The sequence below is a fragment of the Pantoea sp. UBA5035 genome, from assembly GCF_002415245.1.
Classification (GTDB): Bacteria; Pseudomonadota; Gammaproteobacteria; order Enterobacterales; family Enterobacteriaceae; genus Pantoea; species Pantoea septica.
The window spans coordinates 1-57241 of the sequence record NZ_DICD01000018.1; the positions used below are offsets into that span (position 1 = coordinate 1).

The window sequence follows — 57241 nt, forward strand, 5'->3', positions numbered from 1 at the left end:
CGGTCCGTCAGAAATCCTGAGGGAGCGAAGGGACCCGCGCAGCGGGCGGGTGAGCTGGCCCGGGGCGCGGGTGCAGGGCCGGCGCCCACCGGCCCTGCTCGGTCGCCCGCAGCGGGCGAAATGAAACTCCCCCGCTGTCAGGCGAACGAAACCTGCACCGCTGTCAGGCAAACGAAACCCGCACCGCTGCCAGGCAAACGAAACCCGCACCGCTGTCAGGCAAACGAAACCCGCACCGCTGTCAGGCGAACGAAACCTGGCCGCTGTCAGGCGAAATGAAACTCCCTGCCGCCTGGCGGCGGAACCCGCTCAGGCCCGCCTGCGCAGCAGGCCAACCCGCCAGCGGGCGGGAACCCGCTCAGAGCCTCACTGGCTTAATATGCCAAATCTCATCCGCATACTCCTGGATGGTCCGGTCAGAAGAGAAATACCCCATATTAGCGATATTCAGCGCCGCGCGGCGCTGCCACTCCTCCGGCTTGAGATAAAGCTCATCCACCTTATCCTGGGTATCCACATAGCTGCGGTAATCCGCCAGCAGCTGATAGTGGTCGCCGAAGTTCACCAGCGAATCGAACAGATTGCGGTAGCGGCCTGGCTCCTGCGGACTGAAAACGCCGGAGGCGATCTGCGTCAGCACCTGATGCAGCTCGGCATCCTCTTCGTAATATTTACGCGGGTTGTAGCCGCCGCTGCGCAGGGCTTCCACCTGCGGCGTGGTGTTGCCGAAAATAAAGATATTCTCCTCGCCGACGTGCTCCAGCATCTCGACGTTGGCGCCGTCCAGCGTACCGATAGTCAGCGCGCCGTTGAGCGCGAACTTCATATTACTGGTGCCCGACGCCTCGGTGCCCGCCGTTGAGATCTGTTCGGAAAGATCCGCCGCCGGAATAATGATCTGCGCCAGGCTGACGCTGTAGTTCGGGATAAACACCACCTTCAGCTTGTTCTTCACTTGCGGATCGTTGTTGATCACGCTCGCCACGTCGTTGATCAGGTGAATAATGTGCTTGGCGGTATAGTAGGCCGAGGCCGCCTTGCCGGCGAAGATATTGACGCGCGGCACCCAGTCGGCGCCCGGATCGGCCTTGATGCGGTTATAGCGGGTAATCACGTGCAGCACGTTCAGCAGCTGACGTTTATATTCATGGATACGCTTGATCTGCACGTCGAACAGGGCGTTGGGATCCAGCACCACATCCATATTCTTCGCCACCCAGTCCGCCAGGCGACGCTTGTTATCGAACTTGGCGTCAGCCACCTTCTCGATAAACGCCGGATAGTCGATCTGCTGGTTAAGTTCGGCAAGCTGGCTAAGATCGGTGCGCCAGGTGCGGCCAATCTCTTCGTCCAGCAGCTCCGACAGCGCCGGGTTCGCCAGCGCCAGCCAGCGTCGCGGCGTCACGCCGTTGGTCTTGTTGCAGAAACGCCCCGGAAAGAGACGCGCGAAATCGGCGAACAGCGACTGCACCATCAGGTTGGAGTGCAGTTCGGAGACGCCGTTGACTTTGTGGCTCACTACCACCGCCAGCCACGCCATGCGAATGCGACGGCCGTTGTTCTCGTCGATGATCGAGATGCGCGACAGCAGGTCCCAGTCTTCCGGGTAGTACTCCTGAATGGTCTTCAGGAAGTAGTCGTTAATTTCGAAAATAATGCCAAGATGGCGCGGCAGGATCTTGCCGATCATCTCCACCGGCCAGGTTTCCAGCGCCTCGCTCATCAGCGTATGGTTGGTGTAAGAGAAGACCTGACAGGTCACTTCGAACGCATCGTCCCAGCTAAACTTATGCTCGTCGATCAGCAGACGCATCAGCTCCGGGATCGCCAGCACCGGATGGGTATCGTTCAGGTGAATAGCGATCTTGTCCGCGAGGTTGGACCAGGTTTTGTGCATCTGCCAGTGGCGGTTGAGGATATCCTGCACCGTAGCGGAAACCAGAAAATACTCCTGGCGCAGACGCAGCTCGCGTCCCGAATAGGTGGAATCGTCGGGATAGAGCACGCGCGAGACGTTTTCCGAATGGTTTTTATCTTCTACCGCCGCAAAATAATCGCCCTGGTTAAATTTGCCGAGGTTGATTTCGTTGCTCGCCTGCGCGCCCCACAGGCGCAGCGTATTAGTGGCATCGGTGTCGAAGCCGGGGATGATTTGATCGTACGCCATCGCGACGATCTCTTCAGTTTCCAGCCAGCGCACCTTCGCCCCTTCATGCTGAATGCGGCCGCCGAAGCGTATTTTGTAGCGCGTGTTGTAACGCTGGAACTCCCAGGGATTGCCGTACTCCAGCCAGTAGTCGGGTGACTCTTTCTGCTCGCCGTCGATAATATTCTGCCGAAACATGCCGTAATCGTAGCGGATGCCGTAGCCGCGTCCCGGCAGACCCAGCGTGGCGAGCGAATCGAGAAAACAGGCGGCCAGGCGCCCGAGGCCGCCGTTGCCGAGGCCGGGATCGTTCTCTTCTTCCATCAGGTCGGCCAGATTTAATCCCATCTCGTCCAGCGCCTGATTGAGATCGTCATAAATGCCCATCGCCATCAATGCGTTGCCTAAGGTCCGGCCTAGCAGAAACTCCATCGACAGGTAATAGACCTGACGGACATCCTGCGACAGCTGCGCGCGGCTGGAGCGCAGCCAGCGCTCCACCATGCGGTCGCGCACCGCCAGCAGCGAGGCGTTGAGCCAGTCATGCTGGTTCGCCACGGAGGGATCCTTGCCAATGGTAAACATCAGCTTATAGGCAATCGAGTGTTTCAGCGCTTCGACCGTGAGTGTCGGCGACGTATAGGTGAAAGGAGCATTCATATCAGTTATCCCAGTCTCTGATTACAGCAAACGTTGGTAAAGATCGCGGTAGGCCTGCGCGGCCACTTGCCAACTGAAATCCATCCCCATCGCCTGTCGCTGAACGTAACGCCAGAGAGAAGGCCGCGACCACAATACAAAAGCACGTCGAATTGCCCGCAGCAGCGACCAGGCGTTGCTGTCTTCAAAGCTGAATCCGCTGGCGATGCCGTCGGCCAGGTTCTCCAGCGAGCTGTCGTTAACCGTATCGGCCAGGCCGCCCGTGCGCCGCACCAGCGGCAGCGTGCCATATTTCAGGCCGTAGAGCTGCGTCAGGCCGCAGGGTTCAAAGCGGCTCGGCACCATGATGACGTCCGCGCCGCCGACGATGCGGTGCGAGAAGGCTTCGTGATAGCCGATCTGCACGCCGACGCTGCCGGGATGCTCCGCCGCCGCGGCGAGAAAGCCCTGCTGCAGCTCCGCGTCGCCCTGTCCGAGCAGCACCAGCTGTCCGCCCTGGGCCAGCAGGCCAGGCAGCGCTTCCAGCACCAGGTCCAGCCCTTTTTGCCGCGTCAGACGGCTGATCACCGCGAACACCGGCACGCTGTCGTCGACCTTCAGCCCCATGGCGATTTGCAGCTGCCGTTTGTTCTCGGCCTTCGCCTCCAGCGTGTCGCGGTTATAGCGCGCGCTCAGCAGCAGGTCGTGCGCCGGATCCCAGATGCCGGGATCGACGCCGTTAAGGATGCCGCTCAGACGCCCTTCGCGCAGCCGCTGCTCCAGCAGCGACTCCATGCCGTAGCCGAACTCCGGGCGCGTGATTTCATGCGCATAGGTCGGGCTGACGGCGGTGATGTGATCGGCGAAGAAGAGGCCCGCCTTCAGATAGGAGATCTGTCCGTAGAACTCCAGCCCGTGCATGTCGAAGAAAGCTCTCGGCAGCTGGATCTCTTCCAGATGGCGCGCGTCGAACAGCCCCTGATAGGCCAGGTTGTGGACGGTAAACACCGACTTTGCCGGACGTCCGCGCGCCTCCAGATAGGCGCAGGTCAGACCCGCATGCCAGTCGTGCGCATGAACGATATCGGGCCGCCAGTAGGTGTCCAGCCCGCTGGCGATTTCGCACCCCATCCAGCCAAGCAGCGCGAAGCGCAAATAGTTATCCACATAGGCGAACTGCGACGTATCGTGATACGGGCTGCCGGGTCGCTCGTAGAGCTCCGGCACGTCGATCAGATAGATGCCGACGCCATTGAAATGGCCAAACAGCAGCCGCGTTGGACCGGCGAAAGTCTGCAACTCGGCCACCACCTCCGTTTCGGGGATCCCTTTAAGCAGATCGGGAAAAGCGGGCAGCAGCACCCGCGTATCCGTACCATCCGCAATCTGCGCCTGCGGCAATGCCCCAACAACATCAGCCAACCCGCCGGTTTTTAGCAGCGGAAAAAGTTCTGAACAGACATGTAAAACCTGCATCCTCGGCCTCTTAATAAGTGATCGGGCGCGATCCTCGCGTCGATTATATGGTGCTTTTTATCGTTGGCGGCTACGCGCTGGCCAGCCTGGCAAGCATGGCGCGTGTGACCAGAACGATACCCTCTTCTGAACGGTAAAACCGACGACTATCCTCGTCAGGATTCTCTCCTATCACCATGCCTTCCGGCAGCACACAGGCGCGATCGATCACGCAGCGACGCAGGCGGCAGGAGCGTCCCACCACCACGTCCGGCAGCAGTACGGCGGAATCGATATTGCAAAACGAGTTAATACGCACGCGTGGAAACAGTACCGAGTTCACCACGACCGAGCCGGAGATGATGGTGCCGCCAGAGATCAGCGAATTCATCGTCATACCATGGCTGCCCGAACGGTCCTGCACGAACTTGGCGGGCGGCAACGGCTCCATATGGGTTCGGATCGGCCAGGTATGGTCATACATATCCAGCTCCGGCGTCACCGACGCCAGATCGAGGTTAGCGCGCCAGTAAGCTTCCAGCGTCCCTACATCACGCCAGTAGGGCGGCGAACTTTCATCCTGCTGCACGCAGGAGAGCGTAAACGAATGGGCATACCCTTCGCCGCTCGCTACCACTTTCGGCAGAATATCTTTGCCGAAGTCGTGGTTAGAATTAGGCTCCTGCAGATCTTCCTCCAGCAGCTGATAGAGATAATCGGCGTTAAACACGTAGATCCCCATACTGGCCAGCGCCTGCGTATCGTCGCCGGGCATGGCGGGCGGCTGCGGCGGCTTCTCTACAAAGTCGATCACTTTATTGTTTTCATCCACGGCCATCACGCCAAAGGCGGTCGCTTCGTGCAGCGGCACGGGCAGGCAGGCGATGGTGCACTTCGCGTTGGCGTCGACGTGGTCGAGCAGCATGCGCGAATAGTCCATTTTATAAATATGATCCCCGGCCAGAATCACGATGTACTGCGCCTGATAGCGGCGAATAATGTCGAGGTTCTGGGTCACGGCGTCTGCGGTGCCGCGATACCAGTGTTCAGTTAAGGTGCGCTGCTGCGCCGGCAGCAAATCCACAAACTCATTCATCTCTTCGTTGAAGATAGACCAGCCGCGCTGAACGTGCTGCGTTAGCGTGTGCGACTGGTACTGCGTTATCACGCCGATCCGGCGGATACCTGAGTTAACGCAGTTCGAAAGAGCAAAGTCGATGATGCGAAACTTGCCGCCGAAATGCACCGCTGGCTTGGCGCGTTTGGCAGTCAGGTCTTTCAGGCGCGTACCCCTTCCCCCGGCGAGGATCAGCGCAACCGTCTGTGTAGGGAGCTGGCGGGCCAGCATCAGGTGATCGGTTCTGTCTAACTTAACCATGTCTGACTCCTTATGATTGCTTTTGGAACACGCACACGCCGTGTGCGGGACCATGCCAGACAGTCGACAAAATGGGGTTGTCATCCCCGGCGAAAGGAGGAACGGCACGCCATTCTCCGTCTGGTAAGGCGATGTCACTCACCGAATCCGTGGCGTTTATTGTTATTAACCAGCGGCCGGAGAGCAGAATCTGCATTCTGTGCGCCTTCTGCTCCCACTCCTCTCGCTGCAGTGGTCTGCCGCTGGCATTGAACCACTGCACATTGCCGTCGCCCTCTTGCCACCAGCGATCGGCGGTTAACGCCGGGATCTGCTGACGCAAACGGATCAGGGCGGCGGTAAAATCCACCAGACTGCTCTCTTCTTCCTGCCAGTCGAGCCAGGTCAGGATATTATCCTGACAGTAGGCGTTGTTGTTGCCGTGCTGGCTGTGGCCGCGCTCGTCGCCGGCGAGCAGCATCGGCGTGCCCTGCGCCAGCAGCAGCGACGTCAGCAGCGCATGCGTGCTCAGGCGACGGCGCTCGATCACGTCGAAGCTGGCGCGCAGCCCTTCTACGCCGTGGTTGTAGCTGAAATTGCCGTTGCTGCCGTCGCGGTTATCCTCGCCGTTGGCCTGGTTATGCTTATGGTTAAAGCTCACCACGTCGCGCAGCGTAAAGCCGTCGTGCGCAGTAATCAGGTTGACGGCGGCGTGCGGCAGTCGGCCGTCGCGCTGGAACAGATCGCTGGAGGCGGCGAAGCGGCGCGCGAACGCGCCGTTACTGACGTCGCGGTGCAGCCAGAAGCGCCGCATATCGTCGCGGAAATGGTCGTTCCACTCGGCGAACAGCGGCGGAAAGTTGCCGACCTGATAGCCGCCTGGCCCGATATCCCAGGGTTCGGCGATCAGCTTGACCTGCGAGAGCAGCGGGCAGGCTTTGATCGCCTCGAACAGCGGCGCGTGCGCCGAGAAATCGGGCGTGCGCCCCAGCACCGGCGCCAGATCGAAGCGAAAGCCGTCGACGTGGCAGACGCGCACCCAGTAGCGCAACGCCTCCAGCGCCCAGTTCATCACCTCAGGATCGCTGAGATTCAGGGTATTGCCGCAGCCGGTCCAGTTTTCATATTCGCCCTGCGGGCTCAGCCAGTAGTAGCTGGCGTTATCGACGCCGCGCTGCGACAGCGTCGGGCCGATCTCCTCCAGCTCGGCGGTGTGGTTGAACACCACGTCCAGCAGCACTTCGATACCCGCCGCGTGCAGATCCTTCACCGCCTGCTGAAACTCCTGCAGAGGCGACGCGCTCTCCTGCGAGGCGTAGCGCGGATCGACGGCCCAGAGCGCAAAAGGGTTGTAGCCCCAGTAGTTACTTAATCCAAGACGCTGCAGGCGCGGCTCGCTGGCGAAATGGGCCACCGGCAGCAGCTCCAGCGCGGTGACGCCGAGATGGCGCAGGTAATTCACCATAACAGGATGGCCGAGGGCGGCGTAAGTCCCGCGCAGCGATTCCGGAATTTCCGGATGTCGCTGCGTTAATCCGCGGACGTGCGCTTCGTAAATAATCGTGTTGCCCCAGGGCGTACGCGGGGCGACGTCGCCTTCCCAGTCGAAGTCCTCCGCCACCACCAGCGATTTAGGCGCCACGGCGGCGCTGTCCTGCTCGTCAGGCTGCTCGATACCGCCGTAAAGTCGTGGGTCGTCTGTTACCTCGCCCTCTACCGCGCGGGCGCAGGGATCGACCAACAGCTTGGCGGGATTAAAGCGGTGCCCGCGCTCAGGCGCCCAGGGGCCGTGAACGCGGAAGCCGTAGCGCTGACCCGGTTTTAGCGCGGCCGCATAGCCGTGCCAGATATCGCCGGTGCGCGCCGGCAGATCGAAGCGTCGCTCTTTGCCCTGGTCGAACAGGCAAAGCTCGACGCGCGCGGCATGCCGGGAGAAGAGCGTAAAGTTAACGCCCTTGCCGTCGTAACTGGCGCCTGGCGGCTCAGCACGTCCCGGAAGCAGCGTCATTCCGCCTCCTTCACCAGCCAGATTGTCGCCAGCGGCGGCAGCGTCAGCGACAGGGACTGCGATCGGTTGTGGCTGGCGATCTCATCGGTATGCACCACCGGGTTGCGCGTATCGCTGCCGTGATAGCTGTGCTGATCGGTGTTGATCACTTCGCGCCAGTTCCCCGCCTGATTAACGCCAAAGCGATAGTTGTGGCGCGGCACCGGCGTAAAGTTGCTGGCGACGATAATCTCGTTGCCGTCGCGGTCGCGGCGCACAAAGACGAAGACCGAGTTTTCGCGATCGTCGACCACCAGCCACTCAAAGCCGGCCGGGTCGAAATCGAGCTGATGCATCGGCGCGTAGTGGCGATAGGTGTGGTTGAGGTCGCGCACCAGCCGCTGCACGCCGTGGTGCCAGTTATCGGCGCCCTCCAGCAGATGCCAGTCAAGGCTGACATCGTGGTTCCACTCTTTGCCCTGTGCGAACTCGCCGCCCATAAACATCAGTTTTTTGCCGGGGAAGGCCCACATCCAGCCGTAGTAGGCGCGCAGGTTGGCGAACTTCTGCCAGGGGTCGCCCGGCATACGATCAAGCAGCGACTTCTTGCCGTGCACCACTTCGTCATGGGAAAGCGGCAGCATGAAGTTTTCGGTGTAGTTGTACATCATGCCGAAGCTCATCAGGTCGTGATGATGGCAGCGATATATCGGGTCTAGCTTCATGTAGTCGAGGGTGTCGTGCATCCAGCCCAGATTCCACTTGTACCAGAAGCCGAGGCCGCCCGATTCCGGCGGACGCGACACGCCGTCGAAATCGGTGGACTCTTCGGCGATGGTGACGGTGCCTGGCGCGGCGCGCCCCAGCGTGCGGTTGGTGTAGCGCAGGAAGGCGATAGCTTCGAGATTTTCCCGACCGCCGTAGTGGTTCGGCACCCATTCGCCTTCGGCGCGGCTATAGTCGCGGTAGATCATCGAGGCCACGGCGTCGACGCGCAAACCGTCGATGCCGTAGCGCTCCAGCCAGTAGAGCGCGTTGCCCGCCAGATAGTTGCTCACTTCGCGGCGGCCAAAGTTGTAGATCAGGGTGTTCCAGTCCTGATGATAGCCTTCGCGCGGGTCGCTGTGCTCGTAGAGCTCGGTACCGTCGAACTTCGCCAGGCCGAAATCGTCGCTGGGGAAGTGGCCCGGCACCCAGTCGAGCAGCACGTTCAGGCCCGCTTCGTGCGCGGCGTTAATGAAATAAAGGAATTCGTCGCGCGTGCCGAAGCGGCGCGTCGGCGCATACATGCCGAGCGGCTGATAGCCCCAGCTGCCGTCGAAGGGATGCTCGTTGATCGGCAGCAGCTCGATGTGGGTGAAGCCCATCTCTTTGACGTAGGGCACCAGCTGCTCCGCCAGCTCTTTGTAGCTGAGCCAGAAGTTGTTCTCGGTGTGGCGGCGCCATGAGCCGAGATGCACCTCGTAGACGGAGATCGGCGCGTCGAATTCGTTGCGCGCCTTACGCTCTTCGGCCATCTCGACCTTCGGCGGCAGGCCGCAGATCATCGAGGCGGTTTGCGGGCGCATCTGCGCCTCGAAGGCGTAAGGGTCAGCTTTAATACGCAGCTGGCCGCTGTTATCGACGATTTCAAACTTATAGAGCTGACCGTTGTACGCGCCCGGCACAAACAGCTCCCAGATACCCATTTCGCGGCGGAAGCGCATCGGATGGCGGCGGCCGTCCCAGAAGTTGAAATCGCCCACCACCGAGACGCGCTGCGCGTTAGGCGCCCAGACGCTAAAGCGCGTGCCGTGCACGTCGTCAATTACCGCGCCGTGCGCGCCCAGGGTTTCGTAAGGGCGCAAATGGGTGCCTTCCGCCAGCAGCCAGGCGTCCATCTCCTGCAGCAGCGGCCCGAAGCGATAGGCGTCGTCGATCAGATTCTGCTGACCGTGCCAGTTCACCGCCAGCTGGTAGCGAAACATATTCTTGCGGCGCGGCACCACCGCGCTGAAAAAGCCGCGCGAATCGAGGCATTTCAGCTGGGCGACTTTGCGCCCGGTGTTAGTCTCTATTACCCATACTTCCGAAGCGTCGGGCAGCAGCGCCCTGACTTCCAGCCCGTTGGCTGTCTGGTGCATCCCCAGCAAGGCGAAGGGATCGGAGTAATTACCCGCAAACAGGGCATTGATCGCCAGGCGATCGGGAAGCTCTGACATGACTTTCTTCCTGTGATTATGTGGCAGGCGAAATGAGCGCGGCTTATGCCACGCATCAGGTGCGCTGCTCTTCATTGAGCCATGCGTACAACGGCAGAGAAAGGAAACCGCTCCGTGGGAAAATAACTTTGCCGTGTACAACAACTATTCAGTGCGAAATGCAAAACAGTCAACAACCGGCACATCATTGTTAAATCATAGCTTGGGCTTGCAGGTTGCCAGCCCGGAAAGCGAAAAATTGTTGGCGGGGACGTAAAAAAGGGAAGCCGATCACTTACAGACGCTAAGCGGTTTGACTTATTTCAGAATAATCAGGCAAAAGGCCGGGAACATCCCGGCCTCGCTTAGTGTTTTGTTTTAGTCGACCAGCAGACGCAACATGCGGCGCAGCGGCTCGGCCGCGCCCCACAGCAGCTGATCGCCGACGGTAAAGGCAGAGAGATACTCCGGGCCCATATTGAGCTTGCGCAGGCGACCGACCGGCGTGGTCAGTGTGCCGGTCACCGCCGCAGGCGTCAGCTCGCGCATGGTCAGCTCGCGGTCGTTAGGCACCACTTTCACCCACTCGTTATGGGACGCCAGCAGCTGTTCGATTTCCGCCAGCGGCACATCTTTTTTCAGCTTCAGGGTGAACGCCTGGCTGTGGCAGCGCAGCGCGCCGACGCGCACGCAGAGGCCATCGACCGGAATGGTGCGCGCGGTGCCGAGGATCTTGTTGGTTTCCGCCTGACCTTTCCACTCTTCGCGGCTCTGGCCGTTGTCGAGCTGCTTGTCGATCCACGGGATCAGACTGCCGGCCAGCGGCACGCCGAAGTTATCGGTCGGCAGCGTGCCAGAGCGGGTCAGCTCGGTGACGCTGCGCTCAATGTCGAGAATGGCCGACGCCGGATCCTGCAGCGAGGTGGCGACGTGGTTATGCAGCATACCCATCTGGGTCAGCAGTTCGCGCATATGGCGCGCGCCGCCGCCGGACGCCGCCTGATAGGTGGCGACGGAGGCCCACTCCACCAGATCCTGGGCAAACAGGCCGCCCAGCGACATCAGCATCAGACTCACGGTGCAGTTGCCGCCGACGAAGGTGTTGATGCCTTTGTCGAGGCCCTGACGAATCACCTGATGGTTGACCGGATCGAGAATAATGATGGCGTCGTCTTTCATGCGCAGCGTCGAGGCCGCGTCAATCCAGTAGCCCTGCCAGCCGCTGGCGCGCAGCTTCGGGTAGACTTCACTGGTATAGTCGCCGCCCTGACAGGTGATAATGATATCCAGCGCCCTGAGCGCCTCGATATCAAACGCATCCTGCAGCGCACCGGTGGACTTGCCGCCAAACGTCGGCGCAGCCTGTCCCAGTTGCGAGGTGGAGAAGAAGACCGGATTGATAACGTCAAAATCACGCTCTTCGCTCATGCGCGACATCAGCACGGAGCCGACCATACCGCGCCAACCAATAAAACCTACATTATTCATTTTCTGTCCGTCTCAGTCAGCGATAAGGGCCGACCTGCTTACCGAAGGGAAGAACGGAATGGGTTTTCACTCCGCTCTGCGTCATAAATGGATTTACCTGTGACCAACAACTCTACAAAATGCAGCTTTTCTGGCAAGTGAATTAATTCGATTGCGCCAACTTTTTCAGCAGCGCGGCTAATAACCCCGCGTCGGGATGAAAGGAATAACCAAAAAAATGACTGAAATGATTTCTGCGACCATCTTACTGCTGCTGATTATGGATCCACTGGGCAACCTGCCGATTTTTATGTCGGTGCTCAAGCATCTGGAGCCGAAGCGGCGGCGCGCGGTGCTGATCCGCGAGCTGCTGATCGCGCTGGTGCTGATGCTGCTGTTTCTGTTCGCGGGCGAACGCATTCTGACGTTCCTTAATCTGCGCACCGAAACCGTCTCGATTTCCGGCGGCGTGATCCTGTTTCTTATCGCCATCCGCATGATTTTCCCGTCGGACGAAAGCAGCAGCAGCGGCCTGCCCGCGGGCGAAGAGCCCTTTCTGGTGCCGCTGGCGATCCCGCTGGTCGCCGGCCCGTCGCTGCTCGCCACGCTGATGCTGCTGTCGCATCAGTATCCTAACCAGATGGGGCATCTTGTCGGCGCGCTGCTGATCGCCTGGGGCGTCACGGTGACGATTCTGCTGCTGTCGGGGCTGTTTTTACGGCTGCTGGGCGACAAAGGCGTCAACGCGCTGGAGCGTCTGATGGGGCTGATTTTGATTATGCTGGCGACGCAGATGTTCCTGGACGGCATTCGCGTCTACCTCAAGCTGTAGCGCCTCGCCGCAAATAACCTTTATCTTGGTGTGGTTTTGGGTTGATTAATGTTTCGCTGCGTATTATCGCGCCGTTTAACCGTTAATTTCATACCAGGACCACACCATGAAAACCGCTCAACCCGCCCAGCCTGCCCGTCGCTCCATTCTGAAGAAAACGCTGGCGCTGTCCGCGCTCTCCGTAACCGGCGTTGGCACACTGGGCCTGCCGACCCTCTCTTTCGCCGCCTCGCTGAGCAAAGAGGAGCGCGACGCCATGACGCCGGACGCGGTCATCGCCCACTTTAAGCAGGGCAACCTGCGCTTTCGCGAAAACCGTCCGGTAAAACATGACTACCTGGCGCAGAAGCGCAACAGCATTGCCGGTCAGTACCCGGCGGCGGTGATCCTGAGCTGCATCGACTCGCGCGCGCCCGCTGAGATTGTGCTGGACGCCGGCATCGGCGAAACCTTCAACGCGCGCGTCGCCGGTAATATCAGCAACCGCGATATGCTGGGCAGCATGGAGTTCGCCTGCGCCGTTGCCGGCGCGAAGGTGGTGCTGGTGATGGGACATACGCGCTGCGGCGCGGTGCGCGGCGCGATCGATAACGCGGAGCTGGGCAACCTGACCGGCCTGCTGGAGGAGATTAAGCCGGCCATCGAGAAAACCGTCTACAGCGGCGAGCGTAGCGGCAGCAACTACGATTTCGTCGACGCGGTAGCGCGGAAAAACGTCGAGCTGACCATCGAGAGCATCCGTAACAACAGCCCGGTGCTGAAGCAGCTGGAAGAGCAGAAAAAAATCAAAATCGTCGGCAGCATGTACCATCTGTCCGGCGGCAAAGTTGAGTTTTTCGAGGCTTAAGCGAGAAGCCGTCACGCAGGCGTGACGGCTTTTAGTCAGGACAGCAGCTGAAAGGCGATCATGCCGACAATGGCGCCTACTGTGCCGAGGATGGTCTCCATCAGCGTCCAGGTCTTCAGGGTTTCCCCTTCGGTGGCGCCGGTAAAGCGGCCAAACAGCCAGAAGCCCGCATCGTTAACGTGGCTAATAATGATAGAGCCGCCGCCGATGCAGATAGAGAGCGCCGCCAGCTGCGCGCCGCTGTAGTGCAGCGGTTCAATCACCGGCATTACCAGCCCGACCGTGGTGAGGCAGGCGACCGTGGCCGACCCCTGAATCACGCGCACCGCGCCGGAAAGGATAAAGCAGGCCAGCGCGACGGGCAGCCCCGCGCCGGTCAGCGCATGGCCCAGCACCGGGCCGACGCCAGAATCGACCAGTACCTGCTTGAACACGCCGCCCGCGCCGATCACCAGCAGGATTATGCCCGCAGGCTGCAGCGCGCTGCCGCACACCTGCATCACCTTCTCTTTATCCATGCCCTGACGGTAGGCCAGGCCGTAAATCGCCACCAGGCAGGCGATGAGGATCGCCGTAAAGGGATGGCCGATAAACTCCAGCCACTCATACAGCGAGGAGCCCTGCTCGGTAAAGCGCGCGCCGATGGTTTTCAGCCCCACCAGCATCAGCGGAAACAGGATCAGCGCCAGGCTGAAGCCGAACGACGGCAGCTTCGCCGCGTCGACGTCCGGCTGATGATCTTCCGGCGGCGCGCTAAAGGTCACGTGACGCGCAATCAGCGAACCGAACAGCGGACCGGCGATCAGCATGCCGGGAATGGCGGCGCACAGGCCGAGCAGGATCATCCATCCGAAGTCGGCGTGCATCTGCGAGGCGAGCAGCATCGGCGCCGGGCCTGGCAGCAGAAAGGCCGCCGAGGCCGCCACGCCGGCGAACAGCGGGATAACCAGCTTCACCAGGTTATCGTGGGTGCGGCGCGCCACGGCGAAGGCAATGCTGATCAACAGCACCACCGCCACCTCAAAGAAGAGCGGCAGCGCGCAGATCAGGCCGGCGATGCCCATGGCGTAGTGGGCGCGGCTTTCGCCGAAGGTTTTCAGCATGCGGATGGCGATCTGATCGACCGCGCCCGTCTCATGCAGGATTTTGCCGAACATCGCGCCCAGCGCGACGACGATAGCGAGGAAGCCCAGCGTGCCGCCCATGCCTTTCTGCATGGTATCGGCGATCTTGTCCAGCGGCATGCCGGAGCAGAGGCCTGCGCCAATCGACACCAGCATCAGCGCGACGAAGGCGTGCATCCGCGCTTTCATCACCAAAAAAAGCAGCAGCAGGACAGAGCCTGCTGCGGTTAAAACCAGCGTTGCGGTACTCATGACTAACCCTTGTTGATGGCTTTCCCGATAGCCGCAACCGTAGCCGCAACAACTTCGTCAACTGAATGATTGATATCGACCGTCAGCACGTCCGGCTCGTCTGCGCCCGGCTCTTCCAGCGTGGCGAACTGCGTCACCAGCATCTGCGGTTTAAAGAAGTGGCCTTTGCGCGCCTTCAGACGAGATTCGATGGTGTCGAAATCGCCCTTGAGGTAGATAAAGCGCAGGTTGTCGTTGCCCTGACGCAGAATGTCGCGGTAACGCTTTTTCAGCGCGGAACAGACGATAATGGAGATTGCCTGGGTACGCTGCATGGCGAACGCGGCGTCGTTGAGCGCCTGTAGCCATGGCTGACGATCGTTGTCGTCCAGCGGATGGCCGTCGGCCATTTTTAAAATATTGGCGCGCGGATGAAGAAAATCGCCGTCAAGAAACGCGGTATTGAGCTGGTGGGAAACCTGGTTAGCGACAACGGACTTTCCGCTGCCTGAAACGCCCATCAGAATAAAGACGTGATGCGACGAAGATTGAGTAGTCATTTTTCTGCTCCGGCAGGTAAATTCGCCAATGTTACCGATAACAATGCTGGTTGCCATTGTGTTAAGCCCACTACAGGCTGGCAACCCTGTTTAGCCGGAAAAGCACGAAAGTGTGAACTGACTCATAAAAATGCCAGATTCAGATGCTGCCGCCTTCGCTGATGTCGAAGCCGATATCCAGCGGCGCGGAGACGCTGACATCGCCGCTGATACGCGCCAGCAGCATGGCGGCCGCTTCGCGTCCCATGCGTTCGCGCGGCGTCAGGACGGTCGCCAGCTGCGGCGTCACAACCTGACTAATATCATGGCCGTGAAAGCCGGCGATCGCCATTTGCGACGGAACTTTTAATCCCTGGCGCTGGCATTCAAACATCGCGCCGACCGCCAGGTCGTCGTTGGTGCAGAACAGACTGTCAGTTTGCGGATAGCGACGCTGCGCCTCGCACAGCAGCATACCGCCCGCGCTGAAGGAAGAGGCCTCTTCCATCATTACGCTGCGCGGCTCCAGCCCCGCTTCGCGCATCGCTTTCTCGTAGCCCTGCTGCTTCTGCAGGGTGCGCTCATCAAGACGCGCCCCCAGGTAAACCGTATGGCGATGCCCTTTGCGCAGGATAGCGTGCGTCATCTGGCGCGCCGCCTCGACGTTATCGAAGCCTACCGCCATATCGAGGCACGGCGAGACGCTGTCCATCATCTCAATCACCGGAATGCCCGCCACTTCCAGCATGCGCAGCGTGGCGGGAGTATGGGTGCGCTCGGTGAGAATGACGCCGTCGATATTCCAGCCCAGCAGCGAACGCAGCTGCAGCTCCTCTTTTTGCGGGCTGTAGCCGAAGTGGGCGACCAGCGTCTGATAGCCCGCCTCGTCGGTTACCGCTTCGATGCCGCGCAGCACGTCGGCAAACACCTGGTTGGTCAGCGAAGGCAGCAGCACGCCGATGGCGCGGCTGGTGGCGTTGGAGAGCATATCCGGCGCGCGGTTAGGGATGTAGCCCAGCTCATCAAGCGCGACGGCAATCTTGTCGCGCAGCGGCGCGGAAACCTGCTCAGGATTGCGCAGGTAGCGGCTGACGGTCATTTTCGTTACGCCGACACGATCGGCAACATCCTGTAATACCGGTCTTTTTTTCTTCATCGTATGCGCCCAGGGTCACAATTACGATGAGTCTATCACTATTCAGCGGGAGAATTGTAAACCGGGCGCGACTGTGCGCGCCCCGTCACCGCTTAAACCGGCGGCAGATCGAACAGCAGCACTTCGGCGTCGCTGCTGGCTTCCAGGGTTACGCTCGCCTCATCCCAGACGGCAAACGCGTCGCTGGTGCGGGCGGTTTCGCCGTTGACGCGGATCTCGCCTTTAACCACCTGCACCCAGACGCGGCGGCCGGTTTCGATAGCGACCTCATCTTTTTCGCCTGCGCTGAAGACCCAGCGCGACAGCGTCATATCCTGATAGACCTTGAGCGATCCCTCACGGGCGTCCGGCGTCAGCACAAACTGACGTCCTTTTACGTCCGGGAAGCGGCGCTGGGCGTAACGCGGTTCGATGCCGGTACGCTCTGGAATAATCCAGATCTGATAAAGGTGCAGCGGATCGCTGCTGCTGGCGTTGTACTCAGAGTGACGCACGCCGGTGCCCGCGCTCATGATCTGAAATTCGCCCGCCGGGATCTGCTCTTTATTGCCCATGCTGTCCTGATGCTCGACGGTGCCGGAGAGCACGTAGGTCAGGATCTCCATATCTTTGTGCGGGTGCGTACCGAAGCCCTGCCCGGCCGCGACGATATCTTCGTTAATGACGCGCAGCGCTGAAAAGCCCATAAAATTCGCGTCGTGATAGCTGGCGAAAGAGAAGGTGTGCCAGCTTTCCAGCCAGCCGTGATTCGCGTGGCCGCGTTCTTCTGCTTTGCGTAAGTAAATCATGTTCAGTTCTCCTCAATGTTTTAAAACAGTCTGAACCTGAGGCGAACCTATTGATAGCTGAAAAACTTCACGCCTCTGTTCAAAAAAGGTGAACAAGCGATTTGCGGATGATGAGCAGGGTTGAATAATGCGGCGGGCAAAAAAAAAGCCAGCACCCGAGCTGGCTAAGTAATACTGGAAGCAATGTGAGCAATGTCGTGCTTTCCGGTTTGTCTGAGGACGCCCCGAGAACGCATCGCAATAATAATCATTATCATTCGCGTCTGTAAAGGCTTTTATGATCTTTTCTGTTGATTATTAATAAGATTTCCTTGATGTTTGAAAGGGTTTTTAGTATCGGCTGAGCAAACACTCTGAGCGGGTTCCGCCCGCCAGGCGGCAGGGAGTTTCAGCCGCTCCGCTGCTGGCGTGCGTGTTAAGGGGCTCGCCAGCCCCTTAACAATCCCGGCTTCCGGCAGCCTCCACGCCGCGCTCCGCGCGGTCCCTTCGTTGCTTACGTCGGCCGCACGGACCGCGCGGATTCGACATCCTGTCTCATGCCGCGCTCTCGCCGACGTCCTGTCGGCTCGTCCTGGCCGCCGTGCGCGCCTCAGCGTGTCGGATGCCTCTGACTGCCCCGCCTGTGAGTTTCATTATTTTTTATTAACGACAGCGTCGTCTGAACGCATGATTCATGCTTTCAGCGATGAGGCTGCGCCTTCAATAATCAGGATTTGCAGCGGGGGTTGTGGGGGCCATCGCAGCCGCTGAGCGGAGGAAGGATTTCAGGATGAGGCGACAGGACGTCGCCGAAAGCGCGGGCCAGGCCAGGACGGCCTGTCCTGCGCGGTCCGTCAGAAATCCTGAGAGAGCGAAGGGACCCGCGCAGCGGGCGGGTGAGCTGGCCCGGGGCGCGGGTGCAGGGCCGGCGCCTACCGGCCCTGCTCGGTCGCCTGCAGCGGGCGAAATGAAACTCCCTCGCTGTCAGGCGAACGAAACTTGCGCCAAGGCCCGCCTGCGCAGCAGGCCAACATTTTAATACCCCGCGCTTAAATCCCCTGGCGTACGCGGGTCCGATGCGCCGTAAAGCGTGCCGTCCGGCCCAATCATAATGCTCTGCGTGCTGCCCATTGCCGGCAACACCTTCACATGCTGCCCTTTATTCTCCAGCAAACGCAGCGTGTCCGGGCTGAACCCCTTCTCGACGCGCAGCTGATCCGGCAGCCACTGGTGATGGAAGCGCGGCGCATTGGTCGCCTCTGCAACGTTCATCCCGAAATCGACGCTGTTCACCACCATTTGCAGCACGGTGGTGATAATGCGGCTGCCGCCCGGACTGCCGGTCACCAGCCAGGTTTTGCCCCCTTTCGCCACAATGGTCGGCGACATCGACGAGAGCGGACGCTTGGCGGGCTGTACCGCATTCGCTTCGCCGCCAACCAGTCCGTAGACGTTCGGCGTGCCCGGCTTGGCGGAGAAGTCGTCCATTTCGTTGTTCAGCAGGATGCCGCTGTTGCCCGCGACGATGCCGCTGCCGAAATTGGTATTCAGGGTATAGGTCACCGCGACTGCCGTGCCCTGCTTATCTACGACTGAAAAGTGTGTGGTCTGGTTGCTCTCATAGGGTTCCAGCTTGCCAGGCTTAATCTCGCTCGACGGACGCGCTTTCGCCACGTCAATCTGCTGCGCGATCGACTTCGCGTAGGCTTTGCTGGTGAGCGCCTGCCACGGCACTTTGACAAAATCGGGATCGCCAAGATACTCCGAGCGGTCGGCATAGGCGTATTTCTCCGCTTCAGCGACCACCTGCATCGCGTCGGCGCTGCCGAAGCCCATTTTCGCCAGATCGAAGTTTTCCAGAATATTGAGGATCTGCACGATATGGATCCCGCCGGATGAGGGCGGCGGCATAGAGAAGACCTCATAGCCGCGATAGGTGCCGCTGATCGGCTTACGCTCGACGGCACGGTAGGCCGCCAGATCCGCTTTGCCAATCAGGCCGCCGTGCTGCGCCATCTCGCTGGCAATCTCGTCGGCGATTTCGCCTTTATAGAAGGCGTCTGGTCCCTGCTGCGCAATCAGCTGCAGGCTGTGGGCGAGATTCTTCTGCACCAGACGATCGCCCTTCCGCCACGGCGTGCCGTCAGGCTTAAAGAAGATCGCCTTGCTGTTGGGATGCGCCAGCAGCACCTCCTTGCCGTAGGTTTTCAGATCGTCCGCCAGCGCGTCGTTGACCACATAGCCTTCGCGCGCCAGTTTGATCGCCGGCGCCAGCAGCGTGCTGAGCGGCAGCGTGCCATATTTTTGCGCCGCCAGCGCAAAGCCCGCCACGCTGCCGGGCGTGCCGGAGGCGAGATGCGAGGTCAGCGACAGCTTGCTGTCGGCGTTGCCCTGCTTATCGAGGAACATATCGCGCGAGGCGCGGCCCGGCGCCATTTCGCGGAAGTCGATAGAGGTAGCGCGGCCGGATGCGGTACGCAGCAGCATAAAGCCGCCGCCGCCCAGGTTGCCCGCCTGCGGATGCGTCACCGCCAGCGCGAAGCCGACGGCGACGGCGGCGTCCACCGCGTTGCCGCCCTGGCGCAGAATATCCACGCCAACCTGCGTCGCCAGCGCATCCACCGAGGCGACCATGCCGTTCTGCGCCCTGACGGGATGAAAGGTATCATCCTCGACGCCATAAGAGACGGGCGGCGCGCTGGCAGGCGCGGCGGCATCAGCGACGCTGACCACCGTTAAACTCATCATCACAGCCCAGCCAAGCTGGCGTATATTTCCTCGCATCATCATCCCTCTACCCTTTTCAGTTGTTTACATTTGTTATCACGCAGGCAAGTGTTTACAAATACAGCAAAAAAATAACATCTAAGTCAAATTCGGTGCGTTCCTGGGGGAGAAGTTTGTGAGGTTGCTAAACTTATAGCTGCGGCCACGGCGCATCACACGCCGGTGAGGCCGCGTTGACGGAGGAAGTCACATGAAAAAATGGTTAATCGCCTTTGCCGCGCTGCTGCCGCTTAGCGGCATGGCTAATATGCTGAACAACACTAATCAACCTAATCAGCCGGGCTACAATCCAAGCCAGCAGCGTATGCAGACGCAGATGCAAATCCAGCAGCAGCAGCAGCAGGGCAAACTGCAGCAGGATCAGCAGCAGCAGACGCAGCAGATACAGCGCAAACTGCAGGAACAGCGCAGCAGCGCCCAGCAGCGCGTTATCAACACGCAGCCGGGACAGCAGCAGAATCGTAATTAACGGAAGTCGGGGCCGATGATGTCGATGCGATCGGTGCAGATGGCGTCGACGCCCCATTTCAGCAGGGTACGCGCTCGATCCGGGTCGTTCACCGTGTAGACCAGAATATGCAGGCCGGCGGCCTTCAACGCCGCGACGCGCCCGGCGTCGAGCAGTTTATGATTAAGGTGAATCGAGACGCACGCCAGCGCGGCGGTTTTGCTTTGCCACGCCTCATCCCATTCATCAAGCAGCAGGCCGCGCGGCAAATCCGGTTCTGCCTGCATCGCCGATTCCAGCGCCACGTAAGAGAACGACGACAGCAGCGGCGCAGTCATGCCCTGCCACAGCGTTTTCGCCGCATGGGCGATGGCGCGGCCGGTTTCCGCCTCGCTACCGGTAGTGGGTTTAATTTCGATATTCGCCATCATGCCGTAGCGGCGACAGCGCGCCGCCACGTCGGGAAGCAGCGCCAGCGGTTCGCCGTCGAACGCCTTGCCGAACCAGCCGCCCGCGTCGAGCTGCGCCAGTTTATCCCACGGCAGCTCCCCCGCTACGCCCCAGCCGTTGCTGGTGCGATCCAGCGTGTCGTCGTGCAGCAGAAAAATCTGCTTATCCTGCGACAGCTTCGCGTCGAACTCGATCATGGTATGGCCCCACTCCGCGCCGACGTCGATCGCCGCCAGGGTATTTTCCGGGGCCAGTTTGCCGCCGCCGCGATGGGCGACGATATGAGGATAGGGCCAGCTGTATGTGCTCATTCCAGACGCTTCCCGGTAGTTGAATCGAAATAGTGTAACGCATCCGACGGCAGATGCAGCCACAGCGTGCTGCCCGCCTGCGGGCGTTCGCTGTGCGGCAGACGCACCACCAGCGGCGTCTCGCCGATGCGTCCGTGCGCCAGGTTGTCTGCGCCGAGCAGCTCCAGCGTCTCAACGCGCAGCGGAATGCCCTCGCGATCGCGCGGGCTGATCCGCACATGTTCGGGACGGATGCCGAGCGTCACGGCGCGATTCGCCCATTTCGCCTTGATGTCGCCGAGCGGCAGAGAGTATGAGTTGTCGATATTGAAGCGCGTGCCGTCGCTGCCGATCTGGCCGTCAATCAGGTTCATCGCCGGCGCGCCGATAAAGGAGGCGACGAACTGGCTGGCGGGACGCTCGTAAATCTCTACCGGCGTGCCGATCTGCTCGACAAAGCCCTTGTTCAATACCATCACGCGCTGCGCCAGCGTCATCGCTTCGACCTGATCGTGCGTCACGTAAAGGCTGGTGGTTTGCAGGCGACGGTGCAGCTGCTGCAGCTCCAGCCGCATCTGCACGCGCAGCCGCGCGTCCAGGTTGGAGAGCGGCTCGTCGAACAGGAACACCGAGGGCTCGCGCACGATAGCGCGGCCCATCGCCACGCGCTGGCGCTGCCCGCCGGAAAGCTCGCGCGGACGGCGGCTCAGCAGCTGATCCAGCTCCAGGCTGCGTGCTGCCTCCAGCACGCGCAGGCGGATATGTTCTTTGCTCATGCCGCGGATCTTCAGCCCGTAGGCCATATTCTCCTCGACCGTCATATGCGGGTAGAGCGCGTAGTTCTGGAACACCATAGCGATGCCGCGATCTTTCGGCTCCAGCTGAGTGACGCGTCTGTCGTCGATATAGATATCGCCGGAGGTGACGCGCTCCAGCCCGGCCACCATGCGCAGCAGCGTCGATTTGCCGCAGCCGGAGGGACCGACCATCACCATAAATTCGCCGTCGTTGACGGTGACGTTCAGCGGCTGAATGATTTGATTCTTGCCGTCGTAGGACTTGGTTACCGCCTGAAGGGTTACGCCTGCCATGCTTATTTCTCGCTCTCGACCAGGCCACGCACGAACGCGCGCTGCATGACCAGCACCACCACTACCGGTGGGATCAGGGTTAATAACATTGCCGCCATCACTTCGTTCCACTGCGTCGGCGATCCGCTGGTGGAGATCATGCTTTTGATCCCCGCCACCGCGGTGCTGAGCGAGGCGTCATTGACGATCAGCAGCGGCCAGAGATACTGATTCCAGCCGTAGATAAAGGTGATCACGAACAGCGCCGCGAGATTGGTTTTCGACAGCGGCAGCACGATGTCCCAGAAGAAGCGCAGCGCGCTGGCGCCGTCGATGCGCGCCGCCTCGATCAGCTCGTCCGGCAGCGACATAAAGAACTGGCGGAACAGAAAGGTCGCCGTGGCCGATGCCATCAGCGGCAGCGTCAGGCCGCTGTAGCTGTCGAGCATATGGAGATCGGCAATCACCTGCACGGTAGGGAAAATACGCACCTCGACCGGCAGCATCAGCGTAATGAAGATCAGCCAGAAAAAGAGCGTGCGCAGCGGAAAGCGAAACCAGACCAGCGCAAAGGCGGAGAGCATCGACACCGTGATTTTGCCGACGGTAATGCCGAACGCCATAATCAGGCTGTTCAGCAGCATCAGGCTGAACGCCGGGCCGCTGCCGTTAACCCCCTGGGTCCAGATTCGCGAGACGTTCTCCCACAGGTGAGTGCCGGGGATCAGGGTCATCGGCACCTGATAGACCGCCTCGTTATCCAGCGTAGCGGCGACGAAGGCGACGTAGAGCGGAAAAAGGATGGTGAGCACGCCCAGCACCAGCAGCGTGTGGCTGAAGATATCCAGCCCGCGACGGTTTTCAATCATTGGTACTGCACCTTACGCTCAACGAAGCGGAACTGTATAACGGTCAGGCCGATCACCAGCAGCATCAGCACCACCGACTGCGCCGCCGATGAAGAGAGATCCAGCCCGGTAAAACCTTCGCGATAGATTTTGTAGATCAGCGTGGTGGTAGCCTGCACCGGTCCGCCGCCGGTCGCGGCGTCGATTACCGGGAAGGTGTCGAAGAAGGCGTAGATCAGGTTCACCACCAGCAGAAAGAAGCTCACCGGCGTAATCAGCGGCAGCGACAGATTGAAGAAGCGGCGCACCGGCCCGGCGCCGTCAATCGCCGCCGCCTCCACCAGCGATTTCGGGATCGACTGCAGCGCGGCGAAAAAGAAGAGAAAGTTGTAGCTCATCTGCTGCCAGATTGAGGCGACGACAATCAGGAACATCGCCTGGCCGCTGTTCTGGGCATAGTTCCAGCTATAGCCAAGCTGGTTGAGAAAGTGGCTAATCAGGCCAAGGCCGGGATTGAACAGAAACATCCACATCACCGCCGCGACCACCGGCGCCACCGCGTAGGGCAGCAGCAGCAGCGTCTGATAGAGCTTGCGCAGCCGGATAACGTAATCCACCAGCGCCGCCAGCAGCAGCGACAGCACCATGCCGCACACCGTGACCAGCGTGCTGAACACGATGGTGGTCCAGAAAGCCTCGAGATAGTAGCTGTCCTGAAACAGGCGCCTGAAATTGTCCAGGCCGACAAAGGTGCTGGAGATGCCGAACGGATCGAGGTTTTGCAGCGAATACCACAGGGCTTCGCCCGCAGGCCAGAGGAAAAAGATAGCGGTAATCAGCAGCTGCGGCAGCACCAGCAGATAGGGCAACAGACTGGTGCGAAACACCGGACGAGATGAAGACATAGCGTACTCTGTCTGAGAAAGAGAACAGGGCCGGCACGCGCCGGCCCTTTTAACGTCACAGGTTATTTCACCTGCTGTTCAAAGCGGCGCAGCAGTTCGTTGCCGCGTTTCACCGCGCTATCCAGCGCGGCCTGCGGCGACTGCTTGCCGGTCCAGACGCCTTCCAGCTCTTCGTCGACGATGGTGCGGATCTGCGGCATATTGCCCAGACGCATGCCTTTGGTGAACGGCAGCGGATCTTTGTTCAGCATCTGACGCGTCGCGATATCCGCGCCAGGGTTCTTGTCGTAGAAGCCCTGCTGCTTGCTCAGCTCGTAAGCGGCGGTGGTGATCGGCAGGTAGCCGGTCTTCTGGTGCCATTCGGCGGCGATTTCCGGCTGCGCGAGGAACTGCATAAACTCCGCGGCGCCCTTGTAGGTGTTGGCGTCTTTGCCTTTCATCACCCACAGGCTGGCGCCGCCGATAATGGCGTTCTGCGGCGCGTTCGGCACGCCTTCGTCATAGGGCATCATGCCGACGCCGAAATTGAATTTGGCGTAGTGTTTGATATCCGCCAGCGAACCTGAAGAGGCGGTGGTGATACCGCAGTCGCCGTTATAGAACTTGGCGGTGGATTCGTCTTTACGGCCGAAGTAGGTGAAGTCGCCTTTCTTGTTCATCTCCTCCAGCATCTGGATATGGCGCACCTGCACCGGCTTATTGAACTCCAGCACCGCGTCGGTGCCGTCGAAGCCGTTGTTTTTGCTGGCGACCGGCAAGGCGTGCCAGGCGCTGAAGTTTTCGATCTGGATCCAGCCCTGCCAGCCGCTGGCGTAGCCGCAGCTCAGGCCCGCTTTACGCAGCGCGTCGGCGTCCTTCGCCAGCTCCTGCCAGGTTTTCGGCGGCTGGTCGGGGTTCAGGCCCGCTTTTTTAAAGGCGTCTTTGTTGTAGTAGAGCACCGGCGTGGAGCTGTTGAACGGCTGAGAAATCAGATGGCCGCTGGCGTCGCTGTAGTAGCCCGCCACGGTCGGCACGAACTGTTTTTCATCGAAGGGAATGCCCGCGTCCTGGAAGACCTGATGCACCGGCACGATCGCCTTCGAAGCCATCATGGTGGCGGTGCCGACTTCATACACCTGCAAAAGGACCGGCGCTTTGCCGGTACGCACCGCTGCGATGCCTGCCGCGAGGCTCTGTTCGTAGTTACCTTTGTAGGTCGGCACGATTTTATAGTCGGGATGCGCCTGGTTGAAACGTTGCGCCAGAGAGTCGACCTCTTTGCCTAACTCGCCCTCCATTGAGTGCCAGAAAGGAATTTCAGTGGCGGCCAGCGCGTTGCCGCTGATGGCCAGGCCCAGAACCACACTCATCAGTCTACTTTGTGTCTTCAACACGGACATAGAATTTTCCTGTGCAGGTAGGTACGCGCGATATCACGCATTTTTTGTTCGCGAAGTAACATGACACGGGAAAATGACGGATTAATAACAGCGAGATGACAGCCGGATGACGGCCAGATGAAGGGCTTACCTAAAATATTTTATCGCACAACAGCCAAAGGCCGTCGGCGGCGCAGCCAGTTCGGCAACGGCCAGCGCGCAGCATCCGGAGCGTACTAAAGTACGTGAGGAATGCGAGCACTGCCCGCTGCCGAAATGGCAAGTAAGCCAGGCCTTAAGCCCCCAAGTAAGCGCTGCGGACGGCTTCGTTGGAGAGTAAAGCCTCGCCCGTATCTTCCAGCACCACGTGCCCGTTCTCCAGCACATAGCCGCGATCCGCCAGCTTCAGCGCCTGGTTGGCGTTCTGCTCCACCAGGAAGATGGTCATCCCCTCTTTACGCAGCTGCTCGATGGTATCGAAGATCTGCTGGATAATAATCGGCGCCAGCCCCAGGGAAGGCTCGTCCAGCAGCAGCAGACGCGGCTGGCTCATCAGCGCGCGGCCGATCGCCAGCATCTGCTGCTCGCCGCCGGACATGGTGCCCGCGCGCTGGATTTTACGCTCCGCCAGACGCGGAAAGAGCTCATAGACACGCGCGATGCGCGTCTGATACTCCTGACGGCTGGCGAAAAAGCCGCCCATCGCCAGGTTCTCCTCTACCGTCATGCGCGAAAAGACCCGGCGCCCTTCCGGCACGATGGCGATCGCCTCACGCATAATGCGCGCGGTTTGCCAGTCGGTAATGGTTTTGCCGTCGAAGGTAATGCTGCCCTGGGTGGCGCGCGGCTCGCCGCACAGCGTGCCGAGCAGCGTGGTTTTCCCCGCGCCGTTGGCGCCGATCAGCGTGACGATTTCGCCCTGACTGATATGCAGGCTGACGTTATGCAGCGCCTGGATCTTGCCGTAGTGCGCGCTGACGTTGTTAACGGATAACATCGGGTTTGCCATGTTACGCCTCTCCTAAATAGGCTCGGATCACATCCGGATTATTACGCACCTCTTCCGGCGTGCCGTTGGCCAGCGGCGTACCCTGGTTCACTACATAGATACGGTCGGAAATGCCCATTACCAGCTTCATATCGTGTTCAATCAGCAGGACAGAAACCTTATGCTCGCCGCGCAGTTCGGCGATCAGCTCATCCAGCTCGTGCGTCTCTTTCGGATTCAGCCCGGCCGCCGGTTCGTCCAGCATCAGGATCTCCGGGCGCGTCACCATGCAGCGCGCGATCTCCAGACGGCGCTGCTGGCCATAGGCCAGATTGCCCGCCTGGCGGTTGGCAAGATCGAGCAGTCCGATGCGCTCCAGCCAGGTGGCGGCGCGATCCAGCGCCTCGCTCTCGCCGCGACGAAAGGCGGGCGTTTTGAACAGGCCCGAGAAGAGGCCGCTTTTCAGATGCTGATGCTGCGCCACCAGCAGGTTCTCGATTACCGTCATCTCACGGAACAGACGCACGTGCTGAAAAGTGCGCACCACGCCCATGCGGGCGATCTGCTGGCCGGGCAGGCCTTCCAGATGCTGCTCGCGCAGCTTAATGGTGCCGCCGGTCGGCTTGTAGAAGCCGGTCAGGCAGTTGAATACGGTGGTCTTTCCCGCGCCGTTGGGACCGATCAGCGAGACGATCTCCTGCGCGCGCAGCTCCAGCGCCACGTTATTGACCGCCAGCAGGCCGCCGAAGCGCATCATCAGGCCTTCAACGGCTAATAAAGGCTGACTCATGCCTGCTCTCCTTGTTTCTGCTCCAGTTTCAGGTGCGGACGCTTCATCGGCAGCAGCCCCTGCGGACGCCAGATCATCATCAGCACCATCAGGCCGCCCAGCACCAGCATGCTGTATTCGTTCAGGTCGCGCATCAGCTCGCGCGACACCACCAGCAGGATAGCGGCGAGGATTACGGCAAACTGCGAGCCCATGCCGCCCAGCACCACAATCGCCAGCACGAAGGCGGATTCGACAAAGGTAAAGGACTCCGGGCTGACAAAGCCCTGGCGCGCGGCGAACAGCGTGCCGGCGAAGCCAGCGAACGCGGCGCTAATGGTAAAGGCGGTTAGCTTGATGCGCGTCGGGCTCAGGCCGAGCGAGCGACAGGCGATCTCATCTTCGCGCAGCGCTTCCCACGCGCGGCCCAGCGGCATGCGCAGCAGGCGGTTAATCACGAACAGCGTCAGCGCCACCAGCAGTAGCGCCACCAGATAGAGGAAAATCACGCGGTCGCTGGGGTCATATTTCAGGCCGAAGAACTCATGGAAGGTGCTCCAGCCGCCTTCAGAGACTTTGCGACCGAACTCCAGGCCGAACAGCGACGGCTTGGGGATCTGCGCGATTCCGTTGGGACCGCCGGTCAGCGCGGTGTTATTCAGCAGCAGAATGCGCACGATCTCGCCGAAGCCGAGCGTGACGATCGCCAGATAGTCGCCGCGCAGACGCAGCACCGGAAAGCCGAGCAGCAGCCCGAAGAGCGCCGAGACGATGCCCGCCAGCGGCAGACACTCCCAGAAGCCGAGGCCGAAGTAGTGATTCAGCAGCGCGAAGGTGTAGGCGCCGATGGCGTAGAAGCCGCCGTAGCCGAGCACCAGCAGGCCCGAAAGGCCGACCACCACGTTGAGTCCGAGACCGAGCATCACGTAGATCAGCGTCAGCGTGGCGATATCCACCGCGCCGCGCGAAACGAAAAAGGGCCAGGCCACCGCCACGACGATCAGCGCGAGCATAAACAGCTTCTGCTTAGGCGTAGAGCCGTCGATGCCGGGCAGCACCAGCGCCGGACCGGAAATCTTTTTCAGGCCGCGCTGCCAGAACGGGCGCAGCAGCTGAAAGAGAAAGACTACGCCGCAGCCGACGAAAATCCAGTTCCAGCGCACCTCTCCGGCGCTCTGCACCACCAGGCGGGTGCCGTCGAGGCCGAGGCGCATGCCCATAAAGAAGCTGGCCAGCACCAGCAGCATCACGGAGGAGAGTAGCGCGTTGATAAAGGAGGATTTCATACTTTTTCGACCTCCGGGCGACCCAGTATGCCGGTCGGCATCACCAGCAGCACCACGATCAGCAGCGCAAAAGAGACTACATCTTTATATTCGGTGCTGAGATAGGCCGAAGTCAGCGCTTCGGCGATGCCGAGCACCAGGCCGCCAATCATCGCGCCCGGAATGCTGCCGATGCCGCCCAGCACCGCAGCGGTAAAGGCCTTCATGCCGGCCATAAAGCCGATAAAGGGGTTAATCGAGCCGTAGAACTGGCCGAGCAGCACGCCCGCCACCGCCGCCATCGCCGCACCGATCACGAAGGTCAGCGAAATGACGCGGTCGGTATTGATGCCGAGCAGGCTCGCCATTTTCAGATCTTCGGCGCAGGCGCGGCAGGCGCGGCCCATGCGCGAATAGCGGATAAACAGCGTCAGCGCCAGCATCGCCAGAAAGGTCACCAGCCAGATCACGATCTGCATGGTGGAGACGGTAGCGGCGAAGCCGTTGCTCTGGCCCAGCGTCCACTGGCCGGTAATCAGGCTCGGCAGCGCGAGGTCGCGCGAGCCCTGCGTCAGGCTGACGTAGTTTTGCAGGAAGATCGACATGCCGATGGCGGAGATTAGCGCGATCAGGCGCTTCGACGACCGCACCGGCTTATAGGCGACGCGCTCGATGCTCCAGCCGTAGGCGCTGGAGATAAGGATCGCCATCACGAAGCCGGCGGCGATCATCAGCCAGCCGGTGTCGATGCCCATCATCATCAGGGCGGCGATCACGATAAAGGAGACATAGCTGCCGATCATATAGACCTCGCCGTGGGCGAAGTTGATCATGCCGATAATGCCGTAAACCATGGTGTAACCGATGGCGATCAGCGCGTAGGTGCTGCCGAGAGTGACCCCGTTAAGCATCTGCTGTGTGAAATAAAGAAACTGCTCGGACATAGTGAAGACCTGCATGAGAACGGGAAAATCCCCTGCCGACGCGGCAAGGGATTGGTCTGCCGATGGGACGATTACTTAACCGCGGTTGAAGAACCGTCTTTGTGCCATTTAAATACGCCGAACTCGAAGCCTTTCAGATCGCCTTTCTGGTCCCAGCTCAGGTTGCCCATCACTGTCGGGACCGGCTCGCCGCCCTTCAGGTTTTTCGCAATCTCTTCCGGCTCGTCGCTCTTGCTGCGCTCGATGCCGGCCGCCAGCGACTGGATCGCCGCATAGGTGGTCCAGACGAACGGACCGGTCGGATCTTTGCGGTTCTGCGCGCTGTTGGTCTTGATGGCGTCGACGATAGCCTTGTTCTCCGGCAGCTGGTCGTAGCGCTTCGGCAGCGTCACATAGATGCCTTCCGAGGCGTCGCCCGCGATATTGGAGAGCGAGGCGTTGCCCACGCCTTCCGGCCCCATAAAGCCGGCTTTCAGGCCCGCCGCTTTCGCCTGGCGCAGGATCTGGCCCATTTCCGGGTAGTAGCCGCCGTAGTAAACGAAGTCGACGTTCTCTTTCTTCAGGCGCGCGATCAGCGTAGAGAAGTCTTTATCGCCTGCAGTGATACCTTCAAACAGCACCACGTTTCCGCCTTTGGCCTTCAGGGTTTTCTGCACCGACTCCGCCAGGCCCTGACCGTACTGCTGCTTGTCATGCACCACGGCGATACGTTTAGGCTTGATCTGATCGAGGATATAGCTTGCGGCGGTCGGGCCCTGGTCGGAGTCCAGGCCGGTAGTGCGCATAATGGTTTCGTAACCGCGCGCGGTCAGCTCCGGCGCGGTAGCCGCCGGGGTAATCATCAGCACGCCTTCGTCGTTATAGATGTCGGACGCAGGCTGAGTAGAAGAGGAGCAAAGATGGCCGATAACGTACTTGATGCCGTCGTTGACGACCTTGTTCGCCACCGCCACGGCCTGTTTCGGGTCGCAGGCGTCGTCATACTCTACGCCCACCAGCTTGTTGCCGTTTACGCCGCCTTTGGCGTTGATATCCTTAATCGCCTGCGCGGCGCCGGTGAACTGCATATCGCCATACTGCGCGACCGGGCCGGTTACGGCGCCGACGATGGCGATTTTGATGTCGGCAGCCAGGGCGGCGTGGCTCATCGCCAGCGCAACGCAACCCGCCAGTAATGCGCGGCCTTTACTCATTTTCATGCGGACTTCCCCATCTTGTTGTGTCTGTGATTTGTGGTTTGCTGTTGTTACCGGATAAAGCCGAAAAATGATGTTTATGAATGATTTAGCGTGCTTTTCCGGTATTTTTTGGTAATAAGGCTTTATTTTTCAGGTTATTAAACAGGAAGTTTCTTCTGTAAATCAACTGACACATTGGGAAATAGCCGGCTGAAACAGCATAATCATCTGGTTGTTATGCAGGCTCTACTGCCATTTCTCCAGCGCGTTATGCTGGCTTTTGCGCCTCTTATTGTTCTTTATCTCCTCTATCCTGGCATCCAGGCCATCTTTTGACCTGTTTTCAACTTAAAAAAGTGACGGCGCTCTGACTGTCTAAATTCGCTACACTATGCCCTTTCGACTAGTACAGGTGTTTGTTATGAAACTCACTATTCTGCGCCTGACCACGCTGAGCGCGCAGGACCGCATCGACCTTGCGAAAATCTGGCCGGATGAGGATATCGCCGCGCTGGAAACCAGCCTGAACGAAAACGTTCGCCTTTACGCCGCGCGTTTCAATGCGCGGCTGCTGGGAGCGTTAAAGCTGACGATTACGGGGACGCAGGGAGACATTTCGCAGCTGGACGTGCGCGAGGTGACGCGACGTCGCGGCGTAGGGCGTTATCTGGTGGAAGAGACCATCGCGCAGAACGGTTCGGTCTCAAGCTGGTGGGTGGCGGACGACGGCAGCGCGAATCAAGGCGAGCGCGCGGCGTTTATGCAGGCCTGCGGTTTTCGCGCGCAGGCGGACGGCTGGGTTAAATAGCGGGCAAAAAAAAGGGCGACTCGCGTCGCCCGTTTTTGCTGTTCCGTTATGCTTCGATCGCCATGCGGAGTTTTTTCATGGCGTTCTTTTCCAGCTGCCGTACGCGTTCGGCCGATACGCCGTAGCGATCCGCCAGTTCCTGCAGCGTGGTTTTGTTATCTTCGTCCAGCCAGCGGGCGCGGATAATGTGCTGGCTACGCTCGTCGAGGCCCAGCATGGCATCGCTCAGCTTGTCCGCCGCGTGCGATTCCCAGTTATCCTCTTCGATGCCGTCGGCGAAGTCTGAGGTTTTATCCTGCAAATAAAGCACCGGCGCCATCGCTTTGCCTTCGCCGCTCTCGTCGTCGGCGGACATATCGAAGGTCATATCCTGCGCAGCCATACGCGATTCCATTTCACGCACGTCTTTGCTGCTTACGCCCAGTTCACGCGCCACCATCTCGACTTCGTCCTGATTGAACCAGCCCAGACGCTGCTTGGTTTTACGCAGGTTAAAGAACAGCTTGCGCTGCGCTTTCGTGGTAGCGACCTTCACGATACGCCAGTTGCGCAGCACGTATTCATGAATCTCGGCTTTAATCCAGTGCACGGCGAAAGAGACCAGACGCACGCCCACTTCAGGATTAAAGCGACGCACCGCCTTCATCAGGCCGATGTTCCCTTCCTGAATCAGGTCCGCCTGAGGCAGGCCGTAACCGGAGTAATTACGAGCGATATGAACTACAAAGCGCAGGTGAGACAGGATCAGCGTCTTAGCCGCATCCAGATCGCCCTGGTAATGCAGCCGTTCAGCCAGCGCTTTTTCCTCTTCTGCCGACAGCATCGGCCAGACGTTGGCGGCCCGAACGTAAGATTCCAGGTTGCCAAGAGGAGCAATAGCTAAAGTTTGCATTTCTTTGGTCATTCAAACCCTCACAATGGTTATTAAGTTGCTGCGTCTTCCCTTTGAGCAGACGTTACCTTAAGTCAACGCCGGGGAAAATCCGAAAGCAATCTGTGCTACTTAGAGTAGCTAAGTTATCCACAAGTTCAATTATAGCAGTGAATATTTTACACACAGATGACGAGACGGGAAGAGAGGGAGGTTCCTCTGCGCCCGGATCGTCGGCAGCAGAGGAACATTATACCAAAAAAACGTTGTAGGCGGTTACTGGGGCGTAAAACGACGTAAATGTTGCACCGTCGCCAGCCAGGCGGCGATCCAGCCGATGATCGCGGCGATCAGCAGCAGCAGCAGCCCTTCATCCCACGAGAAGCCTTCCAGCGAAAAAGTGGTGCCGAAGACCTGCGCTACCTGCGCCACGACCGACTGCAGACGCAGTACCAGCACCTCAGAGAGGATCAGCGACAGCACCGCGCCGCTTAAGCCGAGCAGCGCGCCGCCGTAGAGGAACGGGCGCAGAATAAAGCCGTCGGTGGCGCCGATCAGCTTCTGCACGTTGATGGTATCGCGCCGCGCGAAGATGCTGAGCCGCACGCTGTTGCCGATCACCAGGAACACCGCGACAATCATCAAAATGCCGATCATCGACGCGACCTGGCCCACCAGCCCGGTCAGCGCCGCCAGACGGGCGAACCAGCTGTCGTCCATACGCACTTCGTCGACGCCCTGCACTTTCGCTACGCTGTCGCGCAGGTTCTGCATGGTGTTGGAATTCTGGAAGTTAAGCTTCGGCGTAATAATCGCCACCGCCGGCAGCGGATTCTGCTCCAGCATATCCATCGCGCCGCCAAAGCCCGACCAGTTGCGGAACTCGTTCAGCGCCTCTTCTCGCGTCAGGTAGTTGACGTTATCCACGCCGTCGACCTGCTTGAGCTGCGCCACTACGTTTTCCGCGGCGGTATCGTCCAGCGTTTTCGACAGATAAACCGTCAGCTGCGGCGCGGGATACCACTGCGTCGCGGCCTGACTGACGTTTTTCCACACCATGTAGCAGACGCTGGGCAGCGTCAGCGAGATGGCGATCACCATGACCGTCAGCAGCGTCGCCAGCGGCTGGCGATACATATCCGACAGGGTGCCGCGCCACGCGTAGCGCCACTGTTCCTGCCAGCCGCCCTTTAGCGCTTTGCTTTTAGACGGCGCTTTCGCTTTTGGCGCAGCGGGGCGCTTGTTGCGTTTATTGACCATCGTGGCCTCCATGCAGGCGTCCCTGATTGAGCGTCATGACGCGGTAGCGTCGGCGCGCGATCAGCCCGCTGTCGTGCGTCGCCATCAGTACGGTGACGCCCACGCGGTTGAACTCTTCGAACAGACGCAGGATATCTTCCGACAGCGCGTCGTCCAGGTTGCCGGTCGGTTCGTCCGCCAGCAGCACGGCTGGCTTGTTCACCACGGCGCGCGCAATGCCGACGCGCTGCTGTTCGCCGCCGGAGAGCTGAATCGGAAAGCTTTTCGCCTTATCGAGCAGACCGACTTTATCCAGCGCCGCCGACACGCGGCGGCGAATATCTTCGCCGCTGGCGCCGGAGATGATCAGCGGGATCGCCACGTTGTCGTAGACCGAACGATCCATCAGCAGGTGGTGATCCTGAAAGATCATGCCGATCTGGCGACGCAGGAACGGCACCTCGCTGTGGCGCAGTCGTGAAATATCGTGACCGCTGAACCAGATATGGCCCGCGCTCGGACGCTCAATGCCACAAATCAGCTTCAGCAGGGTACTCTTACCGGCGCCGGAATGGCCGGTCAGGAACGCCATTTCGCCCGGCCGCAGATGAAAATCTACGCCCTGCAGCGCCTGACGCCCGCCGAGATATGCCTTACTGACCTCTTCAAAGCGAATCATCCCAATTAGTCCTCTCGGGCAAACAGTGCCTCAATAAAATCCTCGGCCTTGAAGGGCCGTAAATCTTCTATGCCTTCCCCGACGCCGATATAGCGAATCGGGATGCCGAACTGATCGGCCACCGAGAAGATCACGCCGCCTTTCGCCGTACCGTCCAGCTTGGTCAGGGTAATACCGGTCAGGCCGACCGCTTCATGGAAAAGCTTCGCCTGGCTGATGGCGTTCTGGCCGGTGCTGGCGTCGAGGGTGAGCATCACTTCGTGCGGCGCCTCTTCGTCCAGTTTTTTCATCACGCGGGTGATTTTCTTCAGCTCTTCCATCAGGTGCGATTTGTTCTGCAGACGGCCAGCCGTATCGGCAATCAATACGTCGACGCCGCGCGCTTTCGCCGCCTGAATGGCGTCGAAAATCACCGAGGCGGAATCCGCGCCGGTATGCTGCGCCACAACGGGAATATTGTTGCGTTCGCCCCACACCTGCAGCTGCTCCACGGCGGCCGCACGGAAGGTATCGCCCGCCGCCAGCATCACCGATTTGCCCTGCGCCTGATACTGGCGCGCCAGCTTGCCGATGGTGGTGGTTTTGCCGACGCCGTTGACGCCGACCATCAGGATCACGAACGGCCCTTTGCCGCTGACGTCGAGCGGCGCGTCTACTTTCGCCAGAATGCCCGACATCTCCGCTTTCAGCAGGCCGTAGAGCGCTTCCGCGTCGCGCAGCTGTTTGCGGTTCGCCTGCTGCGTCAGGTTAGTGATAATGCGGCGCGTGGTCTCGACGCCGACGTCGGCGATCAGCAGTTGCTCTTCCAGCTCTTCGAACAGCTCGTCGTCGATTTTTTTACCGCGGAACAGGCTGATAAAACCGGAGCCGAGGTTCTGGCGCGTTTTCACCAGGCTGCGCTTCAGGCGCGCGAAGAACCCCTCTTTAGTGGGACGTTCCTGCTCCTGAGAAATAACTGGCGCGGCGGCGAGCGGCAGATCGCTGACCGTATTTTGCGCGTCGCTCTCAACGGCGATCGCTTCCGCTTCCGCGGCGATCTCTTCCGCCGCCTCGTCCTGCGGCGCTTCCGCCAGCGCCAGCGCGGCCAGCTCTTCGTCATCCAGCGGCTGCTCTTCTTCCGGCAGCGTTTCCGGCAACATCTCGTCTGCGACAGGCGTCGGCGCCAGCTCCGGCTCTTCTTCCGGGACGATCTCCTCCAGCGGCGCGATAATTTCCGCGTCCTGCGCTTTCTGGACGATCGCTTCCGCTTCCGGCTCTGCTGCGACGTGCGCTTCGGCGACGGCATGCTCTTCCGCGGCCTGCGCAGGCGCTTCGCGCTGCGCCTCGGCGACCTGCTCGGTCAGCTCGACGGTATGCGCCGCTTCGGTTTCCGCCTGCGCTAGCGCAGCCTCATCTGGCTGCTGTTCCGGCGTTTCAGCAGGCTGTTGTGTCTCTTCTTCTTTGCCAAATCCCAGCCAGGAAAAAAAGCCACGTTTTTTCTCTTTTGCCATTGTGTGACGACACTCCTCGATGGCTTAATCCCGGTCGCTCGCTGTTCCCAGGGGATAAAAATTAGCTCTGGTTTTTACCGCCGAAAGGGCGAAAAACGGCAGAATTATGTATGACTTCAGCAACTCACTAGTCTAACACTTTCCAGCCAGCGCACCACAGCACCCTTTTTTACCGTTTCTTCTCACCCGTTCGCCCGTTAAACTACGCAACAAATTATGACGAGTTGTGAGCAAGATGAGTAAAACCCCTCGCGGCACAGGCGGTGCCGGACAAATCCGCATCATCGGCGGTCAGTGGCGCGGACGCAAACTGCCGGTGCCCGACAGCGCCGGACTGCGCCCCACCACCGATCGCGTTCGTGAAACCCTGTTTAACTGGCTGGCGCCGGTGCTGCAGCAGGCACGCTGCCTTGACTGTTTCGCCGGCAGCGGCGCGCTCGGCCTGGAGGCGCTGTCGCGCTTCGCCGGTTCGGTGACGCTGCTGGAGCTGGAACGTCCGGTGGCGCAGCAGCTGGAGAAGAATTTACACACCCTGCGCGCCAGCGACGCGCAGGTGATCAACGTCAATACCCTCAACTGGCTGGCCGCTTCCGGCGAGCCATACGACGTGGTGTTCGTCGATCCGCCTTTCCGCAAAGGGCTGCTGGAGCAAACGCTGCAGCTGCTGGAGCAGAATGGCTGGCTGGCGGACGAGGCGATGATTTATGTAGAGAGCGAAGTCGAGCACGGCGCGCCGCCGGTGCCCGCTAGCTGGGCGCTGCATCGCGAGAAGATCGCCGGACAAGTGGCGTATCGTTTATATCACCGACAACAAGAGACATCCGATGTTGCTTAATTTAGGCCGCCTGTTAATGCTGTGCGTCTGGGCTTTTTTACTTTTTAACCTGGTCGATCCCTACCCTAAACCGCTGCGCTATTTTATCCACGTCGCGCTGTTCTTTATGATCCTGATGCACGGGCTGCAGCTGACGCTGCTGCGTGCCACTCAGCCGAAAGACGCGCCGCCGATCGATCGCTGGACGCAGTGCAAAATCTTTCTGTTCGGCGTATTTGAACTGCTGGCGTGGCAGAAGGCCAATTTTCCGAAGAAGAAGTAAACGTAGCGGGCTGAACAGCCCGCTTTTTACTGCGCCGGCGTAAAGCTGACGAAACGCGATCCCTGCATCTTCAGCTCGCCCTTCGCGCCGGTATCCATCTGGTTGTAATCATGCTCGCCCACAATCGCTTTTATATCGCTGGCGCCGTTCAGAGGATGGAACCAGGCTTCGTAGCACATCTCTTCCCCCGCGATGACTTCGCGCTGGCGCGAACGCCGGTTGGGTGACGGATACTCCCGCTTGGTCTTGACCTTCACCATCAGCGTACGCACCGGCGAGGCGTCGTTTACCGCCGTCTCTCGCCGCTGCTTGATAAACTGGCGGGTCGCCAGCACGGCGATAACGGCCAGCACGATAAAAAAGAGTAGCGGTGGTTTGCTCATGGTTTTTTCTCGTCTCGTTAAGCTCTGGAAAGCAATGCGGATGAAGCATACAACCAGAGTTGCCTGATTGTCACATTGCGAAGCCGTAACCTAAACTGAGATCGACTTATTGGGAATTTTCACCATCTGATGGACAGGTTGTCCTTAAGGGAGCAGCAATGCTTTGGTCATTTCTTGCCGTACTTTTCTCCGGTTGGCTCTATGTTGACGCATCCTATCGCGGCCCGCAGTGGCAGCGCTGGCTATTCAAACCCATTACGCTGTTGCTGATGGTGGGCTGGGCCTGGCAGGCGCCGGTGCTGAAACCTACCGATTACCTGATTATCGCCGGACTGCTCGCGACGCTGGTCGGCGACGCGCTGCTGCTGCTGCCGCGCCAGCAGATGCTCTACGCGCTGGGCGCCTTCTTCCTCTCTCACCTGCTGTACACCATCTGCTTCGCCGCCAGTATGACGATGACCTTTTACTGGCCGATTCCGCTGACGCTGCTGATTATCGGCGCCATCACCATCGCGACCATCTGGAGCCGCCTGGAGACGCTGCGCTGGCCGATTTGCACGCTGATCGGCATGACGCTGGTGATGACCTGGATGGCCGCCGAGCAGTATGTTTTCCGCCCCACCGACGACAGCTTCACGCTGGTGGTGGGCGCGAGCCTGCTGCTGCTGGCGAATATCGTCTGGTTCGTCAGCCACTATCGCCGCCGCTTTCGCGCCGACAGCGCCATCGTCGCCGCCTGCTACTTTGCCGGGCACTTTATGATTGTCCGCTCGCTGTGGCTCTTCTGATGTAAAACCAGCCTTGACTCTGGAGTCGACTCCAGAGTGTAGGATGCAGTAGCGGGCGGGATCGCCCGTCCGTTACTGGAGGTTTTATGCAGCAACATCATCACGAACACGCCTGCGGCTGCGGCCGCTCTCGCCACACCCATTCCGCCGCTAAACCGCTGTGCACCCTGCCTGGCGCCGCGCCCGCACGGCTTAACATCAGTGCCGCCTCGCCCGTTCAGCCAGCCTGCGGCGGCGGTTGCTGCGAGGCGGACGGCAGCCCAGGCGGCGAAGGGCATTCGGGCGGCAGCGACGAAGAGAGCGACAGGCAAGGCGGCTGGCGCTTTAGCTGGCGCGTCAGCGGCATGGACTGCCCGAGCTGCGCCCGTACCGTTGAAACTGCCGTCAGCCAGTTGCCCGAGGTGTTACGCACCCGCGTCGTCTTCGCCAGCGAAAAGCTGCTGGTCGAGGCCAGCGCCGATGTCGCCGCCGCGGTTGAACAGGCGGTCGCGCGCGCCGGCTTCTCGCTAATCGACGACGCCCCAACGCCCCGCCCCGCTTCCCGCTGGCGCGAAAACCGCGCCCTGCTGCTGCTTGCCGCTTTGCTGCTCGCCAGCGTGATGCTAAGCCAGTTTATGCCGCGCTGGGGCGACGGGCTGTTTATCCTCACGACGCTGATCGGCCTGTTGCCGGTGGCGCGCAGCGCATGGCGACGCGCGCGCAGCGGCTCGCCCTTTACTATCGAAACGCTGATGAGCGTCGCCGCCGCCGGCGCGCTGCTGATCGGCGCCCACGCCGAAGCGGCGATGGTACTGCTGCTGTTTTTGCTGGGCGAACGGCTGGAAGCTTTTGCCGCCGCGCGCGCGCGCAGCGGCGTGACGCAGCTGATGGCGCTGCGCCCGGAAAATGCCACGCGGATTAATGGCGACAGGCGGGAGACCGTGGCGCTGGCGGCGCTGCGCCCCGGCGACGTTATCGAAGTGGCGGCGGGCGGACGCCTGCCGGTAGATGGCCGCCTGCTGAGCGACGAGGCGAGCCTGGACGAAAGCGCGCTGACCGGCGAATCGTTGCCGGTCACGCGTGAAAAAGGGGATGCGCTGCTGGCGGGAGCCACCAGCGTCGATCGGTTGATTCAGCTCGAAGTGACCTCTGAACCCGGCGCCAGCGCCATCGACCGTATTCTCACCCTGATTGAAGAGGCCGAAAGCCACCGCGCGCCGGTCGAGCGCTTTATCGATCGCTTCAGCCGTCTCTATACGCCGCTGATTATGCTGCTGGCCGCGCTGGTGATGGTGATACCGCCGCTGCTTGGCTTCGGCGGCTGGCTGCCGTGGATCTATAAAGGGCTGACGCTGCTGCTGATCGGCTGCCCCTGCGCGCTGGTGATCGCGACGCCCGCGGCCATTACCTCCGGCCTCGCCGCCGCTGCGCGCCAGGGGGCGCTGATTAAAGGCGGCGCGGCGCTGGAGCGTCTCAGCCAGATACGCGCCGTCGCCTTCGACAAAACCGGCACCCTGACGCAGGGCAAACCGCAGGTTACCGCCGTGCTCTGCTTCGCCTCAGTCTCGCAGGATGAGCTGCTGGCGCTGGCGGCGGCGGTGGAACAGGGCTCGACGCATCCGCTGGCTGCCGCGATCGTCGCGGCCGCCAATGAGCGGCAACTGGCTCTGCCCTCCGCCAGCCAGCAGATGACGCTGGCGGGCAGCGGCATCGCCGCGCAGGTCGAGGGCACGCAGGTAGAGCTGCTGTCGCCCGGCCGCGTCGAGGCGTTGAGCGCCGCGCAGCGCGCGCAGATCCTGCAGCAGGAAGAACAGGGACAAACGCTGGTGGCGATCCTGCGCGACGGCGAACCGCTGGGCGCGCTGGCGCTGCGCGATAACCTGCGCGCCGACGCGCGCGACGCCCTGGCGGAGCTGAAAAGAATGGGCATTGAAAGCCTGATGCTCACCGGCGACAACCCGCGTGCGGCGGCGGCGATCGCCGGCGAACTCGGCATCGACTTTCGCGCCGGCCTGCTGCCTGGTGACAAGGTCGACGCCATTCGCGCGCTGGGCCAGCAGCGCCCGCTGGCGATGGTCGGCGACGGCATCAACGATGCGCCTGCAATGAAGGCGGCCACTATCGGCATCGCCATGGGAAGCGGCAGCGATATCGCGCTGGAGACCGCCGACGCCGCGCTGACGCGCGATGCGTTGCCGCTGCTGCCGTCGCTGGTGGCGCTGGCGCGACGCACGCGCGCCACGCTGCGGCAAAATATCGCCATTGCGCTGGGGCTGAAGGCGCTGTTTCTGGTCACCACGCTGCTGGGCCTGACCGGCCTGTGGCTGGCGGTGGTCGCCGACTCCGGTGCGACGGCGCTGGTAACCGCTAACGCGCTGCGGCTGCTGCGCGCGCGTCGCAGCAGGCGCGACGATCAGGCGCCGAGGCCCTTCTGGATCAGGTAGTGATAAGGCAGGGTGTCGGTCTGCTGCGCCAGCAGGCGATGTTCCATAAAGCGGCAGAAGCCGGGAATATCGCGCGTGGTGGCCGGATCGTCGGCGATAATCAGCAGCGTTTCTCCATCCTGCATGGTGCGGACCGTTTTACGCACCATCATTACCGGCTCCGGGCAGCGCAGGCCCAGGGCATCCAGCTGATGGTCGGCATGGGAGAAGTTGTCGCTCATAAATCACTCGGTTCTAAACAGGGGGCGCTCATTTTAACGCGGCGTCCCGCAGACGCAAGACGAGAACGATTGCGTTAAAATTAACCATTGCGTAAATAGCACAACGCGGTAAGATGCCGCGGTTTTTTAACATCGACACCGTCGCGCTGGCTCAGCTTTGCGCGGCAATGGGTTCCCTCACCCCAATATGAAAAAGGTCCATTATGATCGCATTTTCTCTGCGTCAGCGTCAGCATGCGCTGATCTGGCTTTCCCTGTTTCATCTGCTGGTGATTATCTCCAGTAACTATCTGGTGCAGCTGCCGGTCTCCATTTTCGGCTTCAATACCACCTGGGGCGCATTCAGCTTTCCCTTTATTTTTCTGGCGACCGACCTGACCGTGCGCATTTTCGGCGCGCCGCTGGCACGCCGCATTATCCTCGCGGTGATGATCCCGGCGCTGTTTGTATCCTATTTGGTCTCTAGCCTGTTTTATCAGGGCCAGTGGCAGGGCCTGGCGGCGCTGCAAAACGTTAACCTGTTTGTCGCACGCATCGCCTGCGCCAGCTTTATGGCCTACGCGCTTGGGCAGATCCTCGACGTTCACGTCTTTAACCGCCTGCGCCAGCTGCCGCAGTGGTGGATCGCGCCGGGCTGCGCAATGTTCCTCGGCAATATCAGCGATACGCTCGCCTTCTTCTTTATCGCCTTCTATAAGAGCACGGATCCCTTTATGGCCGCGCACTGGGTCGAAATCGCGCTGGTGGACTACAGCTTTAAAGTCCTGATCTGCCTGGTCTTCTTCCTGCCCGCCTATGGCGTGCTGCTCAATGCGATGCTGAAACGTCTGGCGGAGCGCTCGCAGCGCCCGCAGGTAAATTTCGGCTAACCGGCGATAGAGCCTTTCGCAATGACCCGCTAAGATCTTCTGACAATCGGGCGGTTGCTTTTGCCGCCTGATTCGAGTTGTATGAACGCCTTACTGGAATCAAATAAAGGGATTCAGATGCGAAACTTAGTGAAATATGCGGGTATTGGCTTACTGGTGCTGGGCCTGGCGGCCTGCGATCAGAAGAAAGATGACGCGACCGGCAGCAACGGCACCAGCGCCAGCCAGTCGGCGCAGAACGTAACGCTGATGGACGGCAAGCTGAGCTTCTCGCTGCCGGCAGGCATGTCGGACAAGAGCGGCAAGCTGGGCAACCAGACCACCAATATGCACGTTTACGCCGATGAAACCGGCGCGCGCGCCGTAATCGTTATCGCCGGCGAGGCCACCAACGAAGGGCTGGATGTGTTGGCGCAGCGTCTGGAACAGCAGCAGCGCAACCGCGACCCGCAGCTGCAGGTGGTGTCCGACAAAGCGATTACCCTGAAAGATCAGCCTGCGCAGCGTCTGGACAGCGTGGTCTCCGCCAATAACCAGACCTCATGGTCCTCGGTGATTCTGGCGAAGGTCGACGGCAAACTGCTGACGCTGCAGATTACGCTGCCGGGCGACAACCAGCAGCAGGCGCAGAGCGACGCGGACAGCATCGTTCAGAGCATCACGCTGAAATAAGCTATTGAAGTAAAAACGACGGGATTTTTCCCGTCGTTGAGGTGAGCTGCATTGTGCTGACGCGTGAGGCATAAACCGATCGCAAAGTCGCTTATGCATCCATGCTCGCTCGGCCCGCGCCGATACGCACCTCATCCCTGAGGTGCGCCCGTTACCGGGCCAACGCGCCGCGTTGTTCAAAAACGCTCCCGGCGTTTTTGTCCCTGGCGCGGGACGCTTTGCTCTTCGGTTTATGCCTCCCGCTTTTTAAGCTTTAGAGCCGTCTGTATAAAAAGCCCGCGACTAACCGCGCGCAGCGCGCCAGTAGCCGATTAGCCGCAGATAGTTGCCCTTCACCTTCTCCACCAGCGCCGCGTCATCCAGCTCGCCCTGCAGCCACTGGCGCGACGGCTGGCCGAAAATAGTGCGTCCGACTGCAAAACCTTTCACCCAGGGCGCCTGCGCCGCCGCGGCGAAACCCGTCTTCAGCTTCTCTTCCGGCGCGTCGAGTCCCAGCAGCAAAATGCCGCGACAGTATGGATCCTGCTGCTCGATCAGGCCGCCAATCGCCTGCCAGCTCTCCGTCGACAGCGGCGGCAGCTTCCACCAGTCGGGCTGAATGCCCAGCTGATAAAAGTGGCTGAGAATAGTGAGATAGTGGGCCTCGTCGCGATCGGGATTGCTCTCTGGCAGAATTACCTCAAGCAGCAGTTCATGCCCGCTCTTATTGCAGCCTTTCCAGACGTCGAGCACCAGATCGTCCTGCTCTTTGCGCATCTCGGCGCTGTCGTGCGGATGGTAGAACACCAGACATTTCACCACGTGCTCGGCAGGCCAGTCGATCAGCTGCGAACCGATATTGCCGTGCTCCAGCCGCAGCGGCCGCGAGCCGGGCAGCTCGATGGGACGGCCAATCCACCAGCCCTTGCCGGTAATGGCGTTCAGCGCCTTCTGGCCATAAGTGGTATCGGCCAAAATGCCGCTCTTGCTCTCCAGCCCCGCCTCGGACGCCGCCTCTTCAGCGGCCTTCAGCAACAGCACTTTCAGCGCCGGGATCCTGCTCTCGTCGACGCCCGCTTCGCGCGCCATATCGGCCAGCTGTTTGCGATGGTCGAAGGCGAAGACGTTTAGCTCAGGCCAGCGCTGTTTGCGCGTGGTAACGCGATGCAGATGGTTAAGGCGCGCGTCGAGATCGGGGCGTTTCACCTCGCGGTCGCGGCTAAGGAAATCATCCAGTTCCGCTTTGGTCGGCATCGCTGGCGCGCAGCCGTGGCGCGAGACCACCAGCGCGCCGCAGGCATTGGCGTAACGGCACGCCTGCTCCCAGCCCTCGTCGTTGAGCCAGCCGCGTAGCAGGCCGGACATAAAGGCGTCGCCCGCGCCCAGCACGTTGAGGACCTCCACCCGCACGCCGCTGTGCAGGCGCGTCTGCTCCCAGCTGTCGGGGATTTCACCCTCGAACACCACGCAGCCCAGCGGACCGCGCTTGCACACCAGCGTCGCCTGCGTCGCCTGACGCACGCTTCTTAGCGCCGTCAGCGTATCGGTGCTGCCGCCCGCGATATGAAACTCCTCTTCCGTGCCGACGATCAGATCGAAATAGTGCAACACTTCCTGCAGCTGGCGCGTCACCTGCTGCGACTCGATAAAACGCGTTTCGCCGTCGCCGAGCGACGTCAGCCCCCACAATACCGGGCGATAATCAATATCGAGCGCGGTGCGCAGGCCGTTGCGCTTCGCGATATCGAGCGCTTTCAGCACCGCGGCGCGCGTCTGGGGATGTGACAGATGGGTGCCGGTCACCGCCACCGCGCGTGACGCATTGATAAAGTCTTCGTCGATATCATCCGGCACCAGTCCCATGTCGGCGCAGTTATCGCGGTAGAAAATCAGCGGAAAACTCTCTTCATCTTTGATGCCGAGGATCACCAGCCCGGTCAGGCGCTGCTTATCGGTAATCAGTCCGTCGGTATTACACCCCACGCGATTCAGCTCTTCGCGCAGAAAGCGGCCGTTGTGCTCATCGCCCACGCGCGCCAGCATCGCCGACTTCAGCCCCTGAATCGCGGTGCCGTAGGCAACATTGCCGGAGGAGCCGCCAAGGTATTTGGCAAAGGTGCTCATATCCTCCAGCCGCGCGCCAATTTGCTGTCCGTAAAGGTCGACGGCGATGCGTCCAATACAAATCACATCAAGCCGTTTCTGTTGTGTACTCATACCTGTGTTTTCCTTCTGTGATAAGCAGACACGCGGGCCAGAGAGCCGACATCCCGGCGTGCGTCTGGTTTTGCCCTTGCCAGACTAACGATAAGGCGAGTATGAGGAATAAAAATTCCAAATACAATATGAAATGAAACGTCCATCGCGATTTTGTGAACCAGGTAAAACTCTGCATCGCTCGCCCATTATGTGCGCCATGTTTACGCTGTTTCGCCGCGTTTCAGGACCACACGGCCTGCAGCGCCAGATGTGCCGACCGGCGTGGAAGCGGCTGAAATAGAATGAAATTATCCATATCACCCACTTTTCTCGCTTCTTGTTTCACTTAGCCTGCTCCAGCAGGCTCTGAAGAACCCGTTTCGCGGTTAAATTTGATCTCAATCGCAAAATGAAATGTTTCTTCTGTAATCGTATTTTATGAAAAATATATTTGTTTATAATCGCTTCACGTTTCAGTTACCTGCGGTCGCTTTTGCGATACGCCACGTCGCTGACCTGCTACCAGGTTGCAGCATGTAAAGGAAAAGCATATGGCCACGATCAGAATGACTACCGCGCAGGCGCTGGTTAAGTTTCTTGATAATCAATACATTAATGTCGACGGCGTGGAAACGAAGTTCGTAAAAGGCCTCTTCGCCATCTTCGGTCACGGCAACGTGCTGGGGCTGGGACAGGCGCTGGAGCAGGATAGCGGCGATCTAATCGTTTATCAGGGCCGCAATGAACAGGGCATGGCGCACGCCGCGATGGGCTTCGCTAAACAGTCTCTGCGCCGTCAGATCATCGCCTGCAGTTCGTCGGTCGGACCGGGCGCCGCCAATATGATCACCGCAGCGGCCACCGCCACCGCCAACCGCATTCCTTTACTCCTGCTGCCGGGCGACGTCTTCGCGACGCGTCAGCCCGATCCGGTGCTGCAGCAGATTGAGCAGAGCCACGATCTCAGCATCAGCACCAACGACGCCTTCCGCGCCGTCAGCAAATACTGGGATCGCGTCAGCCGTCCTGAACAACTGATGACTGCCTGCATCAACGCGCTGCGCGTGCTGACCGATCCCGCCGAAACCGGCGCGGTGACCCTCGCGCTGCCGCAGGACGTGCAGAGCGAGGCCTGGGATTTCCCGGACTACTTCTTCCAGAAACGCGTACACCGTCTCGATCGTCGCCTGCCGACCAGCGCGCAGCTTAACGACGCGCTGGCGCTGATTGGCCGCAAGCGCAAGCCGATGATCGTGCTGGGCGGCGGCGTGAAATATTCCGAAGCGGGCGAGGCGCTGCGCCAGTTCGCCGAACGCTATCAGATCCCCTTCGCCGAAACCCAGGCGGGCAAAGGCACTATCGTCTCTGACCATCCGCTCAACGTCGGCGGCGTGGGCGAAACCGGCTGCCTGGCCGCCAACCTGCTGGCGAAAGAGGCGGACCTGGTGATTGGCGTCGGCACGCGCTACACCGACTTCACCACCGCATCAAAATGGATCTTCCAGCATCCTGAGGTCAGCTTCCTTAACGTCAACGTCAGCAACTTCGACAGCTACAAGCTCGACGGCGTGCAGCTGCTGGCGGACGCGCGCGAAGCGCTTGTCGCGCTGGAGGCGGGGCTGGCGGATAAAAACTACCGCAACGACTGGGGCGATCAGATCGCCCAGGCGCAGAGCAAACTGCTGAAAGAGACGCAGCGCGTCTATCAGGTGGAATACAGCGGCGACGGCTTTATCCCGGAAATTGCCGACCATCTCGATCGCGACGCGGTATTCGCCGAATTCAATCGCCTGACCCAGTCGGTGCTCACCCAGAGCCGCGTGCTCGGCACGCTAAACGAGCAGCTCCCAAAGGATGCAGTGATTGTCGCGGCAGCGGGCAGTCTGCCGGGCGATCTGCAGCGCGTCTGGCGCACCCGCGACTACAACTCGTACCACGTTGAGTACGGCTACTCCTGTATGGGCTATGAGGTCAACGCCGCGCTGGGCGCGAAGCTGGCGCAGCCGCACCGCGAGGTCTATGCGCTGCTGGGCGACGGCTCTTTTATGATGCTGCACTCCGAGCTGGTCACCTCGATTCAGGAGCGCGCCAAGATCAACGTGGTGCTGTTCGACAATATGACCAACGGCTGCATCAATAATCTGCAGATGGAGCACGGCATGGACAGCTTCAGCACCGAGTTCCGCTTCCGCAACCCGGAAGGCGGCAAGCTGGACGGCGGCTTCGTGCCGGTGGACTTCGCCGCCATCGCGGCGGGCTACGGCTGCAAAACTTATCGCGTGACGACGCTGGAGCAGCTTGCTGAGGCGCTGGAAGATGCGCAGAAGCAGAGCGTTTCCACGCTTATCGACATCAAGGTGCTGCCGAAAACCATGGTGCACAAATATTTCAGCTGGTGGCACGTCGGCGTGGCGCAGGCCTCTACGTCCGAACGCACGCAGGCGGTGGCGGAAAAGCTTAACGCCCACCTCGACCAGGCGCGCAAATACTAACATTCCGGCCGGAACATCCGGCCCTTTATTCCTCGCTATGAACCCTACAGGTGTAATTATGACTTTGAAACTTGGCGTTATCGGTGCCGGCGCAATCGGCCAGGAACATATTCGTCGCTGCAATAATGTCCTGCAGGGGGCAAAAGTGGTGGCGGTATCGGATATCAACGTTGACGGCGCGCGCGCCGCGCTGCAGCGTCTGAATATCGAGGCAGAGGTCTACGCCGACGGCCATCAGGTCATCAAATCGCCGGAAGTCGACGCGATTCTGGTGACCTCCTGGGACCCGACGCATGAAGAGTTTACGCTGGCGGCCATCGCCGCCGGCAAGCCCGTGTTCTGCGAAAAGCCGCTGGCGCTGAGCGCGGAAGGCTGCCGTCGCGTAGTGGATGCGGAGATCCAGCACGGCAAGCGTCTGGTGCAGGTCGGCTTTATGCGTCCGTACGATGCGGGCTACCGCGCGCTGAAGAAAGCGATCGCCGACGGCGGCATCGGCGAGCCGCTGATGCTGCACTGCGCGCACCGCAACCCGTCAGTGCCGGAGAGCTATACCACCGACATGGCGATCACCAACACGCTGATCCACGAGCTGGACGTGCTGCGCTGGCTGACCAACGACGACTATAAAAGCGTGCAGGTGGTCTTCCCGCGCGTGACGTCGAAATCGCATGCGCGCCTGAAAGATCCGCAAATCGTGCTGTTCGAAACGCAAAAAGGGGTGCGCATCGACGTGGAGATCTTTGTTAACTGCGCCTACGGCTACGACATCCAGTGCGAGGTTGTCGGCGAAACCGGCATCGCGAAGCTGCCGGAGCCCGCCTCGGTGCAGCTGCGCAGCGAAGCCAAACTCTCCACCACCATCCTGACCGACTGGAAAGATCGTTTTATCGAGGCGTACGACGTTGAACTGCAGGCCTTTATCAACGACGTGAAGGCGGGCGAACTGACCGGCCCGTCCGCCTGGGACGGCTTCGCCGCCTCGGTGGCCGCCGACGCCTGCCTGAAGGCGCAGCAGAGCGGCGCCATCGAGCCGGTAGAAATGCCGCCGCGCCCCGCCTTCTACGACAAGAAATAAACGTTTCCCTTTTCTTGCGGGCGGCTGTGGCCGCCCTGACCCGTCAGGACTAAACAGATGAACAAAAAGAATGTAAAACTGGCCATCGCGCCGATTGGCTGGACCAACGACGATATGCCGGAGCTGGGCAAAGAGAACACTTTTCAGCAGACGGTGAGCGAGATGGCGCTGGCGGGCTTTACCGGCAGCGAAGTCGGCAGCAAATATCCGCGCGATCCGGCGGTCCTGAAGCCGATGCTCGACATTCGCGGCATCGAAATTTGCAACGCCTGGTTCAGCACCTTTTTCGCCAACGGCGAGAAAGCGAAAACCATCGACGAATTCGTTAACCACATGAATTTTTTGCACGCCATGGGCGCGCGCGTTATCGGCTGTTCCGAGCAGAGCAAAAGCATCCAGGGCACCACGCTGCCGGTGCTGGAGCAAAAGCCAGTCTTCACTGACGAAGAGTGGCGCTTGACGGCCGAAGGCTATAACGAACTGGCGGAGATCGCCGCGGCGAAAGGGATGCGCGTGACGCTGCACCATCATATGGGCACCGGCATTCAGACCGTGGAAGAGATCGACCGCTTTATGGCGCTGACCAATGACAATGTCGGGCTGCTCTACGATACCGGGCATATCTACTACTCCGAAGGCTCGCAGCAGGCGATGCTCGACGTGCTGCAGAAATATCTGCCGCGTATTTTCCACGTTCACCTGAAAGATGTTCGCGACGAGATCGTCGCCGAGGTGCGCGACAACCACCTCTGCTTCCTGGACGGCGTGAAGAAAGGCACCTTCACCGTGCCGGGCGACGGCGTTATCGACTTTAAGCCGGTGTTTAAGATGCTGGATGATTACGGCTATAAGGGCTGGATGGTAGTGGAAGCCGAGCAGGATCCGGCGTTGGCCAATCCGTTTGAATATGCGGTGAAAGCGCGCAAATATATTCGCGAGCACGCCGGGCTGTAACGTTATTCGCCGGATCCTCCTGCGCGCGTTGACGCTGCGCAGGAGGGTCCGTTCCGCTTTTTCATCTGCTTTTCACCGCTATTCCCGTCACATTCCCTGCATTATGTGAGGTAATTCATAAACCGATGAAATAAACCCCGCTGTGGGCGCAAACAAATGAAATTTTCCATCCATCTGGTACTATAGCGCTCATTATCCAGCCATATTTCTTTTTGACGGGCCGAAGTAATGACCAATAACCCTACTCAACTCTCCCTGTTACAGGATGATATTCGTCGCCGCTACGAAACGCTGAGCAAGCGCCTGAAGCAGGTGGCTCGTTATATTCTCGATAACAGCAACAGCATCGCCTTCGATACCGTGGCCTCTATCGCCGCGCAGGCTGACGTGCCGCCGTCGACGCTGATTCGCTTCGCCAACGCATTCGGCTTTAGCGGCTTCAACGAAATGAAACAGGTTTTTCGTCAGCACCTGATGGAAGAGACGGTCAACTATACCGAGCGCGCGCGTCTGTTCCGCCAGACCGCCACCGACGACGCCGCCACCTCGCCGGAAAGCCCGGCGGAGATCCTGAATGTCTTCACTATGGTCAACAGCCAGGCATTGCAGCAGCTGGCGATGCAGGTCAATCCTGACCAGCTCAATAAAGCGGTGCAGCTGCTGAACGAGGCGGAGAATATCTATGTCATCGGCCTGCGCCGCTCGTTTAGCGTCGCCTCCTATCTGGTTTACGCGCTGCGCCATCTTGAGCGTCGCGCTTTCCTGATCGACGGCCTGGGCGGCATGTTCACCGAGCAGCTCAGCCTGGTGAACCCGAAAGATGTGGTTATCGCCATCAGCTACTCTCCCTACGCGCGCGAAGCGGTAGAGCTGGTGGAGATGGGCGCGAAGCGCGGCGCGCATCAAATCGCCATTACCGACAGCCAGGTTAGCCCGCTGGCGGCCTTCAGCGACGTCTGCTTTGTGGTGCGCGAAGCGCAGGTGGACGGGTTCCGTTCGCAGGTCGCCTCGCTCTGCCTGGCGCAGACGCTGGCGGTGTCGCTGGCGTTGAATAACGCCAGCGCGTAAATCCAGTTTGTAGCATTAAAAAGGGCAACGCCAGAGTTGCCCTTTTTTATTTCTGAATGCAGTCTCCGCTAGCCGCGCGGATAGCTATCGCTGTTTACCCAGGCGTGATCTTTCTCCCAGGTGAATTTCCACAGCCGCACCGGGCCGGCCATCACGTTCAGATAGTAATTGTTGTAGCCAGCAATGGTCGCCACCGGATGGTAGCCGCGCGGCACGGTCACTACATCGCGGTTATAGGGCGCCATACACTCATCGAGCGAGCGATCGTCGGTGTAGACGCGCTGCATAGCGAAGCCCTGCTCTGGATCGAAACGGTGATAGTAGGTCTCTTCCAGGTAGGTTTCGTTTTCGCTGTTTTCTTCATCGTGCTTATGGCTCGGATAAGAGCTGGTATCGCCTTCGTTGGTATAGACCTCCACCACCAGCAGGCTGTCGGCCGGTTGGTTGTCCGGCAGAATATTGTGCACCAGACGCTGATTGCGCCCCTTGCCGCGCTGCTCGACGCCGACATCCGCTGGCGCAATCAGGCGCGCCGGCAGATTGCCCTGACCAGGGGCGTTGCAGACCGCCAGCTCCAGATCGCTGTCGGCGACGATTTCCACCTCGTCGTCATGAGGCACATACACCGAATAAGGCGGCACGCGCTCGAAGGGCGACATGCGCTTGCCGATGCCGGGAAATTCAGCGTGGCGCGTTTTCACCGAGGCGAGTCCCGCTACCAATACCAGGCAAAGCTCTTTATTGCCGCTGCTTAGCCGCAGCCTGTCGCCTTTTTTCAACAGATAGGCGTCAAAACCGACATAGCGCCATCCCGCGCTTTCCGGGGTGACGTGCTGGATGCGGCCGCTGGCGTCCGGCTGCTGCGCTTTTGCAAGAAAAGACATCCCACTCTCCTTTTTCAATCTGCAAACAAGCCGCTACAGGCGCGTCGCCGCAGGCCTGTAGCGGTAATAATGGCGTTATGGGTTTAGCTCAGGGTCGGCATGCTGAATTCCGAAACCGTCTGCTGGCCGCTCGGCCAGCGCGCCGTGGCGGTTTTCATGCGGGTATAGAAGCGCACGCCATCCGGTCCGTGCACGTTGAGCGCGCCGAACACCGAACGCTTCCAGCCGCCGAAGCTGTGGAACGCCATCGGCACCGGCACCGGTACGTTGACGCCGACCATGCCCGCTTCCACATCCTGTACGAACTCGCGCGCCGTATTGCCGTTACTGGTGAAAATGGCGCTGCCGTTGCCGAACTCATGGCTGTTAACCAGCTGCAGCGCGCTGGCGTAGTCCGGCGCGCGCATAATGCTCAGCACCGGCCCGAAAATCTCTTCGCGCCAGATCGTCATCTCCGGCGTCACATTGTCGAACAGCGTGCCGCCAACGTAGTAACCTTCCGCATGGCCCGGCACCTGGAAGTTGCGGCCGTCGACCACCAGCTTCGCGCCCTCTTGCTCGCCCTTGTCGATATAGCCCAGCACCTTTTTCTGATGCGCGGCGGAGACGACCGGCCCCATCTCATTCTCTTCCGCGCCCTGCATGATGCCAGGCCCGACGCGCAGCGCGTTGATCAGCGGCGTCAGGCGCGCAATCAATTTGTCGGCGGTGTCGTCACCGACCGCAACCACGACCGGCAGCGCCATGCAGCGCTCGCCGGCCGAGCCGAACGCGCCGCCCATGATGGCGTTTACCGTCGCGTCGAGATCGGCGTCCGGCATGACGATGGCGTGGTTTTTCGCCGCGCCGAACGCCTGCACGCGTTTGCCATGGGCGCTTGCGGTTTTGTAGATATGCTCGGCGACGCCGGACGAGCCGACGAAGCTTACCGCCGCGATGCGCGGATCTTTATAAAGCTGCTCGGCGTCTTCGTTAGAAGAGTGCACCACGTTGAACACGCCGTCCGGCAGACCCGCCTCTTTCAGCAGTTCGGCCATACGCACCGCCGCCGAAGGATCGAGCGCCGGTGGCTTAAGCACGAAAGTGTTGCCGCAGGCCAGCGCGATGGGGAACATCCACAACGGCACCATCGCCGGGAAGTTAAACGGCGTAATGCCCGCCACCACGCCGACCGGCTGCATCAGCGAGTAGCTGTCGACGCCGGTGCCGACGTTGGCGGAATATTCGCCTTTGATCAGATGGGGAATGCCGCAGGCGAACTCCACGACTTCCAGCCCGCGCGTTAGCTCGCCCTGCGCGTCCGACCACACCTTGCCGTGTTCGGACACAATCAGTTCGGCCAGTTCGTCGCGATGCTGCTCCATCAGCGCCTTGAAGTTAAACAGCACGCGGGCGCGGCGCAGCGGCGAGGTTTTCGACCAGGCGGGAAAGGCCTCATGCGCGACTTTAATCGCCTCAGCGACTTCCGCGCCGGTGCTCTGGGTAAGCTCGCGCGCCACTTTTCCGGTCGCCGGGTCATAGACAGGGATGGTTTCGTTGCTGGCGCTGTAGGTAATCTGACCGCCAATGAAGTTTCCTGTAATGTTCATTTCATAGCCTCTTAAGATGTGTGAGTTCCCTGCAGAGCCTTAGCGTGACGCCACGCTGTCTGACCAGGCAAAACCGAAAGCATGCTATGAAGCTATTACAGTGAAATAAATTTTTCAAATAAAAGTTTTTGGAAAATTCCCTTTTAGCGGCGTGGATCGCATTTTTCCTGCTGGCGCAAAAAACCGCGCGCTATAAGGGCGTAGAGAGAATGTTGCTATGCGGATAAAGCGCGATTTTCTGTTGATCAGAAGGGACGAAAGCGGCACGGCAGAGACGTAAAATGAAATTAATGCGAGGCAGATCTCAACCTTTACATTCCATAATTCACTATTTATGAAATAAATGTTTTCTTTGCCATCAGCTTATTCCCTTATCTCTTGCATCGCTACAGGAGCCGCAGCATGGCCATCGATCCGACCCGTTTCTGTATTAACCGTAAAATTGCGCCGAACCTCTCATTAGAGGCCTTTTTCCAGCTGGTTCAGCGCCTGGGACTGAACAAGGTTGAACTGCGTAACGACATGCCGAGCGGAAAGGTGTGCGACGACCTGACCGCGGAGCAGACGCGCGAGCTGATAGCGAAATACAATATCGACGTAGTGACTATCAACGCGCTCTACCCCTTTAACCGCATAGATGAGACGCTGCTGGCCAAAGCCGACGCGCTGCTGCGCGACGCGCAGGCGATCGGCGCCAGAGCGCTGGTGATGTGCCCGCTAAACGAAGGCGTCGAGATTACGCCGGAGGAGACGCTGGCAGCGCTCCGCACGCTGGCGCCGCGCTTTGCGCAGCATGGCGTACAGGGGCTGGTCGAGCCGCTGGGCTTTCCGGTCAGCTCGCTGCGCTCGGCAGTGCAGGCACAGCAGCTGATCCGTGACGCACAGGCGCCGTTTAAGCTGGTGATCGACACTTTCCACCACCATCTGTATGAGCATGCCGAGCAGGAGTTTCCGGCGGAGATCGATGTCGAGATGATTGGCCTGGTGCACCTTTCCGGCGTGGAAGACAGGCGCGCCACCGCCGAACTCACCGATGAAGAGCGCATTATGCTGAGCGACCGCGACGTGCTGAACAGCGTGGCGCAGGTAAAGCGGCTGGAGATGCTCGGCTATAAAGGCGTTTACGCTTTCGAGCCCTTCTCGTCCGAGCTTAACGGCTGGACCCCCGCTGAGATTGAGCGCCAGATCCGTCACAGCATCGCGCTGCTGCAGGCCTGACTATCGCGCGGCGGGCTCCTCGTTCGCCGCGTTGCCCTACCCTTATCTGTGTCTTGCGACACTTTTTTGGCCTCGGTCGGAGGCCGCTTTTTTACCCTTCCTTCGCCTCTTCCGCCGCCGTCGGCAGACGACGCGCCAGCCGCAGCGTGCAGAACAGCCCCAGACAGACCAGCAGCGCCGTCAGCAGATAGACCAGCGGCACGCCCGCAAAGCTCATGATAAAGCCCGCGATCGGACCGGTGATCCCCAGCGCTAAATCCATAAAGGCGGTGTAGGTCGCCAGCGCGCTGCCCTGATTCGCCTGCGGCATCGCTTTCACCGCCACCACGCCAAGCGCCGGAAAGACCAGCGAAAAGCCGGCGCCGGTCAGCAGCGCGCCGGTTTTCGCCATCCAGGGCTCGAATGCGCCCGCCACCAGAAACAAACCAACCGCCTCTACCGCCAGGCAGGCAGCCGCGACGCGCAGCCCGCCGAAGCGGTTAATCGCGTTGGGAAAGAGCAGCCGCGCGCCGACAAAGGCGGCGCTAAACAGCGTCAGCGCGAAGGCTGCGCCGTCCCAGCCTTTCGCCTGATAGAAGAGCGTAATAAAGGTGGCGATGACGCCGAACCCCGCCGATCCCATCGCCAGAATCAGACCAAAGCCGTAAATCTTGCCGAGCACGTCGCGAAACGGCAACGGCCGCGCGCGGCTGCCCTTTACCGCCGGACGCGGCAGCGCCAGCGCTATCGCCAGCGCGCAGATGGCGATAATCACCACAGAGAGCAGCAGCAGCCCGCCCTGCCGATAGATAATGACGCCAAGCGGCGCGCCCAGCGCCATCGCGCCATAGGTGCAGATGCCGTTCCACGAGATGACGCGGCCGATATGCAGCGAGCCGACCCGCGCCACGCCCCATAGCGAGGTGCCGGTACCGGTAAAACTCTGACCGACCCCGAGAATCACGCGTCCTGTGCAGAGCAGCGCCAGGCTGGCGACAGGCGAAGCGGCAAGCCGGGTCGCCAGCAGATAGCAGAGCCCGCTGATCAGCACGCCCGCCAGCCCCAGCACCACGATGCGCTTCGGCCCCCAGATATCGGCGTAGCGCCCGGCATGAGGACGGCTCAGCAGCGTCGCCACATATTGCAGGCTGATCACGACGCCCGCCCAGAAGGCGCTGTAGCCGAGCTGGTCATGCACCAGGCCCGGCAGCACCGCCAGCTGCAGGCCAATGGTGAGGTAGCTGGCGAAGTTGTAGATCACGATAGAGATAATCAGCAGGGTTAAGCCGATACCCTTATGAGCCGGTTCCGCTGCAGGTTGATCTGGCATGACAAAGTGCGCTCGTGGTTGACTGAATTTACTCTACAGCTTGCCACCATAAGCGGAATATTTCGAGCCGCCGCCGCATCGGGGCGGCAGTTTTAGTCATCGGTCGTCATTGACGCTCCTGAGTTTTCAGGTGCGCGTCACCGCTCCTGCGCGGTGATTATCAACATAGATGGACCTGCCATCGCCAGAGAAACGATCGGGCAACGCAATCCTGACCAGGGTGAAAAAGTCTGATTATCGCTGCGCTTTCATAGAAGAATCAGGCGTTTAATTACCGTTCAGCTACACTACTCTCTGCGGTCTGGCTTTTCAGGAGAGGGAATGAGCGAACTACAGCAGGAAAAAATTGGGCAAAATATTCTGACTAAGCTGGCGATGCTGGTGATTATTCTCGCCGGGATCCGCGCCGCCTCCGATATTATGGTGCCCTTCTTACTGGCCGCCTTTTTCGCCATCGTGCTCAATCCTATCGTCACCTTCCTGATGCGGCGCGGCTGGCGGCGCGGGCTGGCGATCACAGTGGTGATTACGGTGATATTTATCGTGATTTTGCTGCTGGTAGCGGTGCTGGCCAGTTCGGTGAGCGAATTCTCCGATATCTACCCGCAGCTGCGCGCCACTCTGGAACAGAAGATGAGCGTGGTGCAGCACCTGGCGTCAGGTATCGGCATTCACGTTTCCACTACTACGCTGGTGCAGCGCTTCGATCCCAATATGCTGATGTCGTTCGCCACCGTCGCGCTGACGCAGTTCTCCGGCATGATGAGCAATTTCGTGCTGCTGATCCTGACCGTGGTATTTATGCTGTTCGAAGTGCACCACCTGCCCTACAAGATGCGTAACGCGCTGACCAATCCGCAGATCCGCATTGCCGGGCTGCACCGGGCGCTGAAAGGCGTGACGCACTATCTGGCGCTGAAGACGCTGATCAGCCTGATTACCGGCGTGTCGGTATGGGGCTGCCTGTTTCTGCTCGATATCAAATTCGCGCTGCTGTGGGGCGTGGTGGCGTTTATTCTTAACTACATTCCCAATATCGGCCCGATTATCGCCGGCGTGCCGCCGGTACTGCAGGCGCTGCTGCTCAACAGCCCCTACGACGCGATGCTGGTGGCGGCGCTGTTTACCGCGATTCATATGGTGTTCGGCAATATGCTGGAGCCGCGCGTGATGGGGCGCGGCCTGGGGCTCTCGACGCTGGTGGTGTTTCTGTCGCTGATTTTCTGGGGCTGGCTGCTCGGCCCGGTCGGCATGCTGCTCTCGGTGCCGCTGACCAGCATCACTAAAATCCTGATGGAGACCACGCCTGGCGGCAGCCGACTGGCGATTATGCTCGGCGCTGGCCGCCCTAAACGGCATAAAATCTAGCCCAGCAGCCGCCGCTTCACCTGCGTCAGATGGCTCTCCATCGCGGCGCGCGCGGCGGCGGCGTCGCCTGCGTAGATAGCCGCGGCGATCTGCTGATGGTCGCGGTTCATCTCATCGGTAAAGGTGTTGTCGGCAAAATGGCGCTCCAGCCGCCGGAAGCGCGCGCTGTCGCGCTTGTTCCAGAGAAATTCCATCATTTCGCGCAGCACCTCGTTACCGCTCATTTCGCTAATCAGCAGATGAAAGCCTTTGTCCTGTTCGAGAAAGTCCGCGTCGTTGGCGCGGTAGCGCAGCAGCGTATCGGCCAGCGCGCGCAGCTGTTTGCGCTGCGTCGGGCTGCCGTTGCGCGCCGCCATCTCCGCCAGCATGCCTTCGAAAGCGAGACGCGCCTGCAACAGATCTTCCAGGCTGTAATCCGCCTCCGCCGCAGGCGTGCTGGCCGACGGCAGCGGCTGCGTCACGAAGACGCCGTTGCCGGTGCGAATATCCACCCAGCGGGTCATCTCCAGCGCAATCAACGCCTCACGCACCGAGGAGCGGCTGACCCCCAGCTGCTTCGCCAGCTCGCGCTCCGGCGGCAGCGCCGCGCCTGGGGCAAACTCGCCGCGTTGAATGCTTTCCACGATCGCGTTGGCGATCTGACGATAAAGACGTTCCGTTTTTAGCACTGGCAGCGCCATATTTTTTCTCCTGTCAGCAGCGGTGCAGCGTAGCACAGGCCGCGCCCCCTTTCCGACAGACGCAATTCACTGCGCTGCGATCGCGATCACGGCCTTTCCCGTCAGGCTAGCATACTCTTGGCCCAGCGGCCTGACCACTGGGCCAAATTTGCGGCTAAGGAGTAAAAATGGAACATACATGGCGCTGGTATGGCCCCAACGATCCGGTTTCGTTAGACGATGCGCGCCAGGCGGGCGCGACCGGCATTGTGACCGCGTTGCACCATATCCCCAACGGTGATGTCTGGCCGGTGGAGGAAATTAAAGCGCGTCAGGCGCTGCTGGCGGAAAAAAATCTGGTCTGGTCGGTGGTAGAAAGCATTCCGGTGCACGAGGCGATCAAAACACAGCGCGGAGACTATCAGCGCTATATCGCCAACTATCAGCAGTCGATACGCAATCTGGCCGCCTGCGGCGTCGAAACGGTGTGCTACAACTTTATGCCGGTGCTCGACTGGACGCGCACCGATCTTGCCTGGACGCTGCCGGACGGCGCCAAAGCGCTGCGCTTCGACGCTGACGCCTTCGCCGCCTTTGAGCTGCATATTTTGCAGCGCCCCGGCGCGCAGCAGGATTATTCAGCGGCGGAGCAAGAGACGGCCGCCCGCTGCTTCGCCGCCATGAGCGACGAGGATAAGGCGCTGCTGACGCGCAATATTATCGCCGGTCTGCCGGGCGCAGAAGAGGGTTATACGCTGGATCAGTTCCGCGCGCAGCTGGCGCAGTACGACGGCATCGACAAAGCGAAGCTGCGCGAACATATGGCGGTCTTTCTGCGCGCCATCGTGCCGGTCGCCGAAGAGGTCGGCATCAAGCTGGC

General features: G+C 60.3%; 49 protein-coding genes (1 of these 49 cut by a window edge). 17 read left to right on the plus strand and 32 right to left on the minus strand.

Features of this window, described 5'->3' with window-relative positions; translation table 11 throughout:
- Positions 1–358: 358 nt before the first annotated feature.
- From glgP to asd, 6 genes are all read right to left on the minus strand, one after another.
- Positions 359–2806: a glycogen phosphorylase gene (gene glgP / locus B3229_RS14050; RefSeq protein WP_286871646.1), complete on the minus strand. Its 2448-nt coding sequence runs from the start codon at positions 2804–2806 to the stop codon at positions 359–361.
- A gap of 21 nt (positions 2807–2827) precedes the next feature.
- Positions 2828–4261, minus strand: coding sequence for a glycogen synthase GlgA (gene glgA, locus B3229_RS14055; protein WP_048780995.1), 1434 nt, complete (start codon positions 4259–4261; stop codon positions 2828–2830).
- Between the two features lie 70 nt (positions 4262–4331).
- Entirely contained in the window at positions 4332–5618 is a 1287-nt protein-coding gene (glgC, locus tag B3229_RS14060; RefSeq protein ID WP_048780996.1) for a glucose-1-phosphate adenylyltransferase, read from the minus strand.
- Between the two features lie 10 nt (positions 5619–5628).
- Positions 5629–7605, minus strand: a complete 1977-nt coding sequence (glgX, locus tag B3229_RS14065) for a glycogen debranching protein GlgX (protein ID WP_048780997.1) — start codon at positions 7603–7605, stop codon at positions 5629–5631.
- The gene (glgB, locus tag B3229_RS14070) at positions 7602–9785 is read right to left on the minus strand and encodes a 1,4-alpha-glucan branching enzyme (protein ID WP_048780998.1); all 2184 of its coding nucleotides are present in this window, start codon (positions 9783–9785) and stop codon (positions 7602–7604) included. The genes glgX and glgB overlap by 4 nt, the downstream gene beginning before the upstream one ends.
- Positions 9786–10142: 357 nt before the next feature.
- Positions 10143–11252 carry an aspartate-semialdehyde dehydrogenase gene (asd, locus tag B3229_RS14075; RefSeq protein ID WP_286871654.1) on the minus strand — a complete coding sequence of 370 codons (1110 nt, stop codon included), beginning with the start codon at positions 11250–11252 and terminating at the stop codon, positions 10143–10145.
- A gap of 217 nt (positions 11253–11469) precedes the next feature.
- Between asd and B3229_RS14080 the strand changes: the two genes are divergently transcribed.
- Both B3229_RS14080 and B3229_RS14085 read left to right on the plus strand, forming a co-directional pair.
- Positions 11470–12063, plus strand: coding sequence for a YhgN family NAAT transporter (locus B3229_RS14080; protein ID WP_033753533.1), 594 nt, complete (start codon positions 11470–11472; stop codon positions 12061–12063).
- 106 nt (positions 12064–12169) lie between these two features.
- Positions 12170–12910, plus strand: coding sequence for a carbonic anhydrase (locus B3229_RS14085; protein ID WP_048781000.1), 741 nt, complete (start codon positions 12170–12172; stop codon positions 12908–12910).
- A gap of 35 nt (positions 12911–12945) precedes the next feature.
- Here the strand turns inward: B3229_RS14085 and gntU are convergent, their stop codons facing one another.
- The 5 genes from gntU to ggt form a co-directional block, all read right to left on the minus strand.
- Entirely contained in the window at positions 12946–14286 is a 1341-nt protein-coding gene (gene gntU / locus B3229_RS14090; protein ID WP_033792632.1) for a gluconate transporter, read from the minus strand.
- Between the two features lie 2 nt (positions 14287–14288).
- A complete protein-coding gene (gene gntK / locus B3229_RS14095) occupies positions 14289–14825 on the minus strand; it encodes a gluconokinase (RefSeq protein ID WP_033753176.1) in 537 nt (178 codons plus the stop codon).
- 139 nt (positions 14826–14964) lie between these two features.
- Positions 14965–15960 carry a gluconate operon transcriptional repressor GntR gene (gene gntR / locus B3229_RS14100; RefSeq protein WP_286871658.1) on the minus strand — a complete coding sequence of 332 codons (996 nt, stop codon included), beginning with the start codon at positions 15958–15960 and terminating at the stop codon, positions 14965–14967.
- 92 nt (positions 15961–16052) lie between these two features.
- Positions 16053–16748, minus strand: a complete 696-nt coding sequence (locus tag B3229_RS14105; protein WP_286871661.1) for a pirin family protein — start codon at positions 16746–16748, stop codon at positions 16053–16055.
- A gap of 1014 nt (positions 16749–17762) precedes the next feature.
- Positions 17763–19517 (minus strand): gamma-glutamyltransferase, encoded by a 1755-nt coding sequence (ggt, locus tag B3229_RS14110; protein WP_286871663.1) that lies wholly within the window; start codon positions 19515–19517, stop codon positions 17763–17765.
- 187 nt (positions 19518–19704) lie between these two features.
- Here ggt and B3229_RS14115 point away from each other — a divergent pair, with 187 nt between their 5' ends.
- Positions 19705–19983: a DUF2756 domain-containing protein gene (locus tag B3229_RS14115; RefSeq protein ID WP_048784714.1), complete on the plus strand. Its 279-nt coding sequence runs from the start codon at positions 19705–19707 to the stop codon at positions 19981–19983.
- Here the strand turns inward: B3229_RS14115 and ugpQ are convergent.
- From ugpQ to B3229_RS14165, 10 genes are all read right to left on the minus strand, one after another.
- Positions 19980–20723 (minus strand): glycerophosphodiester phosphodiesterase, encoded by a 744-nt coding sequence (gene ugpQ, locus B3229_RS14120; protein WP_286871666.1) that lies wholly within the window; start codon positions 20721–20723, stop codon positions 19980–19982. The genes B3229_RS14115 and ugpQ overlap by 4 nt on opposite strands.
- Positions 20720–21793, minus strand: a complete 1074-nt coding sequence (locus B3229_RS14125) for a sn-glycerol-3-phosphate import ATP-binding protein UgpC (protein ID WP_286871704.1) — start codon at positions 21791–21793, stop codon at positions 20720–20722. The genes ugpQ and B3229_RS14125 overlap by 4 nt, the downstream gene beginning before the upstream one ends.
- A 2-nt stretch (positions 21794–21795) precedes the next feature.
- Positions 21796–22641, minus strand: a complete 846-nt coding sequence (gene ugpE / locus B3229_RS14130) for a sn-glycerol-3-phosphate ABC transporter permease UgpE (protein WP_048784718.1) — start codon at positions 22639–22641, stop codon at positions 21796–21798.
- Positions 22638–23525 carry a sn-glycerol-3-phosphate ABC transporter permease UgpA gene (gene ugpA, locus B3229_RS14135; protein WP_033753203.1) on the minus strand — a complete coding sequence of 296 codons (888 nt, stop codon included), beginning with the start codon at positions 23523–23525 and terminating at the stop codon, positions 22638–22640. The genes ugpE and ugpA overlap by 4 nt, the downstream gene beginning before the upstream one ends.
- A gap of 62 nt (positions 23526–23587) precedes the next feature.
- Positions 23588–24904 (minus strand): sn-glycerol-3-phosphate ABC transporter substrate-binding protein UgpB, encoded by a 1317-nt coding sequence (gene ugpB, locus B3229_RS14140; RefSeq protein WP_286871709.1) that lies wholly within the window; start codon positions 24902–24904, stop codon positions 23588–23590.
- 274 nt (positions 24905–25178) lie between these two features.
- Complete coding sequence (gene livF / locus B3229_RS14145; RefSeq protein ID WP_033753206.1) at positions 25179–25892, minus strand: high-affinity branched-chain amino acid ABC transporter ATP-binding protein LivF; 714 nt, start codon at positions 25890–25892, stop codon at positions 25179–25181.
- Between the two features lies 1 nt (position 25893).
- The gene (livG, locus tag B3229_RS14150; protein WP_033753208.1) at positions 25894–26661 is read right to left on the minus strand and encodes a high-affinity branched-chain amino acid ABC transporter ATP-binding protein LivG; all 768 of its coding nucleotides are present in this window, start codon (positions 26659–26661) and stop codon (positions 25894–25896) included.
- On the minus strand, positions 26658–27926 hold the full coding sequence (locus B3229_RS14155) for a high-affinity branched-chain amino acid ABC transporter permease LivM (protein WP_286871714.1): 1269 nt from the start codon (positions 27924–27926) through the stop codon (positions 26658–26660). Before B3229_RS14155 ends, livG begins: the two co-directional genes overlap by 4 nt.
- On the minus strand, positions 27923–28849 hold the full coding sequence (gene livH / locus B3229_RS14160) for a high-affinity branched-chain amino acid ABC transporter permease LivH (protein ID WP_033753535.1): 927 nt from the start codon (positions 28847–28849) through the stop codon (positions 27923–27925). The genes B3229_RS14155 and livH overlap by 4 nt, the downstream gene beginning before the upstream one ends.
- 71 nt (positions 28850–28920) lie before the next feature.
- The gene (locus B3229_RS14165; protein ID WP_048784722.1) at positions 28921–30048 is read right to left on the minus strand and encodes a branched-chain amino acid ABC transporter substrate-binding protein; all 1128 of its coding nucleotides are present in this window, start codon (positions 30046–30048) and stop codon (positions 28921–28923) included.
- Between the two features lie 400 nt (positions 30049–30448).
- On the opposite strand from B3229_RS14165, the gene panM reads away from it, so the two are divergent.
- On the plus strand, positions 30449–30835 hold the full coding sequence (panM, locus tag B3229_RS14170; RefSeq protein ID WP_048784724.1) for an aspartate 1-decarboxylase autocleavage activator PanM: 387 nt from the start codon (positions 30449–30451) through the stop codon (positions 30833–30835).
- Between the two features lie 46 nt (positions 30836–30881).
- On the opposite strand, the gene rpoH is transcribed toward panM, so the two are convergent.
- From rpoH to ftsY, 4 genes are all read right to left on the minus strand, one after another.
- The gene (rpoH, locus tag B3229_RS14175) at positions 30882–31739 is read right to left on the minus strand and encodes an RNA polymerase sigma factor RpoH (protein WP_033792649.1); all 858 of its coding nucleotides are present in this window, start codon (positions 31737–31739) and stop codon (positions 30882–30884) included.
- 243 nt (positions 31740–31982) lie between these two features.
- Positions 31983–32966: a permease-like cell division protein FtsX gene (gene ftsX / locus B3229_RS14180; RefSeq protein WP_286871721.1), complete on the minus strand. Its 984-nt coding sequence runs from the start codon at positions 32964–32966 to the stop codon at positions 31983–31985.
- Positions 32956–33624, minus strand: coding sequence for a cell division ATP-binding protein FtsE (ftsE, locus tag B3229_RS14185; RefSeq protein WP_033753218.1), 669 nt, complete (start codon positions 33622–33624; stop codon positions 32956–32958). The genes ftsX and ftsE overlap by 11 nt, the downstream gene beginning before the upstream one ends.
- A gap of 5 nt (positions 33625–33629) precedes the next feature.
- The gene (gene ftsY, locus B3229_RS14190; RefSeq protein ID WP_286871726.1) at positions 33630–35114 is read right to left on the minus strand and encodes a signal recognition particle-docking protein FtsY; all 1485 of its coding nucleotides are present in this window, start codon (positions 35112–35114) and stop codon (positions 33630–33632) included.
- Positions 35115–35349: 235 nt separating this feature from the next.
- Here ftsY and rsmD point away from each other — a divergent pair, with 235 nt between their 5' ends.
- Positions 35350–35949 carry a 16S rRNA (guanine(966)-N(2))-methyltransferase gene (gene rsmD, locus B3229_RS14195; RefSeq protein ID WP_048784730.1) on the plus strand — a complete coding sequence of 200 codons (600 nt, stop codon included), beginning with the start codon at positions 35350–35352 and terminating at the stop codon, positions 35947–35949.
- Positions 35939–36211, plus strand: a complete 273-nt coding sequence (locus B3229_RS14200) for a DUF1145 family protein (RefSeq protein ID WP_048784732.1) — start codon at positions 35939–35941, stop codon at positions 36209–36211. Before rsmD ends, B3229_RS14200 begins: the two co-directional genes overlap by 11 nt.
- Positions 36212–36237: 26 nt before the next feature.
- Here B3229_RS14200 and B3229_RS14205 read toward each other — a convergent pair whose 3' ends face one another.
- Entirely contained in the window at positions 36238–36594 is a 357-nt protein-coding gene (locus B3229_RS14205; protein WP_286871729.1) for a DUF2500 domain-containing protein, read from the minus strand.
- Positions 36595–36752: 158 nt separating this feature from the next.
- On the opposite strand from B3229_RS14205, the gene B3229_RS14210 reads away from it, so the two are divergent.
- The gene (locus B3229_RS14210; protein ID WP_048784734.1) at positions 36753–37382 is read left to right on the plus strand and encodes a lysoplasmalogenase; all 630 of its coding nucleotides are present in this window, start codon (positions 36753–36755) and stop codon (positions 37380–37382) included.
- Between the two features lie 86 nt (positions 37383–37468).
- Positions 37469–39805, plus strand: coding sequence for a zinc/cadmium/mercury/lead-transporting ATPase (locus tag B3229_RS14215; protein ID WP_286871732.1), 2337 nt, complete (start codon positions 37469–37471; stop codon positions 39803–39805).
- Here the strand turns inward: B3229_RS14215 and tusA are convergent.
- On the minus strand, positions 39775–40026 hold the full coding sequence (gene tusA, locus B3229_RS14220; protein WP_033753239.1) for a sulfurtransferase TusA: 252 nt from the start codon (positions 40024–40026) through the stop codon (positions 39775–39777). The two genes, B3229_RS14215 and tusA, sit on opposite strands and share 31 nt — an antisense overlap.
- A 203-nt stretch (positions 40027–40229) precedes the next feature.
- On the opposite strand from tusA, the gene B3229_RS14225 reads away from it, so the two are divergent.
- Positions 40230–40895, plus strand: a complete 666-nt coding sequence (locus B3229_RS14225; protein ID WP_048783432.1) for a 7-cyano-7-deazaguanine/7-aminomethyl-7-deazaguanine transporter — start codon at positions 40230–40232, stop codon at positions 40893–40895.
- 117 nt (positions 40896–41012) lie between these two features.
- Positions 41013–41567 (plus strand): DcrB family lipoprotein, encoded by a 555-nt coding sequence (locus B3229_RS14230; protein ID WP_033753537.1) that lies wholly within the window; start codon positions 41013–41015, stop codon positions 41565–41567.
- A gap of 282 nt (positions 41568–41849) precedes the next feature.
- Here the strand turns inward: B3229_RS14230 and B3229_RS14235 are convergent, their stop codons facing one another.
- The gene (locus B3229_RS14235) at positions 41850–43763 is read right to left on the minus strand and encodes a bifunctional 5-dehydro-2-deoxygluconokinase/5-dehydro-2-deoxyphosphogluconate aldolase (protein WP_286871738.1); all 1914 of its coding nucleotides are present in this window, start codon (positions 43761–43763) and stop codon (positions 41850–41852) included.
- 533 nt (positions 43764–44296) lie between these two features.
- On the opposite strand from B3229_RS14235, the gene iolD reads away from it, so the two are divergent.
- From iolD to B3229_RS14255, 4 genes are all read left to right on the plus strand, one after another.
- Positions 44297–46237, plus strand: coding sequence for a 3D-(3,5/4)-trihydroxycyclohexane-1,2-dione acylhydrolase (decyclizing) (gene iolD / locus B3229_RS14240; RefSeq protein ID WP_286871741.1), 1941 nt, complete (start codon positions 44297–44299; stop codon positions 46235–46237).
- Between the two features lie 58 nt (positions 46238–46295).
- Positions 46296–47312 carry a Gfo/Idh/MocA family oxidoreductase gene (locus B3229_RS14245; RefSeq protein WP_277268718.1) on the plus strand — a complete coding sequence of 339 codons (1017 nt, stop codon included), beginning with the start codon at positions 46296–46298 and terminating at the stop codon, positions 47310–47312.
- A 57-nt stretch (positions 47313–47369) separates the two neighbouring features.
- Entirely contained in the window at positions 47370–48266 is an 897-nt protein-coding gene (iolE, locus tag B3229_RS14250; RefSeq protein WP_286871744.1) for a myo-inosose-2 dehydratase, read from the plus strand.
- Positions 48267–48494: 228 nt separating this feature from the next.
- The gene (locus B3229_RS14255) at positions 48495–49334 is read left to right on the plus strand and encodes a MurR/RpiR family transcriptional regulator (RefSeq protein ID WP_033753250.1); all 840 of its coding nucleotides are present in this window, start codon (positions 48495–48497) and stop codon (positions 49332–49334) included.
- 68 nt (positions 49335–49402) lie between these two features.
- Here B3229_RS14255 and iolB read toward each other — a convergent pair whose 3' ends face one another.
- Both iolB and B3229_RS14265 read right to left on the minus strand, forming a co-directional pair.
- On the minus strand, positions 49403–50218 hold the full coding sequence (gene iolB, locus B3229_RS14260; RefSeq protein ID WP_286871749.1) for a 5-deoxy-glucuronate isomerase: 816 nt from the start codon (positions 50216–50218) through the stop codon (positions 49403–49405).
- Positions 50219–50301: 83 nt separating this feature from the next.
- Positions 50302–51807 carry a CoA-acylating methylmalonate-semialdehyde dehydrogenase gene (locus B3229_RS14265; protein ID WP_048783159.1) on the minus strand — a complete coding sequence of 502 codons (1506 nt, stop codon included), beginning with the start codon at positions 51805–51807 and terminating at the stop codon, positions 50302–50304.
- A 402-nt stretch (positions 51808–52209) separates the two neighbouring features.
- On the opposite strand from B3229_RS14265, the gene B3229_RS14270 reads away from it, so the two are divergent.
- A complete protein-coding gene (locus B3229_RS14270; RefSeq protein WP_048783160.1) occupies positions 52210–53025 on the plus strand; it encodes a TIM barrel protein in 816 nt (271 codons plus the stop codon).
- 91 nt (positions 53026–53116) lie between these two features.
- Here B3229_RS14270 and B3229_RS14275 read toward each other — a convergent pair whose 3' ends face one another.
- The gene (locus B3229_RS14275) at positions 53117–54334 is read right to left on the minus strand and encodes an MFS transporter (RefSeq protein ID WP_286871755.1); all 1218 of its coding nucleotides are present in this window, start codon (positions 54332–54334) and stop codon (positions 53117–53119) included.
- Positions 54335–54655: 321 nt separating this feature from the next.
- Between B3229_RS14275 and B3229_RS14280 the strand changes: the two genes are divergently transcribed.
- Complete coding sequence (locus B3229_RS14280; RefSeq protein WP_048783162.1) at positions 54656–55702, plus strand: AI-2E family transporter; 1047 nt, start codon at positions 54656–54658, stop codon at positions 55700–55702.
- Here the strand turns inward: B3229_RS14280 and B3229_RS14285 are convergent.
- On the minus strand, positions 55699–56382 hold the full coding sequence (locus tag B3229_RS14285) for a FadR/GntR family transcriptional regulator (RefSeq protein ID WP_286871758.1): 684 nt from the start codon (positions 56380–56382) through the stop codon (positions 55699–55701). The genes B3229_RS14280 and B3229_RS14285 overlap by 4 nt on opposite strands.
- Positions 56383–56549: 167 nt before the next feature.
- On the opposite strand from B3229_RS14285, the gene uxuA reads away from it, so the two are divergent.
- Positions 56550–57241, plus strand: partial view of a mannonate dehydratase gene (gene uxuA, locus B3229_RS14290; RefSeq protein WP_286871761.1) — the 5' portion only. Its footprint extends 493 nt past the window's final position; the window shows 692 of its 1185 coding nt (coding positions 1–692); the start codon lies at positions 56550–56552; the stop codon falls past the right edge of the window.

Bases quoted from the DNA above. Each gene is read 5' to 3' on its own strand.
- B3229_RS14205 (WP_286871729.1), bottom strand. From the start codon at position 36,594: ATGAGCAAACCACCGCTACTCTTTTTTATCGTGCTGGCCGTTATCGCC.
- B3229_RS14125 (WP_286871704.1), bottom strand. From the start codon at position 21,793: ATGGCAGGCGTAACCCTTCAGGCGGTAACCAAGTCCTACGACGGCAAG.
- B3229_RS14275 (WP_286871755.1), bottom strand. From the start codon at position 54,334: ATGCCAGATCAACCTGCAGCGGAACCGGCTCATAAGGGTATCGGCTTA.
- B3229_RS14245 (WP_277268718.1), top strand. From the start codon at position 46,296: ATGACTTTGAAACTTGGCGTTATCGGTGCCGGCGCAATCGGCCAGGAA.
- B3229_RS14105 (WP_286871661.1), bottom strand. From the start codon at position 16,748: ATGATTTACTTACGCAAAGCAGAAGAACGCGGCCACGCGAATCACGGC.
- glgX (WP_048780997.1), bottom strand. From the start codon at position 7,605: ATGACGCTGCTTCCGGGACGTGCTGAGCCGCCAGGCGCCAGTTACGAC.
- glgB (WP_048780998.1), bottom strand. From the start codon at position 9,785: ATGTCAGAGCTTCCCGATCGCCTGGCGATCAATGCCCTGTTTGCGGGT.
- B3229_RS14215 (WP_286871732.1), top strand. From the start codon at position 37,469: ATGCAGCAACATCATCACGAACACGCCTGCGGCTGCGGCCGCTCTCGC.
- iolE (WP_286871744.1), top strand. From the start codon at position 47,370: ATGAACAAAAAGAATGTAAAACTGGCCATCGCGCCGATTGGCTGGACC.
- B3229_RS14225 (WP_048783432.1), top strand. From the start codon at position 40,230: ATGATCGCATTTTCTCTGCGTCAGCGTCAGCATGCGCTGATCTGGCTT.
- gntR (WP_286871658.1), bottom strand. From the start codon at position 15,960: ATGAAGAAAAAAAGACCGGTATTACAGGATGTTGCCGATCGTGTCGGC.
- ugpB (WP_286871709.1), bottom strand. From the start codon at position 24,904: ATGTCCGTGTTGAAGACACAAAGTAGACTGATGAGTGTGGTTCTGGGC.
- B3229_RS14270 (WP_048783160.1), top strand. From the start codon at position 52,210: ATGGCCATCGATCCGACCCGTTTCTGTATTAACCGTAAAATTGCGCCG.
- asd (WP_286871654.1), bottom strand. From the start codon at position 11,252: ATGAATAATGTAGGTTTTATTGGTTGGCGCGGTATGGTCGGCTCCGTG.
- ftsX (WP_286871721.1), bottom strand. From the start codon at position 32,966: ATGGTCAATAAACGCAACAAGCGCCCCGCTGCGCCAAAAGCGAAAGCG.
- B3229_RS14080 (WP_033753533.1), top strand. From the start codon at position 11,470: ATGACTGAAATGATTTCTGCGACCATCTTACTGCTGCTGATTATGGAT.
- rpoH (WP_033792649.1), bottom strand. From the start codon at position 31,739: ATGACCAAAGAAATGCAAACTTTAGCTATTGCTCCTCTTGGCAACCTG.
- B3229_RS14280 (WP_048783162.1), top strand. From the start codon at position 54,656: ATGAGCGAACTACAGCAGGAAAAAATTGGGCAAAATATTCTGACTAAG.
- B3229_RS14265 (WP_048783159.1), bottom strand. From the start codon at position 51,807: ATGAACATTACAGGAAACTTCATTGGCGGTCAGATTACCTACAGCGCC.
- B3229_RS14235 (WP_286871738.1), bottom strand. From the start codon at position 43,763: ATGAGTACACAACAGAAACGGCTTGATGTGATTTGTATTGGACGCATC.
- gntU (WP_033792632.1), bottom strand. From the start codon at position 14,286: ATGAGTACCGCAACGCTGGTTTTAACCGCAGCAGGCTCTGTCCTGCTG.
- ftsY (WP_286871726.1), bottom strand. From the start codon at position 35,114: ATGGCAAAAGAGAAAAAACGTGGCTTTTTTTCCTGGCTGGGATTTGGC.
- livF (WP_033753206.1), bottom strand. From the start codon at position 25,892: ATGGCAAACCCGATGTTATCCGTTAACAACGTCAGCGCGCACTACGGC.
- B3229_RS14210 (WP_048784734.1), top strand. From the start codon at position 36,753: ATGCTTTGGTCATTTCTTGCCGTACTTTTCTCCGGTTGGCTCTATGTT.
- B3229_RS14165 (WP_048784722.1), bottom strand. From the start codon at position 30,048: ATGAAAATGAGTAAAGGCCGCGCATTACTGGCGGGTTGCGTTGCGCTG.
- B3229_RS14200 (WP_048784732.1), top strand. From the start codon at position 35,939: ATGTTGCTTAATTTAGGCCGCCTGTTAATGCTGTGCGTCTGGGCTTTT.
- glgA (WP_048780995.1), bottom strand. From the start codon at position 4,261: ATGCAGGTTTTACATGTCTGTTCAGAACTTTTTCCGCTGCTAAAAACC.
- B3229_RS14115 (WP_048784714.1), top strand. From the start codon at position 19,705: ATGAAAAAATGGTTAATCGCCTTTGCCGCGCTGCTGCCGCTTAGCGGC.
- ugpA (WP_033753203.1), bottom strand. From the start codon at position 23,525: ATGTCTTCATCTCGTCCGGTGTTTCGCACCAGTCTGTTGCCCTATCTG.
- B3229_RS14155 (WP_286871714.1), bottom strand. From the start codon at position 27,926: ATGAAATCCTCCTTTATCAACGCGCTACTCTCCTCCGTGATGCTGCTG.
- B3229_RS14285 (WP_286871758.1), bottom strand. From the start codon at position 56,382: ATGGCGCTGCCAGTGCTAAAAACGGAACGTCTTTATCGTCAGATCGCC.
- livG (WP_033753208.1), bottom strand. From the start codon at position 26,661: ATGAGTCAGCCTTTATTAGCCGTTGAAGGCCTGATGATGCGCTTCGGC.
- tusA (WP_033753239.1), bottom strand. From the start codon at position 40,026: ATGAGCGACAACTTCTCCCATGCCGACCATCAGCTGGATGCCCTGGGC.
- ftsE (WP_033753218.1), bottom strand. From the start codon at position 33,624: ATGATTCGCTTTGAAGAGGTCAGTAAGGCATATCTCGGCGGGCGTCAG.
- ugpQ (WP_286871666.1), bottom strand. From the start codon at position 20,723: ATGAGCACATACAGCTGGCCCTATCCTCATATCGTCGCCCATCGCGGC.
- glgP (WP_286871646.1), bottom strand. From the start codon at position 2,806: ATGAATGCTCCTTTCACCTATACGTCGCCGACACTCACGGTCGAAGCG.
- ugpE (WP_048784718.1), bottom strand. From the start codon at position 22,641: ATGATTGAAAACCGTCGCGGGCTGGATATCTTCAGCCACACGCTGCTG.
- livH (WP_033753535.1), bottom strand. From the start codon at position 28,849: ATGTCCGAGCAGTTTCTTTATTTCACACAGCAGATGCTTAACGGGGTC.
- B3229_RS14085 (WP_048781000.1), top strand. From the start codon at position 12,170: ATGAAAACCGCTCAACCCGCCCAGCCTGCCCGTCGCTCCATTCTGAAG.
- gntK (WP_033753176.1), bottom strand. From the start codon at position 14,825: ATGACTACTCAATCTTCGTCGCATCACGTCTTTATTCTGATGGGCGTT.
- iolB (WP_286871749.1), bottom strand. From the start codon at position 50,218: ATGTCTTTTCTTGCAAAAGCGCAGCAGCCGGACGCCAGCGGCCGCATC.
- glgC (WP_048780996.1), bottom strand. From the start codon at position 5,618: ATGGTTAAGTTAGACAGAACCGATCACCTGATGCTGGCCCGCCAGCTC.
- ggt (WP_286871663.1), bottom strand. From the start codon at position 19,517: ATGATGATGCGAGGAAATATACGCCAGCTTGGCTGGGCTGTGATGATG.
- B3229_RS14230 (WP_033753537.1), top strand. From the start codon at position 41,013: ATGCGAAACTTAGTGAAATATGCGGGTATTGGCTTACTGGTGCTGGGC.
- panM (WP_048784724.1), top strand. From the start codon at position 30,449: ATGAAACTCACTATTCTGCGCCTGACCACGCTGAGCGCGCAGGACCGC.
- B3229_RS14255 (WP_033753250.1), top strand. From the start codon at position 48,495: ATGACCAATAACCCTACTCAACTCTCCCTGTTACAGGATGATATTCGT.
- rsmD (WP_048784730.1), top strand. From the start codon at position 35,350: ATGAGTAAAACCCCTCGCGGCACAGGCGGTGCCGGACAAATCCGCATC.
- iolD (WP_286871741.1), top strand. From the start codon at position 44,297: ATGGCCACGATCAGAATGACTACCGCGCAGGCGCTGGTTAAGTTTCTT.